This is a genomic window from Streptomyces camponoticapitis (assembly GCF_014646115.1).
GTDB classification, from domain to species: domain Bacteria; phylum Actinomycetota; class Actinomycetes; order Streptomycetales; family Streptomycetaceae; genus Streptomyces; species Streptomyces camponoticapitis.
Window position 1 is genome coordinate 1 of sequence record NZ_BMMV01000040.1, and the last position, 45480, is coordinate 45480.

The 45480-nt window shown below is 67.2% G+C and carries 39 protein-coding genes and 9 pseudogenes; 29 read left to right on the forward strand and 19 right to left on the reverse strand.

What is annotated here, in order from left to right; all coding sequences use genetic code 11:
* From IEY79_RS35590 to IEY79_RS35620, 7 genes are all read left to right on the forward strand, one after another.
* A partial coding sequence (locus tag IEY79_RS35590) for an alpha/beta fold hydrolase (RefSeq protein WP_189111807.1) occupies nt 1-829 on the forward strand: 829 nt, incomplete at its 5' end.
* A 77-nt stretch (nt 830-906) separates the two neighbouring features.
* Nucleotides 907-1089: an MbtH family protein gene (locus IEY79_RS35595; RefSeq protein ID WP_189111808.1), complete on the forward strand. Its 183-nt coding sequence runs from the start codon at nt 907-909 to the stop codon at nt 1087-1089.
* A 36-nt stretch (nt 1090-1125) separates the two neighbouring features.
* The gene (locus IEY79_RS35600) at nt 1126-1911 is read left to right on the forward strand and encodes a thioesterase II family protein (protein WP_189111809.1); all 786 of its coding nucleotides are present in this window, start codon (nt 1126-1128) and stop codon (nt 1909-1911) included.
* A gap of 221 nt (nt 1912-2132) precedes the next feature.
* The gene (locus tag IEY79_RS35605; RefSeq protein ID WP_189111810.1) at nt 2133-2285 is read left to right on the forward strand and encodes a hypothetical protein; all 153 of its coding nucleotides are present in this window, start codon (nt 2133-2135) and stop codon (nt 2283-2285) included.
* A gap of 155 nt (nt 2286-2440) precedes the next feature.
* On the forward strand, nt 2441-2689 hold the full coding sequence (locus IEY79_RS35610; RefSeq protein ID WP_189111811.1) for a 3-oxoacyl-[acyl-carrier-protein] synthase III C-terminal domain-containing protein: 249 nt from the start codon (nt 2441-2443) through the stop codon (nt 2687-2689).
* A gap of 48 nt (nt 2690-2737) precedes the next feature.
* Nucleotides 2738-2989, forward strand: coding sequence for an acyl carrier protein (locus tag IEY79_RS35615; RefSeq protein ID WP_189111812.1), 252 nt, complete (start codon nt 2738-2740; stop codon nt 2987-2989).
* Nucleotides 2982-4193, forward strand: a complete 1212-nt coding sequence (locus IEY79_RS35620; protein WP_189111813.1) for a tryptophan 2,3-dioxygenase family protein — start codon at nt 2982-2984, stop codon at nt 4191-4193. The genes IEY79_RS35615 and IEY79_RS35620 overlap by 8 nt, the downstream gene beginning before the upstream one ends.
* A gap of 59 nt (nt 4194-4252) precedes the next feature.
* Here the strand turns inward: IEY79_RS35620 and IEY79_RS35625 are convergent, their stop codons facing one another.
* Nucleotides 4253-4420, reverse strand: a complete 168-nt coding sequence (locus tag IEY79_RS35625) for a hypothetical protein (protein WP_189111814.1) — start codon at nt 4418-4420, stop codon at nt 4253-4255.
* A 447-nt stretch (nt 4421-4867) separates the two neighbouring features.
* Between IEY79_RS35625 and IEY79_RS35630 the strand changes: the two genes are divergently transcribed.
* From IEY79_RS35630 to IEY79_RS35655, 6 genes are read left to right on the forward strand one after another with little or no spacing between them, the layout of a single operon-like run.
* Nucleotides 4868-5875 carry a methyltransferase gene (locus tag IEY79_RS35630; RefSeq protein WP_189111815.1) on the forward strand — a complete coding sequence of 336 codons (1008 nt, stop codon included), beginning with the start codon at nt 4868-4870 and terminating at the stop codon, nt 5873-5875.
* A gap of 29 nt (nt 5876-5904) precedes the next feature.
* Nucleotides 5905-6744 (forward strand): 2-keto-4-pentenoate hydratase, encoded by an 840-nt coding sequence (locus IEY79_RS35635; RefSeq protein WP_189111816.1) that lies wholly within the window; start codon nt 5905-5907, stop codon nt 6742-6744.
* Nucleotides 6741-7634: an acetaldehyde dehydrogenase (acetylating) gene (locus tag IEY79_RS35640; RefSeq protein WP_189111817.1), complete on the forward strand. Its 894-nt coding sequence runs from the start codon at nt 6741-6743 to the stop codon at nt 7632-7634. The genes IEY79_RS35635 and IEY79_RS35640 overlap by 4 nt, the downstream gene beginning before the upstream one ends.
* Complete coding sequence (dmpG, locus tag IEY79_RS35645) at nt 7631-8653, forward strand: 4-hydroxy-2-oxovalerate aldolase (protein WP_189111818.1); 1023 nt, start codon at nt 7631-7633, stop codon at nt 8651-8653. Before IEY79_RS35640 ends, dmpG begins: the two co-directional genes overlap by 4 nt.
* On the forward strand, nt 8646-9740 hold the full coding sequence (gene hisC, locus IEY79_RS35650) for a histidinol-phosphate transaminase (protein ID WP_189111819.1): 1095 nt from the start codon (nt 8646-8648) through the stop codon (nt 9738-9740). The genes dmpG and hisC overlap by 8 nt, the downstream gene beginning before the upstream one ends.
* Complete coding sequence (locus IEY79_RS35655; protein ID WP_189111820.1) at nt 9725-10726, forward strand: beta-ketoacyl-ACP synthase III; 1002 nt, start codon at nt 9725-9727, stop codon at nt 10724-10726. The genes hisC and IEY79_RS35655 overlap by 16 nt, the downstream gene beginning before the upstream one ends.
* 240 nt (nt 10727-10966) lie before the next feature.
* Here IEY79_RS35655 and IEY79_RS35660 read toward each other — a convergent pair whose 3' ends face one another.
* The gene (locus tag IEY79_RS35660) at nt 10967-13813 is read right to left on the reverse strand and encodes an AfsR/SARP family transcriptional regulator (protein WP_229701409.1); all 2847 of its coding nucleotides are present in this window, start codon (nt 13811-13813) and stop codon (nt 10967-10969) included.
* Between the two features lie 1048 nt (nt 13814-14861).
* On the opposite strand from IEY79_RS35660, the gene IEY79_RS35665 reads away from it, so the two are divergent.
* Entirely contained in the window at nt 14862-15830 is a 969-nt protein-coding gene (locus tag IEY79_RS35665) for an AraC-like ligand-binding domain-containing protein (protein ID WP_189111821.1), read from the forward strand.
* Nucleotides 15831-16140: 310 nt separating this feature from the next.
* Entirely contained in the window at nt 16141-16344 is a 204-nt protein-coding gene (locus IEY79_RS35670; protein ID WP_189111822.1) for a hypothetical protein, read from the forward strand.
* Between the two features lie 220 nt (nt 16345-16564).
* Here the strand turns inward: IEY79_RS35670 and IEY79_RS35675 are convergent.
* The 3 pseudogenes from IEY79_RS35675 to IEY79_RS35685 form a co-directional block, all read right to left on the reverse strand.
* Nucleotides 16565-17266 (reverse strand): annotated as a pseudogene (locus tag IEY79_RS35675) (PTS fructose transporter subunit IIC); the annotation flags it as partial.
* A gap of 1 nt (nt 17267) precedes the next feature.
* Nucleotides 17268-17919, reverse strand: a pseudogene (locus tag IEY79_RS35680) (1-phosphofructokinase family hexose kinase); the annotation flags it as partial.
* Between the two features lie 54 nt (nt 17920-17973).
* Nucleotides 17974-18636, reverse strand: a pseudogene (locus tag IEY79_RS35685) (DeoR/GlpR family DNA-binding transcription regulator); the annotation flags it as partial.
* Here IEY79_RS35685 and IEY79_RS35690 point away from each other — a divergent pair.
* Nucleotides 18634-19226: pseudogene (locus tag IEY79_RS35690) on the forward strand (IS5 family transposase); the annotation flags it as partial. The pseudogenes IEY79_RS35685 and IEY79_RS35690 sit on opposite strands and share 3 nt — an antisense overlap.
* Before the next feature lie 408 nt (nt 19227-19634).
* Here IEY79_RS35690 and IEY79_RS35695 read toward each other — a convergent pair.
* The 6 genes and pseudogenes from IEY79_RS35695 to IEY79_RS35725 form a co-directional block, all read right to left on the reverse strand.
* Entirely contained in the window at nt 19635-20012 is a 378-nt protein-coding gene (locus IEY79_RS35695; protein ID WP_189111823.1) for a hypothetical protein, read from the reverse strand.
* A gap of 84 nt (nt 20013-20096) precedes the next feature.
* The gene (locus IEY79_RS35700) at nt 20097-20780 is read right to left on the reverse strand and encodes a hypothetical protein (protein ID WP_229701410.1); all 684 of its coding nucleotides are present in this window, start codon (nt 20778-20780) and stop codon (nt 20097-20099) included.
* A 391-nt stretch (nt 20781-21171) separates the two neighbouring features.
* Complete coding sequence (locus IEY79_RS35705) at nt 21172-22407, reverse strand: PQQ-binding-like beta-propeller repeat protein (RefSeq protein ID WP_189111824.1); 1236 nt, start codon at nt 22405-22407, stop codon at nt 21172-21174.
* Between the two features lie 340 nt (nt 22408-22747).
* Nucleotides 22748-23080 (reverse strand): SCO4225 family membrane protein, encoded by a 333-nt coding sequence (locus tag IEY79_RS35710; protein WP_189111825.1) that lies wholly within the window; start codon nt 23078-23080, stop codon nt 22748-22750.
* A gap of 247 nt (nt 23081-23327) precedes the next feature.
* Nucleotides 23328-24283, reverse strand: a pseudogene (locus tag IEY79_RS35715) (transposase).
* 752 nt (nt 24284-25035) lie between these two features.
* Nucleotides 25036-25668 carry a hypothetical protein gene (locus IEY79_RS35725; RefSeq protein WP_189111827.1) on the reverse strand — a complete coding sequence of 211 codons (633 nt, stop codon included), beginning with the start codon at nt 25666-25668 and terminating at the stop codon, nt 25036-25038.
* 760 nt (nt 25669-26428) lie between these two features.
* Between IEY79_RS35725 and IEY79_RS35730 the strand changes: the two are divergent.
* From IEY79_RS35730 to IEY79_RS37805, 3 genes and pseudogenes are all read left to right on the forward strand, one after another.
* A pseudogene (locus tag IEY79_RS35730) lies at nt 26429-26935 on the forward strand (transposase); the annotation flags it as partial.
* Nucleotides 26936-26983: 48 nt separating this feature from the next.
* The gene (locus tag IEY79_RS35735) at nt 26984-27367 is read left to right on the forward strand and encodes a VOC family protein (protein ID WP_229701411.1); all 384 of its coding nucleotides are present in this window, start codon (nt 26984-26986) and stop codon (nt 27365-27367) included.
* Between the two features lie 24 nt (nt 27368-27391).
* Nucleotides 27392-27493, forward strand: a pseudogene (locus tag IEY79_RS37805) (RNA polymerase sigma factor SigF); the annotation flags it as partial.
* A gap of 620 nt (nt 27494-28113) precedes the next feature.
* Here IEY79_RS37805 and IEY79_RS35740 read toward each other — a convergent pair.
* Nucleotides 28114-28257 (reverse strand): annotated as a pseudogene (locus tag IEY79_RS35740) (WhiB family transcriptional regulator); the annotation flags it as partial.
* A gap of 313 nt (nt 28258-28570) precedes the next feature.
* Between IEY79_RS35740 and IEY79_RS35745 the strand changes: the two are divergent.
* Entirely contained in the window at nt 28571-29017 is a 447-nt protein-coding gene (locus IEY79_RS35745) for a hypothetical protein (protein ID WP_189111828.1), read from the forward strand.
* Nucleotides 29018-29266: 249 nt separating this feature from the next.
* Nucleotides 29267-30169, forward strand: a complete 903-nt coding sequence (locus IEY79_RS35750; RefSeq protein ID WP_189111829.1) for a TIGR03619 family F420-dependent LLM class oxidoreductase — start codon at nt 29267-29269, stop codon at nt 30167-30169.
* Nucleotides 30170-30389: 220 nt separating this feature from the next.
* Here IEY79_RS35750 and IEY79_RS37810 read toward each other — a convergent pair whose 3' ends face one another.
* Entirely contained in the window at nt 30390-31628 is a 1239-nt protein-coding gene (locus IEY79_RS37810) for a hypothetical protein (protein WP_229701412.1), read from the reverse strand.
* A gap of 244 nt (nt 31629-31872) precedes the next feature.
* Here IEY79_RS37810 and IEY79_RS35760 point away from each other — a divergent pair, with 244 nt between their 5' ends.
* Complete coding sequence (locus IEY79_RS35760) at nt 31873-32025, forward strand: hypothetical protein (protein WP_189111830.1); 153 nt, start codon at nt 31873-31875, stop codon at nt 32023-32025.
* Nucleotides 32026-32860: 835 nt separating this feature from the next.
* Here IEY79_RS35760 and IEY79_RS35765 read toward each other — a convergent pair.
* Nucleotides 32861-33172, reverse strand: coding sequence for a hypothetical protein (locus tag IEY79_RS35765; protein WP_189111831.1), 312 nt, complete (start codon nt 33170-33172; stop codon nt 32861-32863).
* 723 nt (nt 33173-33895) lie between these two features.
* On the opposite strand from IEY79_RS35765, the gene IEY79_RS35770 reads away from it, so the two are divergent.
* Both IEY79_RS35770 and IEY79_RS35775 read left to right on the forward strand, forming a co-directional pair.
* Entirely contained in the window at nt 33896-34498 is a 603-nt protein-coding gene (locus tag IEY79_RS35770; protein WP_189111832.1) for a hypothetical protein, read from the forward strand.
* A gap of 776 nt (nt 34499-35274) precedes the next feature.
* A complete protein-coding gene (locus tag IEY79_RS35775) occupies nt 35275-36165 on the forward strand; it encodes an NmrA family NAD(P)-binding protein (RefSeq protein WP_189111833.1) in 891 nt (296 codons plus the stop codon).
* A gap of 226 nt (nt 36166-36391) precedes the next feature.
* Here the strand turns inward: IEY79_RS35775 and IEY79_RS35780 are convergent, their stop codons facing one another.
* The 3 genes from IEY79_RS35780 to IEY79_RS35790 all read right to left on the reverse strand — a co-directional run bounded on the left by IEY79_RS35780 (nt 36392) and on the right by IEY79_RS35790 (nt 38858).
* Nucleotides 36392-36874, reverse strand: coding sequence for a DUF6924 domain-containing protein (locus IEY79_RS35780; RefSeq protein ID WP_189111834.1), 483 nt, complete (start codon nt 36872-36874; stop codon nt 36392-36394).
* Nucleotides 36875-37177: 303 nt separating this feature from the next.
* Nucleotides 37178-37825: a hypothetical protein gene (locus IEY79_RS35785; protein ID WP_189111835.1), complete on the reverse strand. Its 648-nt coding sequence runs from the start codon at nt 37823-37825 to the stop codon at nt 37178-37180.
* 571 nt (nt 37826-38396) lie between these two features.
* Nucleotides 38397-38858, reverse strand: coding sequence for an RICIN domain-containing protein (locus IEY79_RS35790; RefSeq protein ID WP_308426718.1), 462 nt, complete (start codon nt 38856-38858; stop codon nt 38397-38399).
* A 253-nt stretch (nt 38859-39111) separates the two neighbouring features.
* Here IEY79_RS35790 and IEY79_RS35795 point away from each other — a divergent pair, with 253 nt between their 5' ends.
* Complete coding sequence (locus IEY79_RS35795) at nt 39112-39480, forward strand: hypothetical protein (protein ID WP_189111837.1); 369 nt, start codon at nt 39112-39114, stop codon at nt 39478-39480.
* Nucleotides 39481-39810: 330 nt separating this feature from the next.
* Here IEY79_RS35795 and IEY79_RS35800 read toward each other — a convergent pair whose 3' ends face one another.
* Nucleotides 39811-40041 (reverse strand): hypothetical protein, encoded by a 231-nt coding sequence (locus tag IEY79_RS35800; protein WP_189111838.1) that lies wholly within the window; start codon nt 40039-40041, stop codon nt 39811-39813.
* Nucleotides 40042-40231: 190 nt separating this feature from the next.
* Here IEY79_RS35800 and IEY79_RS35805 point away from each other — a divergent pair.
* The 4 genes and pseudogenes from IEY79_RS35805 to IEY79_RS35820 all read left to right on the forward strand — a co-directional run bounded on the left by IEY79_RS35805 (nt 40232) and on the right by IEY79_RS35820 (nt 44034).
* Nucleotides 40232-41832: pseudogene (locus IEY79_RS35805) on the forward strand (ISL3 family transposase).
* A gap of 54 nt (nt 41833-41886) precedes the next feature.
* Nucleotides 41887-42324 (forward strand): DUF4259 domain-containing protein, encoded by a 438-nt coding sequence (locus IEY79_RS35810; RefSeq protein WP_189111839.1) that lies wholly within the window; start codon nt 41887-41889, stop codon nt 42322-42324.
* Nucleotides 42325-42777: 453 nt separating this feature from the next.
* Nucleotides 42778-43404, forward strand: a complete 627-nt coding sequence (locus tag IEY79_RS35815) for a hypothetical protein (protein WP_189111840.1) — start codon at nt 42778-42780, stop codon at nt 43402-43404.
* A 306-nt stretch (nt 43405-43710) separates the two neighbouring features.
* Nucleotides 43711-44034: a hypothetical protein gene (locus tag IEY79_RS35820; protein WP_189111841.1), complete on the forward strand. Its 324-nt coding sequence runs from the start codon at nt 43711-43713 to the stop codon at nt 44032-44034.
* A gap of 739 nt (nt 44035-44773) precedes the next feature.
* Here IEY79_RS35820 and IEY79_RS35825 read toward each other — a convergent pair.
* Entirely contained in the window at nt 44774-45292 is a 519-nt protein-coding gene (locus IEY79_RS35825; protein ID WP_229701415.1) for a hypothetical protein, read from the reverse strand.
* Nucleotides 45293-45480: the final 188 nt, after the last annotated feature.

Sequence of the window (45480 nt, forward strand, 5' to 3'; positions counted from 1 at the left end):
CACCGACCTCTTCGACCGGCCCACCCCCGAACTCCTGGCCACCACGATGACGAACGGGGACGGAGAGAACACTGCCTCGGTGGTGCTGCCGCTGCGGACCGGCGGGGCGCGCCCGCCGTTGTTCTGCGTCCATCCGGGAGGTGGTTTCGGATGGTGCTACGCAGGTGTGCCGCGCATGCTGGGCGCCGGCCGTCCGGTCCATGCCTTCCAGGCACGCGGGCTCGACGGCAGGCCGGACGCGATCCTTCCCGGCACGCTGGGGGAGATGGCCGCCGACTACCTGGGCCACGCCCGCGAGCTTCAGCCGACAGGACCGCTCCATCTGCTGGGCTGGTCGCTGGGTGGCGTCGTGGCACACGCCATGGCGGTTGAGGCCCAGCGACGGGGCTGGGAGGTCGGAGCCCTGATCATGCTGGACAGCTATCCGGCGCCGGACCTCGGAGCCGACGTGAGGGCCGCGGTGGGGGACTTCGCCGACATCGAGGCGTTGACGGCCGAGGCGATCGGCCCCGGCCTCACCGCAGGCCAGCTGCTGGGAAGGGGCGGGGAGGATGGCGACGGGCGCGCCGAAGCCGTACTGCGGCGGGTGGTGACCAACAACCTTCAGTTGCTCGGCGGGCACCGCCCTGGGGTCTTCCACGGGGACGCCCTGCTGGTCCCGGCTGGTCTGGAACCCGTTCCCGGCGGACCTCGGAGCCGTTGGGCGCCCTACGTCACAGGCGAACTCACCGTGGCACCCGTTCGCTCCACCCACGGCGAGTTGCTGGCCGCCGAGCGCAGTGAAGCCCTGGGTGAGGTGCTGAGGAACTGGCTCGGCCGAGGCCACTGAGCCGTGCGGCCGGTTCCGCGGAAACCTGATTCCATCAACAACCGAGCCCGAGCAGACACACCGGAAAGGGAACAAGAATGTCCGACACCATGGATCGCTACAAGGTCGTCGTCAACGACGAGGAGCAGTACTCGATCTGGCCGGAGCATCGCCACGAGCCGGCCGGATGGCACGCCGTCGGTTTCTCCGGCGAGAAGCCCGAATGCCTCGAGCACATCGAGAAGATCTGGACCGACATGACGCCCAAGAGCCTGCGCTGACCGGTCGCCGTCGGGCACGGAGGGAGGGAGGGGAACATGGCGGTGCGAAACCGGAACACCCGGGTGTCGTCACGGCTGACACGCATCGCGGGAAACGACGCGGCAGGCCTGAGGCTGGTGTGTCTGCCGTACGCCGGAGCCAGCACCATGGTCTACCGGGGCTGGCCGGCCCGGCTGCCGGCCGGGGTGGACATCCTGGGGGCCGACCCGCCGGGCCGGGCGCCAGCCCCGGCCGGCAGGCAGACCCCGGGTGGGTTGTCAGAGGTGGCGGCGGTCATGGCCGCGGAGATCGCCGCTCTGCCCCGCCTCCCCACCGTCCTGTTCGGGCACAGTCTCGGCGCGCTGCTCGCCTACGAAGTGGCCGTCGAACTCACCCTGCGCGGCGTGCCTGTTGAGCACCTGGTGGTGTCGGGGTGCGCGGCACCGCACCGGAGCGAGAAGTCGGCGCCCTTGAGCCATCTGGGGCAGGAGGAGTTCTTCGCGGCCTGGAACGCCTCCATGGAACTTGCCGAGAGCATCCGGGACAGTCAGGAGCTGCGGGACCTGCTGTATCCAATGATGCGATACGACATCTGGCTCTACGACACCTATGTGTGGTGGAGGCGTGCCGGACTCACCTGCCCCGTGACAGCTTTCGCGGGGTCCGTCGACGGCCTCACGGCGGATGACGCCATGAACTCCTGGTGGGACCTGACATCGGGCGCGTTCTACTCACGGCTATTCGCCGGGGACCACTTCTTCCTGCACTCCAGTGAACGGGAGGTCGTCGAGGAGGTCGGGGATCTCCTCGACGGCGTCAGGAGAAGAGCTCTGCCGCGCTGAGCCGAGAGGTCGGATGACGGCGAGAAACAGTCCCATGCGGGGGCGGTCCGGTCACGGGTCGCCCCCAGGGCGTTTACGCCTGGACTCACGGGTCGCGCTCCGGTCCGGTCTCCCGGATCCGCGCGTTGCACAGCGATTGTATCCGCGTCGTACGCGGCCGGATCAGGGCTGCCGGTACCGTCCCGGAGCACCGGAAAAAGAAGGTGGGTGAGGGATGAGGAATGAGCCCGTCGCCCTCTCGTATGGCCCACTCGGAAGCGCAGGAGTCCATGGTGGGGAAGGCATCCGACCTCGCGGCCACCGCGGCCCTGCTGCAGATCGGCGCCGAGCTGGGCGTGGACCAGGTACCGCGCCACCGGTGTCACCTTCGGTGAAGGCGCGGGCGCCATGGTTCTCACCGCGAGCGACGACCGCTACTTCACCATCGAAGGGACCAAAGTCTTCCTTCAAGCCGTTCGCCGTACGGGCGAGTCCGCCACCACGCTCCTGAGCCGGATCGGCTGGCAGCGCGGCGAGATCGACCATCTGGTTGGTCGTCAGGCCAACGCGCGCATTCTCGGCGCGCTCGGCCGGCCACCTGGACGTCCCCATCGAACGCGCCGTCGTCAACATCGACAGCGTCGGAAACACCTCTGCCGCATCCATCCCCCTGGCCCTCACCCATGGCGCCGGGAAGGGGCGGTTCGCACCCGGCGACCGCGTCCTCATGACCGCTTTCGGCGGCGGGCCGGCCTGGGCCTCCGCAGCCGTCACCTGGCCTGACATCACACCCCTGTGAGCGGCCGCACCGTGCTGAACGTTCCGGACATCTGAGGAGTGAATAGCGATGAGCATGACCATTCTGCTGCTGGAGCGGCAGATTCTCGACCACATCGTGGAAAAGTTCGCGGTTCCTGACGACACCACCCCGGGCACCGGCTGGGAGGACTTCGGCTTCGACTCGCTGGCACTGGTCGAACTCAGCCTCGTGCTGGAGAAGAAGTACGCCGTCCAAGTGGACGACGTGGAGCTGAAGGAGGCCAGCAACGTTGCGGGGATAGCCGCACTTCTGGTCTCCAAGGGTGTCTCCAGTGCCTGAGACCGCCTCCGACGCCAAGACCGGAGGGGCCGACCTGGATGCGGGCTTTTCCTGCCTGCGGACAACAGAACACGTTCAGCGGGTCGGCAAGCACTTCCTCGATGCCGGTGTGGTGTCCGATCTGGTCGCGGCGAGGGCAAAGTGGGCGGGGACGGACAAACTCGCCGACGCGTATCTGGACTGCCTCCTCGACAAGTACGACGGCACCTACAGCTACACGACGTACCTGGCGCTACCGGTGCTCATGCCCGTCCTGAGCGGCCCGCGGCCGCGGCTGAGGGCCGGTGACCTCACGGCGTACCTGATGGCGGACCTGCTCCGTTTCGAACTGCGGGCCCTACACGGCCTGCACGACCTGATGCCCGACGGCAGGCCCTCCCCGGCCATGGTGCGCAAGCGGGTCACCCTGGGCGTCCGCTTCCTGTTGTCCCGGTCCTCAGCCGGACCGGGCGGGACGGACCAGGCGGACCTGATGGCGCTCGCCCGGGCGCCCCAGAACCTGGAGAACGCCCGCCAGCTGCTGGCGGCGCTGCCGCGGAGCCACGACCCGGACACCGCGATGCGGATCTCCGCATCGGTGCTTCCCGTGGACGTGCTGCACGACGAATACCTCTTCATCCGCGTGCTGCAGAGTTACGAGACGGTGTTCACGGCGCTGGTCGGGCTCCTGCAGACCGCTGTCCGTGGCCTGATGACGGGCCGAGCGGAGACGGCCCGTGAAGCGTTGACGGAGGCCGCCGACTGCATTCTGCTGGCAGGCCGCCTGTTCAGCGTGCTGGCGACCATGAGCGCCGAAGCGTTCCGGCGGTTCCGGACCTTCACCGAAGGCGCCAGCGCCATCCAGTCCGAGCACTACAAGCGGTTCGAACTGCTCTGCGGCGTGCCCCGTCCGGAGCGGCTCGGGTCGGCTGCCTTCGACAACGTTCCGTCGCTCCAGACAGAGGCTCGCGAAAACCCGGACACGGTGACCCACGCGTATCACCGGGCCCGGGCGGACAAGCTGTTCACCACAGCCGAGTGGGAGGATCTCGACAACGCCGTTGACGGTCTGGAAAAGGCGCATCAGCAGTGGAAGACCACCCATTTCCGGCTGGCGTCGAGAATGCTCGGGGGTTCGCCGGGCACCGGTTACACCGAGGGTGTGCCCTATCTCGAGCACGTCCTGGACAACAGGCTCTTCTGGGCGGTACGGGGGGACCGGTGACCGGACTCCGAGAGGGAACCTGTCCGGGCGGCGGCCGTGACGGTCTTCGGCGCGCCGGCTCAGTAGCTCCCGGCCGCCCCCGGAAAGGCGTTCTCTCCATCGGCCCGAGAGATGTGGCGGCGCATCTCCTCCGCCGCGGAGTCCAGCAGCTCGTCGAAGATTTCGGGGCCGCCCACCCGCGCGCCTGCGGCCTGCCGGCTGTCGTCGGGCTCGGACCACCTTTCCATCGGTGATTCCATGCACCATTGGCGTGAACCGACTTCAGGAGCGTTCCGCCTCCGTCGCTTCCCCCGGGTACCACTTCTTCCTGCGCTCCCACGAACGGGAGGTCGTGGGAGCGTCGGGGCCCTTCTGGGTGTGGTGGGGAACGCCGTCGGCCCGAGACCCTGATCAGCACCTGTCCTTTTTGTTGTACGGCAATTGTATCTGCGTCATGCGCCGCCCGATCGGGGCCGCATGTACCTTCAACGAAGCACAGAGAACACTGAAAGCGAATAAGTAGACGGCTGCAATTGCGGACCGGCCCACAGTACGGGGCCCTGCGGACCGTGCAGGACATTCAGCCTGCCTGGGCAGCCGGTCGACGGAACGCGACAGAAGGGCGTCTGCTCGCTTCCGGATTCGCACCGCAAGTCGCTCGTCGGCGTTGCCGACACCCCCGTAGAGGAGAAGACATGAGTCGGCCGTCGGCACTCAATTCCCCACTCGAGTCCCCGTTGGACAGAGCCGCCGACATCGCGGCTACCGCGGCTCTGCTCCAGATCGGCGCCGAGCTGGGCGTGGATCAGATGCTCGACGTCGGCGCCGTGTTCGGCATCAATGAACTTGCCCGGCACACCGACCTGCCGGCGCCCGGCCTCAAGGAATATCTGACCGCACTGGTGGCGGCCGGCCTGGTCGTGGAGACGGGTGCCGCGGGGCAGTACCGGCCTGCTGACGACTACGCGGACCGACGGTACGAGGCAGGGTATGTGTCCTGGTCGGTCGGTGCGAACTATCCGTTCATAGAGAACGCCCGGTCGTTCCTGTCGGACCGGGACGGAGCCGGACGGGTGCATCACCGTGACGGCCGAAGGGTCGCCGTCAGCTCCCGCTGGGTGGGTGAACGGGGCTTCTATCAGGGGGTGTACGAGCATGTCCGGGCCTCAGGCGCGCGTCGAATCACCGACCTCGGCGCCGGGGCGGGGCGCCTGCTGATCAAACTCTTGCTGGAGGATCCGGCTCGCACCGGTGTCGCCCTCGACATCAGCGGAGCGGCCTGCGCCGCGGCCAAGGAGGCCGCTGTCCAGGCGGGTGTGGAGGACCGGCTGGAGGTTACCGAGCGCCCGATCGAGTCGCTCATGGACGACCTCTCCCCGGTGGACGGGGCCGACGCCGTCCAAGCGTGCTTTGTCATGCACGACGTCGTCGAGGACGACACGGTGTTCCGGAAGGTACTGGCCGGCTGCCGCGAAGGGCTGGCGCCCGGCGGCTGCATGGCCGTCGTGGACGCGGTCTCCTACGCACCGGGCACGGAGCGGAAGTTCAGCGCGCTGTTCACGTATCTTCACGCAAACTTCATGGACATCCGACTGCCCGCGGAGCGCGAGTGGCTGCAGAAGTTCGAAGCCGCGGGGTTCTCGTCGGTGACGTCTGTGCCGCAGCCCATGCCCGGCAGCCGTCTGTTCATCGCGGCCAAGTAGTGGCGGACCCGACGAAAGGAGCCGAGCTGATGACGGTGTCGGCCACACGTTCTATGTACCAGGAGCTCGCGGCGCAGTTGTGGGCCTCCACCCAGGAGCGCAAGCCGGTGGAGCCGCTCTCGGCACGCCACCCGGAGCTGACCCTTGCGGACGCCTACGAGGTGCAGCGCGAACTGCGCGCCATGGAGGTCGCCGACGGCGCGAAGCTGGTCGGGTACAAGATCGGTGTCACGAGTGAGGCGATGCAGAAGGCGTTCGCGATCGATCACCCGGACTTCGGTCATCTGACAGACCGGATGCTGCTGCCGGACGGGGCCTGTCTGGACGCGGCGCGGTTCATCGCCCCCAAGGTCGAGGCGGAGATCGCGTTCCGGGTCGGGGAGGATCTGCGGGGCGGTTCGGTAACCGCGGCGGACGTCCTGGACGCGACCCTTGCGGTCCGTCCGGTGCTCGAGGTGCTGGACAGCCGGATCGCCGACTGGCGGATCAAGCTGGTGGACACGGTTGCCGACAACACGTCCTCCGCGATGGTCGTGGTAGGTCCCGAGGTGCCTTTCGGCCCCGCCGAAAGGGTCGATCTGGCAGCCGAGCACCTGATCTTCCAAACGGGGGAGCGGACGCAGACGGCGTACGGCTCGGCGGTGATGGGACATCCGGCCGAGTCCGTGGCCTTCCTGGTGCGGATCCTCGACACCTTCGGCGAGGGGATCGGGGCAGGCGACCTGGTGCTTGCGGGTTCCTGGGCCGAGGCCGTCGACCTGGTGCCCGGGCTCGCGGTCGAGGCGTCCTTCGCGGCCCTGGGCTCGGTGTCGCTCACTGTAGGGGAATCGGCCGGCGGTTGCGCCGAAGCGGAGGCGGCGGGGGCATGAACCAGAAAGGACGGCTGTCCGTCGCGGTGATCGGCGCCGGACTGATCGGCGTCGATCTCGCGACCAAGATCTCACGCTCGGACCGACTCGGCCTGGAGTTGGTCGTGGGCCGTGACGAGAGCACTCCGGGCCTGAGGCGCCTGGCAAAGGAGGGCCTGCCGGTCGCGGCGAACGGCATCCGCTCCCTGATCGAGCGAGACACACCGTTCGACGTGGTGTTCGACGCCACCAACGCGCTGGCGCACCCCGAACACGCGAAGCTGCTGAGCCCGTTCAGCGCCTTGCTGGTCGACCTGACTCCCAGTCAGGTGGGGCGAATGGTGATTCCGACCGTCAACGGGCTGGACGCGCTGTCCCACCGGAACGTGAACATGGTCAGCTGCGGCGGACAGGCCGCGATTCCGGTGCTGCATGCCGTCGCGCGCAACCACCCGATCGAGTACGCGGAGGTGGTGACCACCGCCGCCGGCCCGAGCATCGGCCGCTCCACCCGGCTGAACCTCGACGAGTACATCGAGACCACCCAGGACGCGGTCCGGGAGTTCAGCGGAATCGAGGACGTCAAGGTAATGGTCAACCTGAGCCCGGCCCGACCCCCCGTGACCTTCCGGGTCGCCATTTCCCTGCTCGGGGAGGAGTTGTCGCAGGAATCGGTCCGCGCCGCGGTGGATTCGGCGGCGCAGGAGATGCGCGCATTCGTAGGCGGCTACACCGTGACCGCCTGCACCGTCAATGGCGGCAAGGCATTCATTGCCGTCGAGGTCGACGCCTCCGGCGACCGGATCCCGCGTTACGCCGGCAACCTCGACATCATCAACTCCGCCGCACTGCATGTCGCCGAACAGTACGCGGCCGTCCAACTGTCCAGCGCGTACGCGGAGACGTCATGAGCCATGTGCTGATTCACGATCCGACGCTGCGGGACGGCCACCACGCCGTTGGCCACCAGCTCGACGCGGCGCAACTGCGTGCCTATGCGGCCGCGGCGGACGCGGCGGGGATACCTGTGGTCGAGGTGGGACACGGCAACGGTCTGGGCGCCTCGTCACTCCAGGTGGGACGGGCACGGCTCAGTGACGACGAGATGCTGTCGGTGGTCAGGGAGGCCCTGACGCACAGTCGGATGGGTGTCTTCATGCTGCCCGGCTGGGGTCGTGCCCAGGACTTGGACAAGGCGATCGCCCACGGTGCCGACGTGGTGCGGATCGGCACCCACTGCACCGAGGCCGATCTCGCGGAACGGCACCTGGGCCACCTGAGCGAGCGGGGTGTCGAGGCCCATGGTGTGCTCCTGATGAGCCACATGGCCGGTCCCGAGCAACTGGCCGAGCAGTGCGCCCGACTGGTGGAGTTCGGGGCGTGTGGGGTGGGGATCCTGGATTCCTCCGGCCACTTTCTTCCCGCCGACGTCACCGCGCGCGTCGCCGCGATCCGGGCGGCGGTCGATGTGCCGGTGATGTTCCACGGGCACAACAACCTCGGTATGGCCGTCGCGAATTCGGTGGCGGCCGTGGAAGCTGGCGCGGAGATCATCGACGCCTGTGCGCGCGGTTTCGGCGCGGGCGCCGGCAATACGCAGCTCGAGGTGGTGGTGCCGGTCCTGGAGCGGCTGGGACACACCACCGGCATCGACCTGTACCGGCTGCTGGACGCCACCGACTTCGCCGGGCGCGAGTTGATGAAGGTTCCTCCGACCATCGACTCCCTGGGGGTCGTCAGCGGTCTGTCGGGGGTGTTCTCCGGGTTCAAGACCCGGGTGCTGGAGATCTCCGGGCGGGAGGGTGTCGACCCGCGCGACGTGTTCTTCGAGCTGGGCCGCCGTCAGGCGGTGGCCGGGCAGGAGGACCTGATCGTGGACGTGGTGGCCGCTCTGCGGTCGGCCGCACGAGACCAGGAGCGGCATGCCTAGGAATACCGCGCCCGGCCCCAGACTCCGCGCCGTCCTCGATTCGATCCCCGGCTACCGGCCCACCGAGGGCATCTACGCCGCGGTGCCCGCTCGTCCCCTGTCCGCCAACGAATCCCCGCACGATCCCCTGCCTGGTCTGATCGCGGCGATCGCGGCGGCGGGTGACGCGGTCAACCGCTATCCCGACCCCGAATCTGCCGAACTCACCCGGGCGATCGCCCGTCGATATGGCATCGATCCTGATCGGGTACTCGTCGGCGCCGGATCCGTCTCCCTGCTGCAGGCCATCCTTCAGGCCGTCGCGGAACCGGGTGCGGAGGTCGTCCATCCCTGGCGCTCCTTCGAGCTCTACCCCGTCCTCGCCGAACTCGCCGGAATCCGGTCGGTACCCGTCCCTCTGACCAGAGGCCGCAATGACCTGCACGCCCTGGCCGATCGAATCACCGACGCCACTCGACTCGTCCTGGTCTGCAACCCCAACAACCCCACCGGCACCGTCCTCGGCCTGCCGGAACTCAAGGAATTCCTGGCCCGGGTACCGGCGACCTGCCTGGTGGTCATCGACGAGGCGTACTTCGAATACGTCCGTGACGAGGCCGCGTGCAGCGGCATCGCCCTGCTCGACGCCCACCCCAACCTCGTGGTGACCCGCACCTTCTCCAAAGCCTACGGACTCGCCGGTCTTCGCGTCGGCTACCTCCTCGGCGCCCCGCACAGCGTCGGACAGCTGCGCAAGGTCCGCCTCGCCTACTCCGTGAGTACCGTCGCCCAGCAGGCCGCGCTGGCCGCACTCCGGCTGGAGGACGAACTCCTGCGGCACGTCGACGCGACGGTCGCGGAACGCGCCCGGATGCGAGACGCCTTGCTGGCCGGGGGCTTCGACGTACCCGACAGTCAGGGAAATTTCCTGTGGCTGCCCCTCGGCGACGCGTCGGCCGCCTTCGGTGACCTGTGCACCTCCGCGGGAATCGCCGTGCGGACCTATGCCCACGAGGGCGTACGGGTATCGGTCGGCTCGGCCCAGGACAACGACGCGTTCCTCACCGTCGCCACGCGTGAGAGGAGCACAGTATGCACGCCGCAGTGATCGGACTCGGCACCCATCTCCCTCCACGCCTGGTCACCAACGGGGAGCTCGCAGCGCGGTTCGACACCAGCGACGAGTGGATCACCTCCCGCACCGGTATCCGTACCCGGCACTGGGCCGAGCCCGGCACCGCCACAGGCGATCTCGCCACCGAGGCCGGCCTGCGCGCGCTGAAGTCCGCCGGTCTGGCCCCCGGCGACATCGACGTCGTGGTTCTGGCGACGACCACGCCAGATCACCCGTGCCCCGCCACCGCCCCCGACGTCGCCTCACGCCTCGGACTCGGACCGGTACCCGCCTACGACATCGCAGCCGTGTGTTCCGGCTTCCTCTACGCCCTGGCCATCGGCCAGGCCCAGATCGCCGCCCAACAGGCCGGCACGGTGCTGGTCATCGGCGCCGAGACCTACTCGACCATCCTCAACCCCGACGACCGCACCACCAGCGTCATCTTCGGCGACGGTGCCGGCGCTGTCGTCCTTGCCGCCCGGGAAGACACCGACCGGCCCGGTGCCCTGCTGGGTACCCACCTCGGCTCCGACGGTGCGCACAAGGACCTCATCCGCATCCCCGCCGGCGGCTCCCGTTACCCCACCACCGCGTACACGCCCGAGGCTGACCGTTACTTCACCATGGAAGGACCGAAGGTCTTCCGGCAGGCCGTCGTCCGGATGGGTGAATCCGCCACCACCCTTCTTCACCGCATCGGCTGGGTGGCCGAAAAGGTCGACCACCTCGTCGGCCACCAGGCCAACGCCCGCATCCTCACCGCACTCGCCGGACAGCTGGATATCCCCGTCGAACGCACCGTCGTCAACATCGACCGGGTCGGCAACACGTCCGCGGCCTCCGTCCCCCTCGCCCTCGCCCACGCCGCCCGGCAAGGTCGGCTCACCCCCGGCGACCGCATCCTCATGACCGCCTTCGGCGGCGGGCTGACCTGGGGCTCCGCAGCCCTTACCTGGCCCGACATCACGCCGCTGTGAGCTTCCCGATCACCCACCACGAACACCGTAGGAGCACATGCAATGAGCCTGAGCGGCGCACTGCTGGAGCATCAGATCCTCGAGCACCTCATCGAGCGTTTCGAGATCCCGGCCGGCAGGGCTCCCGAGCGGGCGAGTTGAGTCGCCTGGTACCTCACTCAACGCTGCAGGAGCCCTGCCCGTCGCCGCCAGCCCACCCGCACGGGACCGGGAGTGAAAAAGCCGGTGATCGACGGGCCGTCAGCGGAGAACGTCGAAGCGCTGACCCGGCGCCTCCGAGGCGCCGTCGACCCGGGCGAGATGACGTCGTACGTCTTCGGCGGCGGGGTCCTGCAACTCGTCGAAGATCTCGGCAGCGACCAGCCACTCCGCCACCGCAGCTAGGCTCTCCCCCATCTCTTCGAGAGTCTCTCCCAGACGGACGCACGTCTCGGCCTCGTGATAACGGTCCGCGGAACCGCGGAAAAGAGCCACCGACTGCCGATAGCTGCTAACCGCCTCATCCCAGCGACCCAGGCCATGAAAGGCGTAACCCAGGGTGTCGAGCGTGGCAGCCTGGCCGTTGACATCGTTGATCTGCCTCTGGATCTCCAGAGCTTGCTCACAACTGTCCACGGCCTGGGTGAAGTTGCCGGTCGTGGCCGAGACCCAGCCGATCGCATTGAGTGTCCGCGCCTCACCAGGGGCGTGCCCCGCAAGCCGATGGAGCCGCAGTGCTTCCCTCGCGTGGACGAGAGCCGCTTGCAAGTCTCCGGTGACGAAGGACACCTCGGTCCTGTTGTGCAAGGACTGTGCTGCTCCTCGCACATCGCGAGCCTGTTCATACCTGAGTTGGGCATGTTTGAGATGATCGTCGGCCTCCGCGAACATCCCCAGACGGGTCATCGCCCGGCCCAGCAGCCGGTGGGCCGTCGCCTGCCCGGTCATGGACTCGCTCCGCTCAGCGGCAGAGAGCGCCAGACGCTGGACGGTGAACTGGATCTGCCACAGACCCTTGGGGGCAAGAAAGGCGGTGAGTGCCCAGGCCAACTGCCAGGCATGCGTCCCGTAACCGTTCTCCGTCTCCTGGCGGACCAGCCGGGTGAGTACATCCAACTCCGTTCCGAACCAGGCCAGCGCCTCGGCCTGATCACTCGGCGGCGCGTAGGAGTCGGGGCTGCTTGGCGGATGAGGGGTAAAAGTCAGCCACTGAGGCTGCAGACACACGGCAGCGGAGTGGGAGCGGTGAAGGTAATAGTCGTACATCCGCTCGCGAGCGGCTCTCTGGCTGTCGTGTGGTTCGGAGGACCGCAACAGTTCGACCGCGTAGCCCCACAGCAAGTCATGGGCGGTGTACCGGCCCGGAAAGCCCTCGTCCAGCAGGTGAAGGCTCGTCAGCTCACGCATATGCTGCCTGACCACGTGAACGGGACTGCCGATGAGAGCAGAGGCGGCCTCCTCGCCGACCTCCGGACCCGGGTGCAGCCCGAGCAGCCGGAAAGCACGCGCGGCATCGGGCGACAGGCTTCGGTAGGACCACCCGAAGGCCCCCCGCACGTCACCGACGGCCAAGGCGTCGAGACGGTTCTGGCTCCGTCGAAGGTCCGCCGCAACGCTCTCCAGCGAGACTTGGGAGTCACTCGCCAGACGTGCGGCCACCACGGACAGTGCCAAGGGAAGTCCGCCGGTCGCCTTGGCGATGCCGTCCAGCGATTCCTGATCATCGGAGATTCGCTTCTCGCCGAGTCGGAGTCGCAGCATCGTCCGGGACTCGTCGTGGGACAGGGCCGGTACAGGAAGGGCGTGGGCGCCTTCCGAAACGATCAAGCCGTGCAACTGGTCGCGGCTGGTCACCACCACGGCGATGCGTCCGGCGCCGGGTAGAAGGGGACGAACCTGCTCGGCGTCACCCGCGTTGTCAAGGAGCAGCAGTATCCGTCGGGAGGCGAGCAGACTCCGGAACAGAGCGGTGCGCCCCTCCAAAGAGGCGGGGATCCTGGTCTGTGCTACACCGAGTGCATCCAGAAAGTCTCTGAGAACCTCGAAGGGCGAAAGCTTGGAGTCCTTGTCGTAGCCGCGCAGATTCACATAGAGCTGGCCGTCGGGGAAGGAAGCGGACATCTGGTGCGCCCACTGCAGAGCCAAGGTCGTCTTGCCGACGCCGGCCATTCCGCACACCACGGTGATCGCTGTCAATTCGGCGCCTTGCGGCGAAGAATCGAGCCTCGCGTCGAGCTGTGCGATCTCCTTTCGCCGCCCGACGAAAACATGTGTGAGTGGCGGAAGCTGCCGGGGTATCACATGCGTATGAGGAAACTTCCGCTGGCTCTCGTTGGGCCTAATCTCTTCCCTTCTCGCGGCGAGCGGGCGGCGGTTCAGAATGTTGTCGTGCAACTGCGCAAGTCGGGGACCGGGTTCAAGACCGGTCTCCGTCACGAATATCTTCCGGGCCTGGCGGAAAGCAGCCAGAGCGTCGGTAGTATTGCCCATCTCGTAGAGTCCTGTGAGTAACTGACACCAGGCTCGCTCTCTGAGGGGAGCACGGTCGAGCAGCTGACGCATTCGATGAACTACGTCCATCCAATTCTCGGCGCCGAGGAGCAGTTCGCCGTAGTCCTCTTCCGCGGCAAGATACCTTTCCTCGATACGCGCGACCCACTCGGCCAACGGCGAATGGTGAGGCAAGCCGGCCAGAGGGCTTCCCCGCCGCAGGCTGAGCGCACGCGTCCATTCGGCCTTGGCGACGACCGAGTCACCGTCGGCGGCCGCCGCTTGTGCCCGGGTGATGGCCCTGTCGAATACTTCCAGATCGAGCTGGCCTGGCAGCAGACGCAAGATGTAGCCGCCGCGGGTGGGAGGCAGGCCGTCCCAGGAGTCACTGTGCAGCACCGTCCGCAACCCACGGGCGTAGGACCGCAGGTTTGACGCAGCTGACGCGGGAGGCTCGTGACTCCACAGCACGTCGATCAGTTGTTCCGAGGTGACCAATTCGTCTGCCTTGGCGAGCAGGGTGGCAAGCAGAAGACGTTGTTTGACCGATCCGAGGCCGACCGGGCGGTCATCCTGGTACGCCCTAAGAGGTCCAAGTACCTCAAACCGCACAGACATGTTTGACACCCTCGCTATCAGGATCTAACGCCGACTCGGGCGCAAAGCTATCGAGATCTTTGGAAAAGCCGGACAGGCGGGTACGGCTCCGGAAGCAGCTCACGTTCCGCATCAGCCGCCACTCGCGGCGGCCCCGACCCGTGGAATTACCGCCCCAACTTCCAACCGACTCCGCGGCACTGCCGAACAGCCGAACGGCGGGTCTCCCGAAGGGCTTTTCATGGTCAGTGCACCGACGCTCCGTATCACCCAACCCCTATGAGCCGACGCGGAACGCGCTGCGGCAATCAAGGACGCAGCCCCGCGGCGCGGCAGCAGAGTCCGGTACTTTGAACCTGGCCCCGTGTTCCACGCGCCGACCGCCGGGATTCAGAGCGGGAAAGTGACAATAAAGGTGGGTATGCGCGCCCGCCAAGTCCGGTTTCAGCCCTACGGTGGGGACCGTAACGCAGCCCGGTCGCCGAGTGTGCCGGTCGGTTGACCCGCACGGAACGGCCGCCGCGCACACCACCAGGTCATTTGCCGCCCCCGACAGGTGCTTTGCCTCGCTCATCGGTCAACTATCCTTGCCGCCATGTGGCTTGGGGTGGGTAGGGAACTTCAAGATGGGTGGCCTGAACACCGTAAGGTAGGTGAATACCGAGTTGTGCCGCTTCCCGCTCGGATCCAGGAAGCTGTCGAGTGGTACACGGAGCCTTTTCCATCCTTGGTCTGAGCTGGGGTGATGCAGGCAGAGGATGGCCTGGACAAGGCTCGTGATGGGGGTGTGTGACACCCCCTTTCTGGCCTCGTTCATGGACCATAGGCACATTGTGGGCTTCGGACTTTGTCACCCGTGCAGGAAGCTTTGTCAGTGGTGCACCGCCTCAAGGTCGCGCCGCTTCAGGCGAGAAGGCTCTGCCTCTACCCGTCGAAGCCGTTGCACAACAAGAGGTGATCCCGCCAGACTGATGTCGGGAACCGTTCGTGTCGAGGGGGGTCTTGTGGGGGAATGGGCCGAGGTGCCGACGGGCCGGCACCATGACTGCGGCGGACGAGGGTCCGCCGCATGAGCCCGGTCCTGGACACCGCGTTCATACCGCCGCGGGACCGGGAGGAAGTGGTCCGCAACGCGGTGTGGAAGTCCATGGTGGCGGTCGACATCGACCACCGTCCGCCGGCTGAGGACATCTCCGTCCGCATCGGGCTCGGCGCCGTCGGGCCCCTCAGGATCTGTTCGGCGCAGGCGACCGCGGTCACCCTCCGCCGGACGGAGCGGCTCGCCCGGAAGGACGAGGAGCCGGCCGTCACTCTCGGTGTTCAGATGACGGGCAGCAGCATGGTGGTACAGAACGGCCGCCAGTGCCTGCTGAGGCCGGGAGACTGCGCCGTCTTCGAATCGATCACTCCCTACACACTGCTTTACGACGAGGGAGTCGACTACCGCTTCATCCGTTTCCCCCGCGCGGCACTCGCGCTCCCCGACCGGCTGCTGCGGGACATCGCCGCGGTCCCTCTGGGACCCGACAACCCCATCGCGCGTCTCGCCTTCACCTACTTCTCCCACCTGGCCGTCAGCGACGAATTGCACCAGGGTGTGCACGCCGACGCCGTCGTGGCACCCAGCGTCGAACTCCTCCGTGCCGTCCTGACGTCCCAGCACGGCAACACCGGCCTGGCCAGGGCGCCGTTGGAGGCGACGCTCAGCCTGCGGGTCACTCATTACATCCGGCAGCATCTGGCTGATCGTGATCTGTCGGCGGCGCGGATAGCCGCCGCGCACGACATCTCCGTACGCCATCTCTACGCGGTGCTGTCCCGGTCGGGCATCAGCCTCGGAGACTGGATCCGTACCCGCCGCCTGGCCGAATGCAGGCGGGAGCTGGCCGGCCCGAACGGGCAGCTGCGGACCATCGCGGCGATAGCACGGAGCTGGGGCTTCATGGACGCCACCCACTTCAGCAAGGTGTTCAAACAGACCTACGGAATCTCCCCCCGGACCTGGCGCGACCAGAACCACCCCCGCTCCTCGGCGTGATGGTCCCCACGCGGCCGCGCTTCGCGTGACCTTGGACGCGCGGTCTGGGGCTGCGATTCGGGCGACCAGCGCCAGTTCTCCGGTTTCGGTGAGCTCCGTGGTCGTGGCACGTCACGGGCGCGGTCGAGCGCACCCCGAGCCGGCTGACGCTCACGCGTAGGGCGAACCCCCGGCCCTCGCGGCGTGGAGTGCTGGGCCGACAAGGGCTACCGGGGCGCCGGTGAGCCGGTGACACCGTCCGAGCCGTTGCTGCCGGTCTGCCACGTCTTTTCATTCCCGGGCGGGGAATTACGTCACTCCGGGCTTCAGGATGCCGTTCGAGCGCGGCCCGCTCGGCGTCGGCCGGCTCGGTCGTGCGGAGGAAGTCGGCGACCTTGCCGGCATGGCGAGGGTGACCGGCGGCTCCGGGGCTGGGGCGCGGGTCGCCTGGTGCGACGTAGTCCTTGTTCGCCCGGACCTGGTTCTTGAGCAGGTCGGGCGTGAAGCCGGGATCGAACAGGCGCAGGTCGTGTGAGCGCCGGTCTAGCCAGGAGTCGCCCGGCGTACGAGTGCCGGGCAGCAGCACCTGGACGGACCCTGGGGACAGTTCGCCCGACCACAGGGGCGAGAAGACCTCACGAGTGAGTACGTTTCCCCGTCCCGCCAGGAACTTGATCCAACGGGCCCGGCCGAGATCGCGGACAATGTCGCCTTCGGCGGCCGACTGGTGACGGCAGATGACTGGGTGAGGACGCTCAGACGGTGGCCGGGACCTTGGGCGCGGTCCCGGACTCCGTGCCGGGGGTGGCGTCCTGGTCGGCGTCCTTCTCCCCGCGTCCGCCCATGCCCTTGAGGAGGATGACCAGAGCGGCGCTGACCGCCGTACCGGCCAGGATCGCGATCAGGTAGAGCACCGGGTTGCCGATCAGTGGGAGTACGAAGATCCCGCCGTGCGGGGCCCGCAGGGTGCACTCGAAGAGCATCGACAGCGCGCCGGTGACCGCGCCGCCCGCCATGGCGGACGGGATGACGCGCAGCGGGTCGGCCGCGGCGAACGGGATCGCGCCCTCGGTGATGAACGAGGAGCAGAGCACCCACGCGGCCTTGCCGTTCTCGCGTTCGGTGCGGGTGAAGAGGCCACCGCGTACGACGGTGGCCAGCGCCATGGCGAGCGGCGGGACCATGCCGGCCGCCATCACGGCCGCCATCACCTTCAGGCTGCCATCGTTGGGGTTGGCGAGGCCGCCGACCGCGAAGGCGTAGGCGACCTTGTTGAGCGGTCCGCCCAGGTCGAAGCACATCATCAGGCCGAGGACGACACCGAGGATGATCGCGTTGGTGCCGGAGAGTCCCGACAGCCAGTCAGTGAGGGCCTTCTGCAGCTCGGCTATCGGCTTGCCGACCACCAGGAACATCAGAAAACCGACGACGGCGGAGGAGATCAGTGGGATGATTACCGGCTCCGGCGCCGTACGTGAGCAGTTCCTCCGCCGCCTTGAGCGCGTCGCCGACGGTGGCGAGCGGGCGGCTGACGGCGGTGGCCAGTTCCTCGGAGTTGGGCTTCACGACGTCCGGTCGTTCCTTGAGCGCGGCCAGCAGCGAGGCGCCGGAGGTGTCGAGCGCGATGCGGGCGCCGGCCGCGTGGGCGCGTTCAACGAGTTGGGCGTACCAGCGGGGGGTCGAGTCCGCGCGGCAGGCTGCCGCGGTAGGCGATCCAGTCGCCGGCCGCCACAGCACGGTCGTCGAGGGCGGACAGCAGCGCCTCCGACTCGGCCGGGGTGAGTTCGGGGCCGGGCGCGTTGATCTTCGTCAGCGTGCCGTCCGGTTCGGCGAGGGCGATGTTCGAGCGGGTCGCGCCGGCGATCGGCACGGGTGCGACGTCGATGCCCTGGCCGGCGAGGAGTTGGGCGACGAGCGCGCCGGGGGCGCCGCCGAGGGGCAGCACGGCGACGGTACGGTGCCCGGCGGCCGCGACCGCCCGCGAGACGTTGACGCCCTTGGCGCCGGGGTCCATCCGCTCGACGGTCGCGCGCAGGACCGCGCCGCGGTCCAGGGCGGGTATCTCGTACGTACGGTCCAGGCTGGGGTTCGGGGTGACGGTGAGGATCATGCGGGTGCCTTCCGGGTCCTGACGGCCGGCGAAGCCGCGTCGTTCGCCACGTGGTCAGACACTCAGCACCTCCGTGCCCGCCGCCTCGATCGCCGCTCGCGCGCCCGGGGCGATCCCGGTGTCCGTGATCAGCAGGTCGATGTCGGCGAGGCGGCCGAAGCGGGCGAAGTGTTCCTGGCCGTGCTTGGCGGAGTCCGCCAGCAGTACGACGCGGCGGGCCGCCGCGACCAGGGTGCGCTTGACGGCCGCCTCGGCGAGATCGGGGGTGGTGAGGCCGCCGTCCGGCGAGAAGCCGTTGGTGCCGAGGAACACGATGTCGGCGCGGATCTCGCCGTACGCGCGCAGCGCCCAGGCGTCGACGGCGGCGCGCGTACGGTGCCGGACCCTGCCCCCGACGAGGTGCAGGTCGATGCCGGGGTGGTCGGCGAGGCGCGCGGCGACGGGCAGCGCGTGGGTGACGACGGTGAGTTCGCTGTCCAGCGGCAGCTCGGCGGCGAGCCGCGCGACGGTCGAGCCCGCGTCGAGGATCACGCTGCCGGTCGTGGGCAGTTCGGCGAGCGCGGCGTGCGCGATGCGGTCCTTCTCGTCCGCGGCGGTGGACTCGCGCTCGGCGAGGTCGGGCTCGAAGCCGAGGCGGCCGGCGGGGATGGCGCCGCCGTGCACCCTGCGTACGAGACCGGCGCGGTCGAGCGCCTTGAGGTCGCGCCGTACGGTCTCTGGCCGAGAGCCGGCGTCTGGGGTCGGCTCCACGAAGAGATCCTGCACCGCCTGGACGACGCCAGCCTGCTCGATCTCTCCCGGGCGGTCCTCGACTCCGCGCACGTGAGGGCTAAAAAAGGGGCGAACTCACAGGTCCGAGCCCCGTGGACAGGAGCAAACCGGGTTCCAAGATGCACGTCCTGTCGGACGCGAACGGACTGCCCCTCCTCGTCGGCCTCTCCGCGGCGAACACCCACGACAGCCTCGCGCTGAAGCCCATGATCGAGGGCCACCAAACGAGACACGATCCCCATCGTGGCCGCTACCTCAAGCCCCAGCGCCTGCATGCGGACGAAGCGTACGACGTCCCTCGCCTGCGGAAATGGTTATGGGGCAAGCGTATCGGCGTGCGCATCGCCCGCAAAGGAGTTGAGTCCAGCGAGCGGTTAGGACGCCGGCGTTGGGTCATCGAGCGGACCATGTCCTGGCTGACCGGCTACCGCAGACTCAACCACCGCTACGAACGCCACCCCCGCAACTACCTGGCCTTTCTCGGCCTCGCCGCCGCCCTCTGCTGCTACAGACGACTCGTCCGACTCACCACATAGGACACCGTCTAAGGGGAGACAGGGAGCGGCTCTATGCCGATCACCGTTGCGGATCTGATCGTGCAAGGGCTTGAGAACACGGCGAAGAACCTGTCCGATCTGGCGAAAACCGACATCATTCAGGACCTCGCAGCCCTGGCATGAAGGCGTGCTCCATGCCAGGGCTGCTGGGCGTCCGGGAAAGCGACGCAGACCGTGGATCGGGCCTCGGTCTCGTCGGAGCGCAGGATCAGACGAATGCCGTGCTCATGTCCCCAGAATTCTCGTACGAGCGAGCACATTCGGCACATCGTTCGAGGCCGACCAGAGATACGAGCTCTGGCTGGCGTCAGGCCGGCCACCCGTTTGCGTGGTTGCAGGGTGGTGCGAGCCGTTCGAGATCAGTGCCGGCCGCCGTGGCTCGCTCGACTACCGTTCCCCGGTTTGAGCCCCTCGGTACACAGCATGGTGGCTCAGCCGCTCCTGCTGCCGTACGCGCCGCGTCATGATGATCCCTGGGATACCGAGCGCCAGCAGCACCGGGATCGCGGCGGCGATCGCGAACCAGAGAATGATCGCAAGATAGCCGTAGGCGGCGTCGTCCCCGTCGGCCTTCACCAGGAAGAGGACGCTGGCCACGAAAGCGACCACCATGAGACTCGCGACGGCGATCGCCAGCCAGAGCAGGACGCGGGCCCAATGCCGGTAACCGGCGCTGACCTCCTGGAACCGTGGCGGGCCGTACTCACCGGGCGGACCGGGCAGGGGTCTTGGTGCCGGGCGTTGGGCCGGCCGCTGATCAGACATGAGGTCCAGTTCTACAGTGCGCGGCCCCGTGACAGCGACTTCCGCCGTCACGGCCCGCACCGCGCCGGAGCGTCGTCCCGTGGGTCACTTCTTCACCGAGTCCCACGCGCCGGCGTTGAAGCTGCGCAGAAGGGCGATCAGCGCGGCTCCGAGTCGCCAGTCCACACCGGGTGCGTGTACGTGCAGTTTGTCGCCCTTGGACTTGAACTCCAGCGGTGACTGCCCGTTCGCCCGCCACCGGATGCGCCGGGGTGCGCGTGCGAAGCCGCCCTCGTTGCCGGGGACGCTGTCGAAGACGCTGAACACGAGGACCACCGTCATCAGGGGCAGCAAGAGCCACCACATCCACCACCATAGGATCCTCCCCTTGAAGCCGACCGCTTCAAAGCCGCCGGTCTGGTGCACGGTCCAGCGGGTGCGCACGCCCCTGCCGCGGAGCGCCTTCTCGCGCGTGAGCATGCCGATGACCTCGCCGTGTGCACCGAGCACCTGAAATTTCGCGACGCCGCCGCCGACCGATACCGTTACCACGGTGGCCACCCGCTCCCGGCGTCGATCGTCGGCCCACAGGGCGAAGGAACGAGCCCCACCGCCCCGGGCCGCAAGGTACGCGGACGTGCCTCCCGGCGGCAGTTCACGCTCCACGTACACGGCCGACGGCGCCGCCCCCGACCCGTCGGAGAAGCTGACCATGTGTGTCACCTTCGCCTGACCCTGGCCGTCGACGAGTCTCGGCCCGCCGTACATGGTCAGTACGTTGCTACTCATTCGACATGCTCCAATTAGTGATCGTACCCAGGCCATCCCACGCTGGCCTCACTCGCCACCCGACGAGTAGCCCCGCCCCGCAGAGGCACCTGTCAGCTCGGGTGACACGTTCGGTCACGCGGCCCCGTAGCCAGTTCGAGGATTCGGACACAAGCGTGGTCACGGGCTCGGCACTCAGGACGCCAGGGGCGATAGCTTCCGGCCCTGTCATTTCGCGCGGCGATGTTGACGATTCGCGAAACGTTTGTGGAGGAGGGTTCGGTAGTCCCACGGGGGTATCCCGTAGACGGCCTCGAAAACGCCCCTGAAACGCGTCAGGTTGCCGAACCCCAGCGGGCGGCGATGACGTCCGGCCGCACCGCCCGCATCCTGGCGCGGTCAGGTGTACCCGCTACACGGGCAGGGCATGCAGTTGTTTGCCATGCAGGGCGAAGACGCGCTTGCCGTCGGTAGCCACCAGCCACGCGTGAGAGTCGCCGGAGTTGTCGTTGAACGTCCAGAGCAGTTCACCAGTCTTCGCGTCGAGGGCGACGACACCGCCCCGCTTGTCGAGGTCCGTTGCTCCGTAGAGGACGCCCCCCACCTTGACGAACTGCCGGGGCACCTGGACCTCCGCGTCCGCGAGGGCCTTGGAATGCCAGATCTTCCTGCCGGTCTTCGGCTCGACGGCCCGCACCGTCCTGCTGCTGTCGGCGATGTAGAGCACGCCCTCCAGGACGTTCGGCTCGCTGAACGTGGTGAGGTGCTCGGAGTCCATCGACCACTTCTCGGCGCCGTCGGAGAGGTTGAAGGCCTGAAGTCTCTCCCCCTGGGGAACAATCACAAGATTCTGGTGGACAGCGAAGAGGCCGTAGGTCGTCTTTGTCGTCTTCTGTGTCCACACCTGCCTGCCGGTGGCGGTGTCGCGCACCGTGAGGTTCTTCTTGAAGTCGGTGTACACGAGATAGCCGCGCTTGACGGAGGCGTGGATCCCCATCTGCATGGTGCCGAGATCGCGCTGTTCACTCCACGCCACCTTGCCCGTGCTGCTGTCCAGCGCGGCGATCACGTTGGTCCGGGACGAGCCGTCTGCCTCAAGTATCTCGGCGATGACGTACACCTGCTTCTCGTCCGCCGCGATCGGCCTCGGCTGCCGGTATTCCTTGCCCAGGCGGCTGCTCCAGATCTCCTTGCCCGAAGCCGGGTCGTGACCGGTAACCGCGCCGTCGTACTTGCCGCTCGCCAGATACAGGGCGCCGTCGCCTACCAGCATCGGCGCACCGGGGACCGCACCACCCTGCAGCGACCACCGCTCCTCGCCGGTCGCCGCGCCGAGGGCGGTGAGCGGATCGCCGCTCGCGATCACCACGCCTCCCACGGCCACGAGTTCGTCGTTGTCACCGTAGGTCTGCGCCGAGGTCGACTTTGACCACGCCGGCTTGGGGCCCCGTCCCTCCTCGCGCCCGCCGCCCCCGGAGGGAGTGCCGGCGGCGGACGGCTTGTCACCCCCGGCTCCCCCGCCGTCCGCCGCGTCCTCGCGGCAGCCGGCCGCCCCCGCCGTCAGGACTGCCAGGGTGAGACCGCCCCCGACCAGCCGCAGTACTCGCCGCCGGGAAAATCTGCCAACCGACGCGCCCCCAACGGACATACCGTTTCCCATCGCCATCTCGCCATACCCCCGTGGAGTCGTAAGAACAGAAATCCGCAGGCCGATGCCGCACCTGTGCACGCCTGCGACCAGGAACGTTAGCCGCTACCAGGCGTTACGCGAGTTGCCAGGTCCCAACCGGGACAACGCCGTGAACCAACCGGGACATCATCCCCGAACACCACTCCCTTCCCATGGCACCCCGGTACGCCACCTCCGGGGTGCCAGAAGCCCCAGACAAGCCTGACCACCCCAACTCAGGGCAACCCCAGGAAGTACACCTGCGGCAGCGACAGCATCCACCATGAGGCCGCCGGACAGCACTGAGGGTGTGCGGGGTTCAGGCGCTGCTGACGCCGTGCTCGGTGCCGTGGGCGCGCCGCTCGGTGACGTAGCGGTACATGGCACCGAGCGCGAGGGCCTGGACGACGGCACCGATCGGGATTGCTATCAGGCCCACGGGGCCGGTGAAGGGGACCAGCAGCGAGGTCGGGGCGGTCACCAGGAAGGCCCACACTCCGGCGAAGCCGGCGTCTCCGGAGGAGGAGGTGAAGAAGCCGTCCGCAGCGACCCACAGGCACACCGCGAGTACAACGCCCAGGTAGCCCAGAGCCAGAGGGTTCGCCAGGTAGTGGCGGAGGGTCTGCGGCAGCGAACGCGAGGTCTTGGCCATGTTGGATCTCCTGGAAAGTCGGTATGCCCGGTGCGGGGATTGTTCTGCTGACGACCTGAACAATGCCGGCACCCGGCACCCGGCACATGAGTATCCCTACTCACGCTCGTATCAGTGAACTGACTCTGCAGACCCCCGCGTTGGCGTTGTCCAAGCGGGCCCCGGCCTGAACGAGTGAGGGAGGTGGCGGCTTACGAGTTGGTGCGTGATGGCGGGTGAGGCGTGCTTCTCCTGGTCCAGGTGCTTGTCAGGCTGTGGTGGTGCGGTCGGATACCAGGGTGGCGATGGCCTGGTAGGTGTCGGGGTTGCGGTCGCGGCGGTGGGTCCAACGCTGGAGTTGTTTGCAGCGTTTGTGGTCGGCGAGGGCGTGTTCGACGGTGATCCGCCTTGATGAGTGGTCGTGTCGCTTGCGTTCTCGGTGTTCGACGAAGGGCGCTATCGCTCCCGGTCGCAGTTTGCGTGGTGGGGTCAGGGCCTGGCCTCGGTGGTCACGGCTGAGGCCGAGGTAGCCGTCGTCGAGGAGAACCTGGACCCGGTCGAAGTGGTCGAAGCATGGGCCGATGCCAGCGGTGCGGGCGGCGGTCACGTCGTGCATGCGCCCTGGCCTGAGGGTGTCGGCCCACAGGGTGCGGCCCTGGTCGTCGGCGATGACGGTGGCCTTCATCGTGTTCTGTTTCTGCTTGCCCGACACGAACGAACGGCGGCCGCCCCGGCCTGCGGCGGGCAGGCGGACCTGGGTCTCGGTGGCGTCCAGCCGCAGCTGAATGCCTTCGGACTGGGCATAGGCGAAGACGTCCTCAAGCGTGCGCAGCCGTAACCCAGGGCGGTCCGGGACGGCGAACCCTCGGCTAGCCAGTAGCGGTCGCAGTTCACCGACCGCTCGCGTAACAGTGGAGCGGTCCACGCCGTATAGAAGGGCCAGGACCGCGTGCGGCAGGTCATGCCTGAGGTGGATGAGCGTGGCCACCAAGCGGTCCGCAAAGACCAGCCAGCGCCCGCTCCACATCCCCCGGGATGCGGAGCTGCACCTCCAGGTCGTCCGTCCCATGATGGCCGAGGCCGGTCACATCGCGGGTGAACCCGGGAACGAGACCGACGTCTTTCGGGTCGACCCTCAGGTAGACCAGGAGCCTGCTCCGCTGAGGCGGACAGACGCCGCCGTGCTCGACAGATACTTGCGGACCGTCTTGCGGTCCAGCCCAGTCTCCTTGGCCACCTCGGTCAGACTGACCGCCCCTGACTCGACCAGAGCACGGAACCGCCGCAGTTCCAGCCAGCGCTGCGGGTCCAAAACCACCGCGTCACCACCCTCCGAGACCCTTCACCGGACGAGCAGAAGAGTGCCGGGCACCACGATTCACCGCACCATCAAGCGTCCCTTTCACTCGTACGCGACCGAGGACGATCGTGTGTACGCCGACAACGGGGATCTCAACAGCTCATTTGTCCGCGTTGATTGCGGAGTTGGCCAGGCCGTGGGTAGTTGGCCTGGAGAGCTGCCGGTTCCAGGCGAGGGGCGGGGCGAGAAAGCGTGCGCCGGGTGCTGGTGCCCGGCACCGGGCTGGTGGTGATGAAGTTCGCCAGGGCCTGCCGGTTGCCGTCCTCGCCCAGGAGGGCGGCCATCGGCTCCACCGAACATACGGGTCGATGCCGACACCGGCGACCGCAAGCGGTTCTCGTCCAAGATCCTTCCGCAATGGTGCCACAAGTCGCGGAAGATCTCCGAGGTGCTGCCTATGCTCTACCTGCACGGGCTGTCGCGCGGGTGTCGGCGAAGTGCCCCGGCGCGGCGGCGGGCCTGGTAAAGGGGCGGTTCAGGAGTCGGAGCGAGGCCGTGTCCGAAGGGTCGCGTGACGCTGCCTCGGCTGTACGGCGCGACATGCGCCCCCTTCGTTCAGCGAACACCAGGCCACAGTCCTGATCGGCTCGCACGACTCATCGGACAGTCCCAGGGGTCACTGATCCGAGCCGCACTCCTTGAGCGGTCTCACAGGGGTGTTCTCGAGCGGCGGACCGTCCTGCGGGAGGGAAAGGAAGCCAGGGTCGGCCTGGAGAACACCGCGGGAGTCTCGGTGCCACCTCATGCCCGCGGAGTCAATGAACTCCATGCTCACGCGGAGGTCCTTTGATTCGCCGAAGTCCAGGCGCGGGTCGGAAGCCGCTATGCGAATCTCCGAGCAGGGCGGAAGCATGCTGAAAGTGTTGGGGGGAAGCAGCATCAGCGTGGCATCGTCGCGGATGTGGATGTTCACGACCAGTTGGTTCACCGGATCCAGTGACCGGTTGACGATAACCAACTCGTCACGGCTCTCACCCTTGGGCCGCTCCAGCCAGAACGTGACCTTTGATGCCTGCACCCTCGCCTTGTCCTCGTTCTGCTCCTTGGACTGCGCGAGCTGGTCTCCCGCGACCTGGGCAGTCCAGTAGGTGCCCCATGCGGTGACTGACAGACTGGCGGCACCCACCAGCGCCGCGACGATGAGCGCCCAGCTCTCGGCGCGAGTACGGGTCCTCCCCAAAGTCTGTCGCTCTGCCTGAATCCGGGCGTCCTCGGCGCGCAGCTCGTTGCGCCTTCGTGCGGTCCTCATGCCAGCGCGCTGGCCAGCAGTGCTCCGCGGCCTGTCTCTATCCCTCATTGCGACCCCCTGACAGTCAGTCACCCACGCAACACGAGACTATGCGGTGTCGCAACGCAGCTATGTGCCCTGGTGGGTGTGTGAGAGATACGCGCCAAACGGGCAACGAAATGATCTTGAAGCCCCGATCCGCTCGGATCTACGTGCGGCGACGCGCCGGGCGACCGAGTCGACACCGGGCCGTGCGTATCGCTCCAGGGAGCGGACGGAGGCGTGGCGGGAGCGGGCCGGCAGCATCGAAGTGGAGGTGCCGTCTTCCGCGTCGTGCGTGAGGGCACTGTGCCGGAGCCGGTGCAGGGTCCAGCCGTCCAGATCCTCGATATCGTCGGTTGAGGCGAGGGGGTTGGCCAGCAGTGGGGTGTTCTCCTCACAGATCTCCTCAGCGCGGCGGTAGGAGAGCCGGGCCGGCCGGTCTCCGGGCACCCGTCGAGCGCCGGTGTTCCGGCCGGAGCCTTGCGGTCGGTGAGGAACAGCGGGCCAAGGCGCTGCTTGAGCTTGTCGGCGGCCAGCTGCACATGGTCCGCGGCGAACTCGGCGAGGGCGCTTACCTGCCCGGCGGTGGGCAGGGCGGTGACGGTCGTGGTCATGGCTCTGGAGCGTACGGGTGCGGAACCCGGCGAATCAGCCGGGCAAGTGCAGTGCCCGGACGTCACGGACGGACCAGCTCATGCGCCCTTCGATCCGAAAGCTACTGGCGGGTTACTTGTCACCTGGTTCGATGGGGCTGTGGAGAGCCCTGGCGGAGGTGTTCCCCACCGCCCGCCATCAGCGGTGCTGGGTGCACAAGGCCCGCAAAGTCACGCACTCCCTGCCGAAGTCCGCCCGGCCCGGGGCGACGAATCCGATGCAGGAGATCTGCAACGCCGAGGACCGCGACCACGCCCAGAAGGCGATCGAGGTGTTCGCGAAGACCTACGGGCCGAAGTTCCCTGGGGCCGTCGCGGAGATCAGTGACGACGCCGGGGAACTGCCGGCGTTCTACGACTTCCGCGCTGAGCACTGGATCCACCTGCGGAGACAAATCCCATCGAGTCCAACTTCGCCACGGTCAAACTCCGCACCAAGGTCACCCGCGGCGCTGGCAGTTCCGCCGCCGCCCTGGCGATGGTCTTCAAGCTGGTCGAGTCCGCCCGAACGCTGGCGGGCGATCACTGGGCGCCCACCTTCCCGCTTCGAGAACGGCGTGCTGGTCGAGCGCGAGGATGCCGCCGCTGCCTGATCACACCTCACGCACGACAAGCACGGGATCATAAGGCAGGCTGCCGGAATGAAATCTCGAACTGATGGTATGTGGTGGGGAACGGCGATCGAGGCGCCGGACCCCAGCGGTCTGGCGAGGTTCTATGCCGAACTGCTTGGCTGGCACATCGGTCACGAGGAGCCGGGAACGGCCATCGTCGCCGCCTCACCGCAAGGACCCTTCTTCGTATTCCAGCAGGCGGACGACTATCGGGCTCCGGTCTGGCCTCCGGCCGACGGGGACCAACGCCCGATGATGCACTTCGACTTCCAGGTCGGCGACCTGGACTCGGCGGTCGCCGAGGCGGTCGCCCTGGGCGCCACGATCGCGGAAATCCAGCCGCAGGAGAACGTCCGAGTGCTCTTCGACCCCGCCGGCCACCCCTTCTGCCTCTGCTACGACGCGGCGTGACCGGCTGGATCACACGTCACGTGATCCACAATCGCCGCCGAACTCGGCTTCTCCCAGATGCACATCTCCCGCCTCCTCACCCGCACCCTGATCAAGCTCCGCACCGGCGTCCTCGCAGAACACTGACCCGCCCCCCGGAACGGAGCACTTTGATCCCTACGAAGGCTGGGCTTGGTCCGTCGTTCATATGGCGGCGGGCCTTGCGGCCCCTACCTCATGAATGGGTGGAAACCGGAGGCAGGATACTCAGAGGGGCTGGACTGCTCACAGGGCCCCGGCTGGAATGCCGACGTTGGACGTGTGTCCGGAGACCGGCCGGGCCCGGCTTTTCTACCGCCGGGCTGATGAGGTCTTCGAGGAGAGCACGCGGCTGCTGGCCAATTCCCTCTCCTCACCCGGGGACATCGAAGCCTTGGACGGGTGGACGCTCCACCGGCCCCCGCCACAGTGCCCTGACGCACGACGCCGAGGACGGCACCCCGCCCCGATCCTGCTGGCTCACTCCCGGCACGTCTCTGTCCGCTCCTTGGAGTGGCACGCCCGTTCCGGCGTCGGCGCGGTCGCACGGTATGCCGCCGCACGTCGCCGGACGTGACACCACCCATCTGCGGCCGGAGGCAGCGGCTCATTGCCCGTGGTACCTGATGCGCTCGGCCGGACACGCCGGGGTGCGGCAGTGGTCGCCTCGCGGGGGCCCGGGGCTCGGGGTTCGGGGCGGACAGCGACGCGGGGGGCGTCGGGTCCTCACGGTTGTCGAGCGCGTAGGCCAGGCACTCGGTCTGCACGTGGCAGTCGAGGCAGACGGACTTGGCCCGGTTCTGCTCCTGTCCCTGGACGAAGAGGGCGTCGGGGGCGAGGGTTCGGCAGGCTCCCTGTTCGCTCCAGTTCGACGGCGTTCACAGCGTTTCCATCCCGTGGGGGAGTCCGACGCTGTTAAACGTTCTACGGTATGGGAGCACGGGGACGCCGCTCTCGCTCAGGCACCAGGCCATGCGCTCAGCCTGTTTTCCCGCGTAGCGGCAGTAGTGCCGATCGAGGAGGCCGGGGTTCCTGACCATTTCCGCGGTTCGCTGGTGTCTGCTGATAAGGGCTCAACTTGCTGTGCGGGCCGTGTCATCTGCCCGCCGATGCCGGGCGTTTATGGGCGTCGCGTGGGAAGACGACGGATCAGAATTGCGTCCCGCGTCGGCCAGGGAGTGGACCATGCTCGAAATCAAACAGGAACGCCTCTTCGGACGTACCTACCAAGTCCTGTCGGAGGGCACGCCTGTCGCGCGCTGGTCTGCCCGCACTTGGAAGTCCGGCGGGCGCGTCGAGGTGGCCGGTCAGACCCTCGACCTTCGTTCCGCGAACTGGGGGAGGTCGTTCGAGATGCTCGAGGGAGGGGTGCTCCGAGCTGAGGCGCACCGTTCCGGCGGTCGGTGGTACATCACCAGTGAAAACGGCGACTACGAGCTGACGCGCCAGTCGGCCCTGCGTGGAAAACGGCGGCTGGTCCACGAAGAGCGCGTCCTCGGAGAGTTCCGGCGTGGTCGGTTCGGCTCTGGGTTGACCGCCGAACTCACCGATGTACCGCTGTCCCTTCAGATCTTCGCGAGCTTGGTGGTGCTTTCGCTGTGGCAGCGTCAGGACGCCGCCTCCAGTAGCTGATCAGAGTTTCACCGGCCTGGCCGCGGCGCGGAGTCGCTCGGCGCCGCGGTGGAGGTGCTGCGGAGCACGGGGCGGCCTGGGCCCGGAGACGTACCGCTCGCCGGCGGGGCGCGATCACGGACCAACAGCCCCGGTTCGGGCGGTGGTTGAGAGGGTGGCCTGCTTGTAGGGTGAGGTCCCGCCCGATGGAGATCATGCTGGTCGGAGCCGAAGCGCACTGTCCGGCAGTGGCACAGTGTGAAGGACGTCATGAAGATAGGTTTCGCCCTGCCCCAGTTCAACAACCAGGCGTACGGGGTCGTCCACACGGCCTCGTTCGCCTCCGCGATCGAGGAGGCCGGCGGCGCCAGTCTGTGGGTGGGCGACCGGAACCTGGCCGCGGTCCGGCCTGTTGTGGGCTACGGCGGGCAGGGCACCACCATCCCGCCGGAACTCAACGCCTCCGCGGACCCCTTCGTCCTGCTCGGTGTCGCCGCCTCCGCGACCAGCACAGTCCTGCTCGGCTCCCACGTCCTGGTCGCCCCTCTCTATCCTCCCGTCCAGCTCGCCCGGTCGCTCACGACAATCGACCTGATCAGCGGCGGACGCCTGCTGCCCGGCTTCGGGATCGGCTGGTCCCCCGAGGAGTACCGGGCGGCCGGCCTGGACTTCACCCGCCGCGGCGCCCGCATGGAGGAACTGCTCGACGCACTCGACGCGATCTGGACCACCGACCCGGCACAGTACGAGGGCGCGCAGCTCTCCGTACCCGAGCACCACTCGCCGCTCAAGCCGGCGCGGCGCCCACGGCCCCCCTTCTACCTGGGCGCCATGTCCGAGCCTGCGCTGCGCCGCGTTGCCCGGCGTGCAGACGGCTGGCTGCCGTTGGTCGTGGTCCCCAGCTACGTCGACATCGACGGCCTCGTCGCGCAGCGTGCGCTGCTGGACGAGCTGGCCCGGCAGGACGGCCGTGACCCCGGGAAGATCGACACGGTGCTGAGGGTGAACATCGACGCCGGCACGAGTACGGCACGGGTCGCCGACACGGTCAAGGAAATCCACGAAAGGACGGGCATCGACCACTTCATGGTCGACTCGATGTACGACGTGGACACCGTCGACGGCTCCGTCGAGCACGCCCGGGAGGTTCTCCGGCTGGTGGCGAAGGGCTGAGCCCGCGTTCTCCCGGCAAGGCGACGGTGCACGGTGCACACCCTGCAGCGCCCGAAGCCCGGGTTCTCCAGGGAAGGTGTCACCCGGCACGGCTCATGGGCGCGTAGACCCGCACCAGGGTCGACGATGGCATGCGCCGGCTCGCGACCGAACCGTTAGGGAACGGTTCGATTTCCGCCCGCAGCACCCTCCCGGCCGATGCCAGCGTGGCCGTCTACCGTTACCGCGGAATAATGAGATCGACCATCTGATTCGGTCCCGGTAGGCGACCGCGCGTGAACATCGTCACCAGGACGATCACCGCGACCGGCAGTAGTGCCCCGAGAGCAGCATCCGGCAGGCCGAGAATCGAGGCAATCGTCATCACCGCCAGGAGCACACACGACGCGAGAGCGAAGCGCACGGCCTCTCTGGGTGGTGCGGGTTTTACTCCTACGAGTTCCTCCGGCGAGAGTAATGCTCCTATTCGCCCTTCGGTATATCTCTCGGCTATTTTGAGGAGCGTCTCGATGAGCTCTTTCAGAGCGTCGAGAGGCTCGGTGTCCTGCTTTATTTCCAGGGCTCTCAACACTCCGACAACCCGCTCCGCATGTTCCTTCAAAGCGCGCTTACGATGACGTCTGACCGCCAGGGCTCCGTACCGCAGTCTATGCAGATTCCAAATCGTTCGCTCCGCGTTCTTGAGAGTGCTGGAATCGACACCTCCCCTGCTCTCCCCTTCGGATATTGCGTGATGCGCCTTCGCGCATTCCAGTGCGGCCACCCAGAGGACAGCGACAGGCCAGCACTTGGCGTAGTCAGAGAAAAGGGAGAGGTTTGCAAAAGGGGATGGATCGGGTCGGACGGTAGGGCTGGTTGGGGCCACGTGATATTCAGAGATTCTGGCCCTGCTGACACGCCTGCCGGCCTGCATGGAAATCATGATCAGAGCAAGGACGGTGAGCATCACCACAGTCAGGGAAGCAATCATGACCGGATCTTCGGTGTAGCGCTCTAAAACTCCATTGCTCCGCCCCCATTCGGGGAGTTTGCTGAACCCCTCCTTCGCCCATTCCAGTAGATTGTCATGGCCATCCATTCCCTTCGGCGTTAACTTAATCGGCAATCTGCCTGAGAGGAAAAGCAGCCATAGAATTGCAACAAAGCCGAGGCTGAGCGTCGCGAGTGCCTGGAGAATGATGCCGAGCTGAACGGCTCGAAGCCATCGTAAAGTCCAACCCGGGGCATTCTTTTCTTCACCCATGAACACGTCCCCTACCAGAGGGGAAACATGCTCACGCATATCTTCTAGAAGACCCTCCATGCGCCTGCTGGCGACTTCGCCATGTTTCTGGATGGCCCACGCCATGAACCTGACGAACCGGTCGTTAGTCAAACCAGCAAAAGCGAGCAATCCCAGCACAACGACCGCCGCAGCGAGATAAATGATCGCTGTTTGCGACGGGAGAGAAACAAGCATGCGCCCCCCTGTAGGCACCCGCGCCGTAGGCACACCCCTGTGCCGGTCGACGGCTCGGGCCGCCCGGCCGCGACCCCTAGCAGGATCAGAATGCCCGGGCCGTTGCCGACGAGTCCTCCAATCCGCAAAAGAACGACACACCGTTCCGGATGATCAAGCAGCGGCCGCATGGCTCGCCCAGGGGGTGGCCGATGCCGGATGATCCACTGCGGCTCCGGCCTGCTCGCCACCCTGCAAGCTCCGGGTGCGCCGCGTCCTCGAATCGCTCCCCGGCATCGGCACCATCCGTGCCGGTCAGCTGCTCGCCGATCTGAGCATCTCTGAGCAGCGCCGTGTCCAGGGTCTCGGCTCCGGACAGCGCGCCGGGCTCCTCGCACGTTTCTCTCCCAAGGACTGACCTGTCGCCTCCAGTTGACGCACCTGGCGTGAAAATGTCCTGCGTCCCTGCGTGCGGCTCGGTACGAGCACGGTGAAGCTCAGCCCCGCGCAGCGGAGCTGACAAGGTGCCGCTCTGAAGGCGGTTCGGCGTGCGGATGGGCGCCCGTCGCGCCCGGCGCCGTCGTCGAATTCCCCTTCCCACTCCGGTGGGGTATCCGGGCTGGCGAACTGGGGCGGGAGAAAGAGACCGCTCCACCGTGGCGGAGGAGACAGGCGCCGGCGCGGCTGCCGTGTTCGCGGCGCTGGGGTGCGCCGCTCTTCGTGCGGGGGCGGGGTCATGTTGAGGTGATGCTGTGCCGCTCTCCGCCCGGGAATTCCGTGCGCATCCGCGCATGTCTTCCCGCGGCGGCCTCGTCCATCCTCCCCAGATGGAACTGCTCGCAGCCCCATCTCCAGGATTACGCGCGGGAGCTTCCGGGTGCCGCGAGCACTCTGGGGCGGTGCATGGCAGAGCCTCGGGGCGATCCGCTCTGTCACTGACCGTCGTGGCCAGCCGGTCACCCCGAGGCAGTCTCGATTCTCGCATGCGCACAGGACGCGCCAAACGGCCCTGACCCGCGTCAGGTCCGGGGCCGCTCTTCGGGCGGGTGGTCGTGGGTGCACGCTTGGGCACCACGCCGTGGCTGGCACTCCGCAGAGTTCGGGGCAGTCGTTAACGCCCATCGTGCTTCTGCGGAATTGCGGAGTAACCTCGCCCAACGCGTCGGTGCGGCCCGGAGGAGGGCAGTGGCGGTATCGCAGCGCACTATCTTCGCGACGCCGTGGAACGCCTTTGCGTAGTCTGCCAGTTGGGATCAGTGGCGGCCGGTGCGGCTGGTATAGACCGCGAGCGTGAGCGTTTTCACCGCTGCCCGGGCGCGGTCGGCGTCCAGGCCCGTATCGAGTGCTTCCAGGGCCTCGGCCGCCGACAACCGGACCGCACGGGGCAGGCCGTCGTAGGCGGCGATCCGATAGGCAGCGGCGCGACGGGCGTGCCGCTCTTCCTCACCGACCCCCTCAGGGGTGAACGGGAAGACCGCGGCCTCGTACAGCAGGATGCCGAAGAGGACCCCGTCGGCCGTCCCCTCCGCATATCCATCGGCTCCGGCTGCCCGCAAGGCAGCCACACGCCGACGGTCGAAGAACCTGCCGGGAGGAAAATGAGTCCCACCGAGTGCCCCGGCGATCCCGGGCACCACCCCTTCTTTTTGCCCAGCCAGGGCTCGCGTGGCTGGGCATACTGGCCACCGCCGGATTCGTGAAAACAGCGGGAGGCGTCGCCGCCGGGACCACACAGCGCTCGCTACGCCAGCAACTGTGCCCGCCGCAACTGCAGTCCCGCGCGCAGCAAACCGCGGTCTGGCTGGTCGCGGGCAGTCGGCCCATCGCGGCTCTCACCGCCGGCGCCATCGCCGCGTTTTCGGGGTCGAGGCCGCCCTGCTGACAGGAACCCTGCTCTGCCTGGTCCCGGTCAGCCTGTTGTGGGCGTCACCGGTCCGGCACCTCAAGGCAAGTCGCGGTGATCTGGTCAGGAGTGACGTATCGACCTGAGTCGACGCCGAAGACGCGCGGCACCCCCGGCCAGCTGCCTGAGTGGCGCCGGGGGCTGGCGCGGCGGCTTCCGCTCCGTTTCCGGCCCCCGACCCTACTGGGCCCACTATCCGCCGTGCTGTCCCCGGATCGCCTTCCCGGATCACTCGTTCCCGCCACCGACGACGCACACCCAGCTCACGAAGAGGTCGAGCCTACCGACGCCGCACAGGTGTTCGTCATGGCTCGGATGGAACCCTCCACAGCCCGGCTCGGTAGAGTCCCCACCCAATACCCCCAACCAAGGAGTCCTTGTGCCCGTGCAGGAGAACGACACCCTCAAGTCGCGATACCAGCAGAACGTCTCCACGGATCTTGAGCAGAACACGGCTGAGCAGGAGCGAATCCGCAGGGAGATTGTCTCCTTGCAGGAAAAGTTGAGTGGTCTGGAACACGACCATGAACTGCTGGTGGGCATGAAGGCTGCGCTCGGCGAGGCCACCACCGTTCCCCGCCCGCGCCGCGCGGGGAAGAATGCGATCACCAAGAAAGCCGCCGACAGGACACCCGTCGTGAAGGCATCTTCTGCGAAGAAGACGGCCAGGCGCAAAGCGGCAGCGGGGACCAAGACGCCGGACACAGTGGAGAAAACCCCCTCGCTCGGCGACCTGATCCACCAGCACCTGAGCAAGCAGTCAGGGCCACTGACAGCTGGCGAGATCGCGAGCGCAATGAGCGCTGAGCACCCGCAGCGCAACATCAGCGACACCTACGTACGAGCCGCGACGGAGCGACTGGTGGCCCGGAGCCAAGCAGAACGGTCCAAGCAGGGTTCCACCGTCCACTACACAGCCGTCAAGGCGAACAACTCCGAGAGCACCACTACCCCGGCTGACAAGGAAACGGTGCCAGCCGGCGCCTGACCCGCCGCCACAAGCCCTCCAGACAATGACGTACGTGAGTAGATCCTCCTGACCTCAGGAGGATCGAATTACAGGATGCTCTGCCAGACCTGATGTGGACCCGAGGCACAGCGAGGATCCCTCGCATATATGCCTGGCTAGCAGCAAGGCGAGGGGCGATCACCAACAGTTGCGGTCGAGGAGGTCGTTGCTGGCGAAGTATGCGACGACGGCTAGGACGGTGCTCACGTCTGCGAGAAGGCTGGACGGCCCTTTGAGTCCGAGACCCCAGGTTCAGGAACGACCTCGACGTTTTCCGCAGGCCGCTGACGTACCGACCGATGTCTCCACTTCGCTGACGATGCCGCGGACCAGCGCACAGACCGACGGCCGCCCCGTCGCCCAGAGCCGAGGTTTCCTTCTCCGACGAGCTCTGCGAGTAGCGGAGGCGGGGCGACCGCTGGCGGGCTTGGAACCAGGCAGTGGAAGCATCACGTACAAGATCGACTGATCACTCGTGGCATGGAGCCTCTACGATGGTTTCTGGTGGGCGCCAGAGGCGGCGCGGGAAAATCAGCTGGTCGGAGGCTTATACGCCCGTTAGCGCAAGGTGCGGGCAGCACGTGCGACTGGAGATGGGGGCTGCCGGTGCGCCAGGCGCAACCGACGCTCGAATCCTTGTTCCAGCGGGATCCATGACGTGAGTGCTGCGGCGTCCAGAGCGGCCGTCTTCCGTGGCGGTCCAGCACCGCCGACCTCGCGTGCGGACCCTGTGAATGAATCGAAGAGGTGAGGCAATGACCACGATTCTGGTTACGGCGGCGAACGGCGAGGTCGGCCGGCCGATGGTCGACCACCTGTTGAACGAGGGCTTTCGAGTGCGGGCGATGGTCCGCAGCGATGACGAGCGGGCACAGCGGCTACGGGACAGAGGTGCCGAGGTCGTCTTCGGGGATCTGCTCAACTTGCGGGATGTACGCGCGGCCCTGAACGGTGCGCAGCGGGCCTATTTCGGGTACCCGGTCGGCGACGGCTTGGTCGAGGCCGCGGTGATGTTCGCGCAGGCAGCGAACGAGCAGAGTCTTGAGTACATCGTGAGCATCTCGCACTTCCAAGCTCGCCCCGACGCGCGCAGCAAGGCTACGCAGAACCACTGGCTGGCGGAGCAGGTCTTTACCCGGTCCGGAGTACCCGCGACGTACCTGCGTGTCTCCGTCTTCACGCAGTGGCTGCTCTACATCTCAGGATTGATTCGCTACGGCCGCTACGCCATGCCCTTCGATCCCGACAGCCGCTTCGCGCCCATCACCGCCAGCGATATCGCTCTGACCGCGGCGAAGCTGTTCACCGAGCCCGACGAGCACGCCGGGCATGCACTGCGCGTCACCGGTTCGGTCGAGTACAGCCATGAGGAACTCGCCGTCGAGGTCAGCAGGGTCCTTGGCCGTGGCCTTCCGTTCGAGCAGGTGACTGTGACGACGTTCCTGGAGCTGATTGGCATGCCGGACGACACCGCCAAGCTCAAGCATTTCGAGGCGTTCGCCATCGACCAGCGCGAAGGCCGCCTGGCCGGCGTCACGGACACTGCAAGGCGCATTACCGACCGGCCTCTCCAGACGGTCGAGGATTTCATCAACGAGCACCGCTCGGTGTTCGAACTCCCCTACGCGGTGCCGCCGCAAAGCTAGCCACTCACGGTCGGCCAGCCTGACCAGTTCTGCGCGGGTGCCTGGTAGTGGCCGAACTTCCAGCAACTCCTGTCGGTAGAGGCGGTGAAGGGGGCCCGAGATGGCCAGGAGCACCCGCTGCTGAGAGGGCAGGGGTGGTGCGATGACACAGCCTACTGGGCGGTTGCTGGCCCTTCGGGTACCGGACGGGTCTGCGAGTTCCTCGTCTGCCGGGACCGCTGTTTCTTCACAGGGGGCGCAGGATGCCTTCGGAGTCGGCGAGCGCCGCCTCGGCGAAGCCGTCGAAATCCAGGTTCGCGAGCGACAGGTTCGCGTGGACGTCGTGCACAGCGCCCGGCGTGGTCCTGAATTCCTGCGCCGGTGGAGAGTCGATGAGCTCCTGGTAGTACATCGGGTCGAGATCCTTGTCCTCGTCCGAGATGTTGAGAGCTAGGAGAGGGTGCTGGGCGGACTGCATCGTTGTCCTGTCAGCTACGAACACCACGCTGAGCTGGTCGTCCTGCCGTACCGCTGCACGGACGGCGGCGGGTGTCGACCCGGCCCAGACCGGGTCATCGACCAGGTGGACGCGGGCTTCGTACTCCCCGCCGGCCCCCGATGGCTGGGAGACCTCTGCCACGATCATCTGCCACGCCGTCTCGTCGGCGTAGTCGGTTCTGATGATCAGAGCGGCGAATGCATCACGTCCAACGATCTCCGGCAGCACCATCACGTTCCCCCCTTGGATGAGGGCCTGACTGTTTCACAGGGCTCCGACAACGTCTTCGCCCGTTTCTGAAGGCGTTGACACCTATTTTCACCGGCGGGGGTGTCAACGGTGGTACTGCCGGACGTGAACGCGGCGCCGCCGAGTGAGGCGTCTTAGCCATCCAGTGTCACGGGCAGATTCGGGAGAACTAGTCATCCAGCGGCCGGGCCACGGCACCGCACCGACCCCGGCCGTCGACGAGGCGGTCTGTGCCGCTGGATCTCTTGGCAGCCAGGACGAGGAGGGACGACATCGACAGACCTTTCATGAGCCGCTCCCACGGTCGTCCGTCCCAGCACGTCGGCGACGCCGCTCCTCCTCCAGCTGTTGATGCTGCGCGAGTGCCTCGTTGGTGTCCGCCCAGACCTGCCATGACCCCTTCATCGCCTCGAAGTCCTCCGTCTGGGCCGGCAAGTTCTCGCCTCGGCGCCAGGCGAAGACGCACTCGATCACGTGGTCCACGGTGCGACTCACCACCAAGGCACGATGGCGCCCGTGGAGCGCGACTTCCATGACATCGAGGTCCTCCCTGTAGCGCACCGCGTCAGCGAGCAGTTCACGGAGCCCGTGGTCCCGGACCTCCAAGGCCGCCATCCGCGTATCGCGCAGAAGAGGCCACCACTCCTCCTCCCAGACCTTCTCAGCCGCCCGCTGCCGTGCGTACTGCTGCTCCTCGCTGTCACCCCGGGGCGACCTGTATGGGAACGCGTCGTGGGGAACCTGTCGCGCTTTGGCGAACAGTGCCGCGAGCGTGGTCGACAGAGCGCTCGCTACCGCAATCCGTTCTGTCGCGTCACGGGCCGCCTGGGCATCGGTGGGCTGTTGGTCCGCCACCCTTTTCGAACCGATCAGTGAGATGGCGGCGCCGATGAATACGCCGAGATGGCCAGTGAGGGGCGATATCCAGTCCATTGGCTCATGGTTGCCGACGGGCGAGAGCTCCGGAGAGGGAACGTTGTGGTTTCCCACAGAACCCGCCCCTGCCCTTTCAAGTAGAAGTCTTTTTGTCATGAAAGCGACATTAGTACCCAAATTCCGCGCGTTATTCGTGCACTCGCCGTGTCACGTTCGGGACGTGTCACTTTGACACTTGGGGTGGAGGACGGCTCCGCGTCGCGTGAGTAACGGCCCCAGATGGCGGGACCTTCTCACCTCGCGTGGCCGCTACGCTACGAGCCTGGCCTCCTGCTCGGCGGCAGCGATCTCGGCGGCCTCCCGCTTGCACACCTCGGCCACGGGTTCGGTGAGGCGTCCCGTCCTCCGGACTCGCGAAGCCCGCTATCGAGCAGGCCGGCACGTGTGGCCAGCAGACGCGGTGCACCTGCGACGCATCCGGCACCAGCCACGTCCGTGGTGACTACGGTCAGTCGGCCGACGGGGCCTGCTACCAGCACCCTGCGGTCCGACAACGTACTGAGGGCGCACAGGTGTTCGGCACGCACGGCTACGAGCGCCCACGCGGTGCTGGACAGTTGGTTGCGGATCAGTATTCGCCCCATGACTGTTCACGGCCGAAGTTGCATGTCCACAGGATGAGTTTCACGTTGTTGCCTTTCCATCCGTGCGGAACGGCGAGGCACGTGTTGGTGAGGGTGTCGTACACCAGACGCCCGGCCTTGTCCCACGACCACTGGTGAGTCTGCGAACAGGGCGCCTGGACCACCGGTTTACCTGCTTCGGGGATCCCTGCCACGGCGAGGCAGAGCCCGCTCGACTCGCTCCTCAGCCACACGACGGGGTTGCCCCACCCATCGAGATTCTGAGTCTCGACGTAGAAGCGCTTCGCCCACGAGTTCGGGTTGCAGTCGAACTGGGTGGCCTGGATACCCGGGGTTTTCGAACCGCCGGGAATCGACATGCATTTCTCGCTGTGGGATGCGTAGATTCGAAGGCCCACCTCTGCTGGACCGGCGGCGCTCGCCGTGGAGGCGGGGGCGCACATCATCGCGGCAAGAAGGGCCACGAGTGCCGTACAGGTCTTCGTCAGTCTGGGACGGCTTCGCACAGTTCTCCATCCAGCGGCGGTTCACGGGCAGTTGCACCGATCGTTCCAGGTGACAACTGCCGTGACCAGCCATCCGGCCAAGTTGAGCACGACCTGACGACGTACCGCACGGAGATGTCCGGGATGCTGTGAGCCGCCGGGCACAGCATGTGGTGTAGTCGACGAGAAGCGATGGCCTCCGTACGCGACGTACGTGGACCGCAGGCACGCGGCGCGCGAATGCTGCCTCCAGGGCGACGACCTGCGTGCGGTACCGGGCAAGGGGGGAGCCGGGGCCGTCGACAAGCTGGTACGGAACCACCGTCCTCAGCTCTCCGAGTGGTATGACGCTCTGGACCACTCGCTTGAATCGGTAGTCCAGGCCGCTCCGGACCTCCCCGAATGGGCCGTGTCGGTGGCCAAGGGCGAGCTGCTGGACTGGCACCGGACCCGGGAATACCTGACCAGCGCTGTACTCGACTACCACCACGGCGACACGGGGTCACGCCCGGAAACCGTGTTCGGCAATCTGCGCTACCACTTCTCGGCGGGCGCTTCGGTGGAGCTGGTTCCCGGTCTCTGACCGCCGTTGGAGCTTCGAGGTGAGCCGCTGTGCCACCGACCCCGTGCTGAAGGCGCCAGGCCGGCACGGCTGGCTGACGTAGCGTTCATGTCGCTGCGAAAGTGACATGAGTACACAAATTCCGCGCGTTATCCGTGCATTCGCCGTGTCACGTTCGAGGCGTGTCACTTTGGCGCCTGCTTTAGCCTCGAAGTTTCGTGACGGTCCGCCGACGGAGTCGGTGGACCGTTTTCGTGGGGTGAGGCTGTGTAGGCCCGAGGGTCCGAGTGTCGCCTCGGGGTGGCGCCAGCCAGCGCCCGCTGATACCGCGGTGTCCAAGCCGGCCCAGGGTCACCCCCCGGGCGCCGCCGCCGCCGTGTCGTGCGTGTTCGCCGCCACCTTCAACGCGAGGAGCGACGCCACCAACTCGTCCGCCTGGGCCTCAAGGGCGGCCCGGTCCGCCGCCGCGTCCTTCCGGGCCTCTGTCCTGCGGTTGCGGCGCTCGTTCTCTGACGCGCCCAGGTACAGGAGCGCGGTGGTGATGACCGCACCGCCTCCCATGGTCATCAGTTCGCTGTTCATGTACCTCGGGACACCGAAGCGGGCCCACGGGTTCCCGCTTACCCATGACTGGCTTTATTCACGAGTAGTGGCTCTGGCTCAAGTTCTGTGACCCGGTCACTGTCAGTGATCACTCGGCCCCTTCGAGCTGTGGGTGAAGTCGCCTGAAAATGATCCCTGGGCAACGCAGTTGGGCTGCATGTTCAGGGCCGTGGAAGAGGTCCTGCTCCGGCTCAAGGGGTTGTTGTTCCCGTCGATCGCGAACGTCGCGGTGCTGTCGGTGGACGTGAACATCGCGATAGTGCGCGTTGACGCGCAATGCACCGCCGGCGGCGCCGCGTGCCCGGTCTGTGGCACCTGGTCGAACCAGGTTCACGGTTCCTACCTGCGGTTTCCTGCTGACGTTCCCAGCGGAGGCCGACGGGTCGTCCTTCAATTGAAGGTCCGGCGGTTCACCCGTGGACATTCGGACTGCGCACGCCGCACCTTCGTCGAGCAGATACATGGTCTGACGCGCCGGCACAGTCAGCGGACCGAACGGTTGCGCTCGACCCTGGCGTCGGTCGGCTTGGCGCTCGGGGGCAGGGCCGGGGCCCGCATCGCCGGTGTTCTCGGCGTTTCCGTCAGCCGCAGCACGGTGCTTCGTCTGGTGGACGCGCTTCCCGAGCCCGAGGTGGCCGCACCACGGGTTGTCGGCGTTGACGAGTACGCGACCCGGAAGGGCCGCCACTACGGCACCGTCCTCATCAACATCGAGACCCGCCGCCCCATCGACCTGCTGCCCGACCGGGAGGCGTCCAGCCTGGCGGCCTGGCTCACCGCGCGGCCGGGCGTTGAGGTGATCTGCCGTGACCGGGCGCCGTTCTTCGCCGAAGGTGCCACCGTCGGCGCTCCACAGGCGGTCCAGGTCGCGGACCGCTGGCACCTCTGGCACAACGTGAGCGAGGCTGCCGAACGGGCCGTCGCTCAGCACCGCCGCTGCCTCCGCGCCCTTGTCACGGCCGCCCCCGGTCCCGATCCGGAGCCTGCGCCGGAGAAGGATTCCTCTGGCTCGCCATGGCCGACCGGCCATCGTTTCGCCGACCGCACCAGGGCCCGGCACGCCGACGTCCACGCACTGCTGGAAGACGGGCACAGCCGTCGCTCGGTCCAGCGGCAGCTCGGCATGACCTGGCGAACCGTCAAGCAGCTCGCCGAGGCCAAGACTCCGGAGGAGCTGTTCACCGGCCAGTGGCAGAACCGGCCCTCGGTCCTCGATGACTACAAGCCCTACCTGGACGACCGGTGGAACGAGGGCTGCACCAACACCTGGAAGCTGTGGGAAGAGATCGTGCCGCTCGGCTACAAGGGCAGCTACCAGCGCGTCCGCGCCTACCTGCACAAGAAGCGAACCTCCCCACGACCGGTAGTCGCCCGGCCGCCCTCACCCCGAACGGTCGCCGGATGGATTCTCGGCGACCGGAAACCCTTCCCGAGCCCGAACAACTGCTGCTCAAAACCGTGTGCACCCACTGCCCCGAGATCGACGCGCTCACCCGACACGTCCGCGCCTTCGCCGTCATGCTGACCGAGCGCCAGGGCGAGCGTCTCCCGGACTGGCTCGTCGCCGTTCGGCAGGACGATCTGCCCAGTCTCCATACCCTTGCCGCCGGCATCGACCGCGACCGCGATGCCGTCATCGCCGGTCTCACCCTGCCCTGGAGCTCGGGCGCAGTCGAAGGCCACGTCAACCGCATCAAAATGATCAAGCGGCAGATGTATGGACGCGCGGGCTTCAACCTCCTGCGCAAGCGGGTACTGCTTGCCTCCTGAGCGCACTGTCAGTGGCCAGTGCGACGATCCCCAGACGGCCGCGCGAGGAGAGACATGGGCACCTGGGACATCGGCCCCTTCGACAACGACACCGCCGCCGACTTCGCCGGTGACCTGGACGAGGCAGCACTGGAAGAGCGCGAAGCCATGATCCGGGGCGTGCTCAAGCGTGCCGCCGGGCCCGCGGACTTCCTGGGTATCTACGACGGCGAGCGAGCCGTGGGCGCGGCGGCTCTGGTCGTTGCCCAGCATTCTGACGACGATCGGGCGTGTTCGAACTATGGCCCTTCAGAGCCGCTACCGGAGTTGCCTGCAGACCTTCGAATGCTCGCCGTCGACGCCCTGGATCAGGTGGTCTCCAACCGGTCTGAACTCGCCGAGCTGTGGGCCGAAGCCGCGAACTGGTCGAAGTGGCGCCAGGACATCAACCGCCTCCGCGACGTCCTTGACCCTCCGATCCCGCCACAAGAGGAAGCCCTGTTCGAGATCTAATCGGTGACTCACAGTCACGGACCACAGAACCTGAGCCAGAGCCCGAATTTTGACAGCGCTGGGGGTACTTGCCAGGGCAGCATCAGGGTGCTCCTGGTGAAAGGTCCTGGTCATGCCGCGGATGTCCAAGGTCGAGCTGTACGCGGCGATCCGGCGTGATCACCGTGCCGGCATGAAGATGCGTGAGCTTGCCGCCGACTGCCCGTTCAAGCCGGTGATCGACGAGATGCTGCGGACGGAACAGCGATACTGGCGGTTACCGTTCGTCGCTGCACAGCGGCACCTCCTGCACGCACGGCGAGATCGGTGCGCACCCACTGGAGACGGACCGCCGGGCGGGATCACCGGCGACTTCCGCGCGGCCTCAGGCTCGACCAGTCGCACCTGTAGCCTCCGGCTACTCTCTTCGAACGTCTTGTTCCCGGTCGGCGGCCCGCGCCCTATCCTGCTGAGATGGGTCAGCTTGCCACCGCAGCCGCATCGGCAGTGTCGCAAGCGGTGCCTGATGGCTCGCCCGGTAGCTTGCACTGGTGGCTGCTAGTCGGCGGTAGCGCAGGCACAGTGATCACGCTCGTGCTGAGCAGCGCCCTGTACTGGGCTTCCTGCCGACGGGTCGCTCCTGGCCTCGAAACAGGCAGCTTCTTCATCGGCCTCGCCGGGGGCACAGGGTTGTGTACCACCTTCTGGGGCGCAACGAAGATCGTCTACGAGGCACCAAGCGGACCTCCAGCCGACACCAGCGCATTCCTCCTCCTGCTCGCCGCGAGCGTCGGCGTCACTCTGTTGGGGGCATTTTTCCTGAACCCCACACGCCTTCATCCGAACCACCGCTCAGAGGTCAGCCCTCCCGTGGGCCCGGTGGGTAAGCCCCTAGTCAGGATCGCTGGCGCGGCTGCTCTGGCCGTGGCCGTGCTGGCAATACTGGGCACGGTCGGCATCCTCCACCTCAGCCTGGTCAAGGCCGTGGCGTGGGCCTACCTCGGCGTGGGGTACGGCCTTCTCGCAGCAGGTGCAATATTTGCGCTCGTATTCATCGTGATGGCTGTGATCGCTCCCGGCAATGACAGCGGCGGATCCTGAGGGCAGCTCTCCCCATGCTCGCTCGCGTCCTCCCGTCCGGCTGAGACTGAGCGTCTGAGTTGGCCCGGCCGAGCGTCGTTGTTGGCCCGCAAGGTAGTGGTCAGCGTGTTACCTGCGAGAAGGGGTTCGAGTGAAGTCACATGGGTAGCTACTTGAACAGGCTGTTCCGAGAAGGTTCGGTGGGTACGCCGGAGATCGAATCCCGGGCCCGTGTGGTCGCACAGTTGCAGCCTGGACAATCCAGCTGGACCAGCCAGCAGATGGCACTCAAACGTCGGCGGCCTGCCCCAGACGGCTCGGTTCGCCGTGATCAACAGCCACCACAAGATCACACCTTCACGCCTCAGGAAGGGCACGCCGATGGTGGACGATGAGCTGATGCGGATGATGCTGTACATCCGCACCGGGCACCGTTGCCGCAAGGCGTTACCAGATCCTTGGGAGGCCAGGTACAACGGGGGGCAGTCGATGCAGTACTGCCCGGTCTGCGGCCTGGATTGGCACGTTATGTACGGTCGCTGGGAACCGTTTATGGACGTCGACAGCGGCCGCCAGATGCGGCGTGGCCCGATAGCCATCGCCCCGTTAGCCCACTACTGGGATTGGGGCAGGTTCTGGCGCAGAAAATGAGCTCGCCGTGAACTTCACCCCATGCCAGGCCGCAGCGTTCAAGGAGTACGGTTCCAAACTCGGCACGCTCATGACCAAGGCACAGCCCCGCCAATTGAAACGCACCCCGGACAGTTCAAGCACTGATCGGCCGAATGAAGCGCCGGCCACCGCTTCTTCGGTGCCAACCATGCCGCTCAGTCACACCGGCGCTCCCTGTCCTGAGGAGCCAGGACAGGCTTGGACGTCGTCGACCGCCCGATCGTGCCGGGCCGCCTGCTGCTATCTCTCGCGAACATCCACGGGTCCCAGGATCCGCAACTGCCTGTCAAAGCAGCAGACAAACGCTGCTGCTTGAAGTGAACGAAGCCACATGACTGTCCGTCATGCGGGACGCAAGCGCTTAACGGCGGGGATGCGGTGAATTCCGCCGACGTGGGTGCTGGTCCTCGTCCCCGCCGTCCCGGCGCGGCGTCACACCCACCCCATAACCCAGTTAGCGCCACGGCACTTGCGCGGCGCTAACCCTCTGCCCCTCCACCGTGGCAACCGTCCGGGGCAGCAGGACTTTTCTCACTAGGGAGGACCCATGAACACCGACCACCGCTTCATCACCGCCCTCATCGGCGCCGGATGCACGGTGTGTCGGCCCCATCCCAGGACGTGTCGTCACGTAGTCATGCTGTTTGGAACGAGAGTGCGAATGGGACCGGGTCCCTGGCCCGTCTCGGATCGGGACGGGCCAGGGACGCTGGTCGGGTCACTCCTGGGGCGCGGCCCGGGGGTACCGGCGTCGCCACTGCGGCAGCAGTCGCCAGAGCTGTCCGCCGACGACGAAGGCGATCACCGAGAGCAGGTAGAAGAGCGGCGTCCAGGAACCGCCGGCCGTGGCGCCTGTGGCGCCGTCGCGGAGGGTGATGGTGGCCTCGTTGATCACGTAGCGCACGCCGGGCCAGTGGAAGTCTCCGGTGGCTCGGGGTTCGGCGGCGCGGACGCCGGCGGTGAAGGCGGCCTTCCCGGCCACCGCGAGGAGCCCGGCGATCACATGCACCATGATCAGCCAGACGGCGCCCATGGTGTATGAGGGCCGGGGACCGTGCTCCCCGTACTCGGCGGCCAGGTAGCCGGCGGCAAGGCTCCGCAGGTCGCCCAGCCCGAGGATGGCCTCGGCGGTACCGACGTCGGCCGCCGCGGCGTGCAGGTTGGCCCGCGTCTCGCGCCGCTTGGCGCGCTTGGACCGAAGGGGCAGGTTGTCGAGGTGTGAGTCGAGCGTCCACACGGCGCGTTCGATGCGCAGCCGTTCGGCCAGGGTCAGCTCTGAGTCACTCGTGCGGTCCGCGCGGCCGCCGAGGCCGAACTCACCTCAGCGAGACCCCTGTCGGGCAACGGCTTCAAGCTGCCACTGGCCCGCAACGTCATCGTCGGCATGCTGAACGAACTGGCTGAGGAGCAGCGATGACCACCACC

Coding starts and splice junctions, on each gene's coding strand:
- IEY79_RS35670 (WP_189111822.1), top strand. CDS start 16,141: ATGCCGTTCGAGCGCGGCCCGCTCGGCGTCGGCCGGCTCGGTCGTGCG.
- IEY79_RS35625 (WP_189111814.1), bottom strand. CDS start 4,420: ATGGAAAGGTGGTCCGAGCCCGACGACAGCCGGCAGGCCGCAGGCGCG.
- IEY79_RS35655 (WP_189111820.1), top strand. CDS start 9,725: ATGCACGCCGCAGTGATCGGACTCGGCACCCATCTCCCTCCACGCCTG.
- IEY79_RS35735 (WP_229701411.1), top strand. CDS start 26,984: ATGAAATCTCGAACTGATGGTATGTGGTGGGGAACGGCGATCGAGGCG.
- dmpG (WP_189111818.1), top strand. CDS start 7,631: ATGAGCCATGTGCTGATTCACGATCCGACGCTGCGGGACGGCCACCAC.
- IEY79_RS35660 (WP_229701409.1), bottom strand. CDS start 13,813: ATGTCTGTGCGGTTTGAGGTACTTGGACCTCTTAGGGCGTACCAGGAT.
- IEY79_RS35695 (WP_189111823.1), bottom strand. CDS start 20,012: ATGTCTGATCAGCGGCCGGCCCAACGCCCGGCACCAAGACCCCTGCCC.
- IEY79_RS35705 (WP_189111824.1), bottom strand. CDS start 22,407: ATGTCCGTTGGGGGCGCGTCGGTTGGCAGATTTTCCCGGCGGCGAGTA.
- IEY79_RS35605 (WP_189111810.1), top strand. CDS start 2,133: ATGAGCCCGTCGCCCTCTCGTATGGCCCACTCGGAAGCGCAGGAGTCC.
- IEY79_RS35635 (WP_189111816.1), top strand. CDS start 5,905: ATGACGGTGTCGGCCACACGTTCTATGTACCAGGAGCTCGCGGCGCAG.
- IEY79_RS35775 (WP_189111833.1), top strand. CDS start 35,275: ATGACCACGATTCTGGTTACGGCGGCGAACGGCGAGGTCGGCCGGCCG.
- IEY79_RS35810 (WP_189111839.1), top strand. CDS start 41,887: ATGGGCACCTGGGACATCGGCCCCTTCGACAACGACACCGCCGCCGAC.
- IEY79_RS35640 (WP_189111817.1), top strand. CDS start 6,741: ATGAACCAGAAAGGACGGCTGTCCGTCGCGGTGATCGGCGCCGGACTG.
- IEY79_RS35790 (WP_308426718.1), bottom strand. CDS start 38,858: ATGATGTGCGCCCCCGCCTCCACGGCGAGCGCCGCCGGTCCAGCAGAG.
- IEY79_RS35600 (WP_189111809.1), top strand. CDS start 1,126: ATGGCGGTGCGAAACCGGAACACCCGGGTGTCGTCACGGCTGACACGC.
- IEY79_RS35800 (WP_189111838.1), bottom strand. CDS start 40,041: ATGAACAGCGAACTGATGACCATGGGAGGCGGTGCGGTCATCACCACC.
- IEY79_RS35815 (WP_189111840.1), top strand. CDS start 42,778: ATGGGTCAGCTTGCCACCGCAGCCGCATCGGCAGTGTCGCAAGCGGTG.
- IEY79_RS35710 (WP_189111825.1), bottom strand. CDS start 23,080: ATGGCCAAGACCTCGCGTTCGCTGCCGCAGACCCTCCGCCACTACCTG.
- IEY79_RS35780 (WP_189111834.1), bottom strand. CDS start 36,874: ATGGTGCTGCCGGAGATCGTTGGACGTGATGCATTCGCCGCTCTGATC.
- IEY79_RS35745 (WP_189111828.1), top strand. CDS start 28,571: ATGCTCGAAATCAAACAGGAACGCCTCTTCGGACGTACCTACCAAGTC.
- IEY79_RS35615 (WP_189111812.1), top strand. CDS start 2,738: ATGAGCATGACCATTCTGCTGCTGGAGCGGCAGATTCTCGACCACATC.
- IEY79_RS35725 (WP_189111827.1), bottom strand. CDS start 25,668: ATGAGGACCGCACGAAGGCGCAACGAGCTGCGCGCCGAGGACGCCCGG.
- IEY79_RS37810 (WP_229701412.1), bottom strand. CDS start 31,628: ATGCTTGTTTCTCTCCCGTCGCAAACAGCGATCATTTATCTCGCTGCG.
- IEY79_RS35750 (WP_189111829.1), top strand. CDS start 29,267: ATGAAGATAGGTTTCGCCCTGCCCCAGTTCAACAACCAGGCGTACGGG.
- hisC (WP_189111819.1), top strand. CDS start 8,646: ATGCCTAGGAATACCGCGCCCGGCCCCAGACTCCGCGCCGTCCTCGAT.
- IEY79_RS35700 (WP_229701410.1), bottom strand. CDS start 20,780: ATGAGTAGCAACGTACTGACCATGTACGGCGGGCCGAGACTCGTCGAC.
- IEY79_RS35595 (WP_189111808.1), top strand. CDS start 907: ATGTCCGACACCATGGATCGCTACAAGGTCGTCGTCAACGACGAGGAG.
- IEY79_RS35665 (WP_189111821.1), top strand. CDS start 14,862: ATGAGCCCGGTCCTGGACACCGCGTTCATACCGCCGCGGGACCGGGAG.
- IEY79_RS35785 (WP_189111835.1), bottom strand. CDS start 37,825: ATGGACTGGATATCGCCCCTCACTGGCCATCTCGGCGTATTCATCGGC.
- IEY79_RS35630 (WP_189111815.1), top strand. CDS start 4,868: ATGAGTCGGCCGTCGGCACTCAATTCCCCACTCGAGTCCCCGTTGGAC.